50 protein-coding genes (1 of these 50 cut by a window edge) are annotated in these 56,719 nt (G+C 68.8%); 22 read left to right on the plus strand and 28 right to left on the minus strand.

Going from position 1 to position 56,719, the window contains the following annotated elements; all coding sequences use genetic code 11:
* A partial coding sequence (locus tag ALA01S_RS09940; protein WP_169805888.1) for a VCBS repeat-containing protein occupies positions 1-1,456 on the plus strand: 1,456 nt, incomplete at its 5' end.
* A gap of 239 nt (positions 1,457-1,695) precedes the next feature.
* On the opposite strand, the gene ALA01S_RS09945 is transcribed toward ALA01S_RS09940, so the two are convergent.
* The 8 genes from ALA01S_RS09945 to mhpA form a co-directional block, all read right to left on the minus strand.
* Complete coding sequence (locus ALA01S_RS09945) at positions 1,696-2,016, minus strand: hypothetical protein (protein WP_157118875.1); 321 nt, start codon at positions 2,014-2,016, stop codon at positions 1,696-1,698.
* Positions 2,017-2,146: 130 nt separating this feature from the next.
* Entirely contained in the window at positions 2,147-3,010 is an 864-nt protein-coding gene (locus ALA01S_RS09950) for an alpha/beta fold hydrolase (RefSeq protein ID WP_066335440.1), read from the minus strand.
* 28 nt (positions 3,011-3,038) lie between these two features.
* On the minus strand, positions 3,039-4,082 hold the full coding sequence (gene dmpG, locus ALA01S_RS09955) for a 4-hydroxy-2-oxovalerate aldolase (RefSeq protein ID WP_066335443.1): 1,044 nt from the start codon (positions 4,080-4,082) through the stop codon (positions 3,039-3,041).
* Between the two features lie 14 nt (positions 4,083-4,096).
* Entirely contained in the window at positions 4,097-5,041 is a 945-nt protein-coding gene (locus ALA01S_RS09960) for an acetaldehyde dehydrogenase (acetylating) (protein WP_066335446.1), read from the minus strand.
* Positions 5,042-5,052: 11 nt separating this feature from the next.
* Positions 5,053-6,033 (minus strand): Bug family tripartite tricarboxylate transporter substrate binding protein, encoded by a 981-nt coding sequence (locus ALA01S_RS09965; RefSeq protein ID WP_066335447.1) that lies wholly within the window; start codon positions 6,031-6,033, stop codon positions 5,053-5,055.
* A 33-nt stretch (positions 6,034-6,066) separates the two neighbouring features.
* Entirely contained in the window at positions 6,067-6,855 is a 789-nt protein-coding gene (gene mhpD, locus ALA01S_RS09970; protein WP_066335449.1) for a 2-keto-4-pentenoate hydratase, read from the minus strand.
* Between the two features lie 17 nt (positions 6,856-6,872).
* Positions 6,873-7,823 (minus strand): 3-carboxyethylcatechol 2,3-dioxygenase, encoded by a 951-nt coding sequence (locus ALA01S_RS09975; RefSeq protein WP_084267399.1) that lies wholly within the window; start codon positions 7,821-7,823, stop codon positions 6,873-6,875.
* Positions 7,820-9,655: a bifunctional 3-(3-hydroxy-phenyl)propionate/3-hydroxycinnamic acid hydroxylase MhpA gene (mhpA, locus tag ALA01S_RS09980; protein WP_373862987.1), complete on the minus strand. Its 1,836-nt coding sequence runs from the start codon at positions 9,653-9,655 to the stop codon at positions 7,820-7,822. The genes ALA01S_RS09975 and mhpA overlap by 4 nt, the downstream gene beginning before the upstream one ends.
* An 81-nt stretch (positions 9,656-9,736) precedes the next feature.
* On the opposite strand from mhpA, the gene ALA01S_RS09985 reads away from it, so the two are divergent.
* Positions 9,737-10,546 (plus strand): DNA-binding transcriptional regulator, encoded by an 810-nt coding sequence (locus ALA01S_RS09985; RefSeq protein ID WP_066335456.1) that lies wholly within the window; start codon positions 9,737-9,739, stop codon positions 10,544-10,546.
* 51 nt (positions 10,547-10,597) lie between these two features.
* On the opposite strand, the gene ALA01S_RS09990 is transcribed toward ALA01S_RS09985, so the two are convergent.
* On the minus strand, positions 10,598-12,517 hold the full coding sequence (locus tag ALA01S_RS09990; protein WP_169805889.1) for an ATP-binding protein: 1,920 nt from the start codon (positions 12,515-12,517) through the stop codon (positions 10,598-10,600).
* 424 nt (positions 12,518-12,941) lie between these two features.
* Between ALA01S_RS09990 and ALA01S_RS09995 the strand changes: the two genes are divergently transcribed.
* Together ALA01S_RS09995 and ALA01S_RS10000 are read left to right on the plus strand one after the other, a co-directional pair.
* Complete coding sequence (locus ALA01S_RS09995; RefSeq protein WP_169805890.1) at positions 12,942-15,923, plus strand: CHASE domain-containing protein; 2,982 nt, start codon at positions 12,942-12,944, stop codon at positions 15,921-15,923.
* A 209-nt stretch (positions 15,924-16,132) separates the two neighbouring features.
* The gene (locus ALA01S_RS10000; protein ID WP_066335462.1) at positions 16,133-16,357 is read left to right on the plus strand and encodes a hypothetical protein; all 225 of its coding nucleotides are present in this window, start codon (positions 16,133-16,135) and stop codon (positions 16,355-16,357) included.
* An 18-nt stretch (positions 16,358-16,375) separates the two neighbouring features.
* On the opposite strand, the gene gloB is transcribed toward ALA01S_RS10000, so the two are convergent.
* The 4 genes from gloB to ALA01S_RS10020 form a co-directional block, all read right to left on the minus strand.
* On the minus strand, positions 16,376-17,146 hold the full coding sequence (gloB, locus tag ALA01S_RS10005; protein ID WP_066335569.1) for a hydroxyacylglutathione hydrolase: 771 nt from the start codon (positions 17,144-17,146) through the stop codon (positions 16,376-16,378).
* A 102-nt stretch (positions 17,147-17,248) separates the two neighbouring features.
* Positions 17,249-18,817 (minus strand): GMC family oxidoreductase, encoded by a 1,569-nt coding sequence (locus ALA01S_RS10010; RefSeq protein ID WP_066335464.1) that lies wholly within the window; start codon positions 18,815-18,817, stop codon positions 17,249-17,251.
* 68 nt (positions 18,818-18,885) lie between these two features.
* Complete coding sequence (locus ALA01S_RS10015) at positions 18,886-19,518, minus strand: tat (twin-arginine translocation) pathway signal sequence (RefSeq protein WP_238455752.1); 633 nt, start codon at positions 19,516-19,518, stop codon at positions 18,886-18,888.
* Positions 19,519-19,839: 321 nt separating this feature from the next.
* Positions 19,840-21,861, minus strand: a complete 2,022-nt coding sequence (locus ALA01S_RS10020; RefSeq protein ID WP_238455753.1) for a sigma-54-dependent Fis family transcriptional regulator — start codon at positions 21,859-21,861, stop codon at positions 19,840-19,842.
* 456 nt (positions 21,862-22,317) lie between these two features.
* On the opposite strand from ALA01S_RS10020, the gene ALA01S_RS10025 reads away from it, so the two are divergent.
* The 10 genes from ALA01S_RS10025 to ALA01S_RS10070 all read left to right on the plus strand — a co-directional run bounded on the left by ALA01S_RS10025 (position 22,318) and on the right by ALA01S_RS10070 (position 33,927).
* Entirely contained in the window at positions 22,318-23,985 is a 1,668-nt protein-coding gene (locus ALA01S_RS10025; RefSeq protein WP_066335467.1) for an aromatic/alkene/methane monooxygenase hydroxylase/oxygenase subunit alpha, read from the plus strand.
* Positions 23,986-24,053: 68 nt separating this feature from the next.
* Entirely contained in the window at positions 24,054-25,115 is a 1,062-nt protein-coding gene (locus ALA01S_RS10030) for an NADH:ubiquinone reductase (Na(+)-transporting) subunit F (protein WP_066335470.1), read from the plus strand.
* A gap of 20 nt (positions 25,116-25,135) precedes the next feature.
* A complete protein-coding gene (locus ALA01S_RS10035) occupies positions 25,136-26,221 on the plus strand; it encodes a ferritin family protein (RefSeq protein ID WP_066335472.1) in 1,086 nt (361 codons plus the stop codon).
* Positions 26,222-26,245: 24 nt separating this feature from the next.
* On the plus strand, positions 26,246-26,602 hold the full coding sequence (locus ALA01S_RS10040; RefSeq protein WP_066335482.1) for an MmoB/DmpM family protein: 357 nt from the start codon (positions 26,246-26,248) through the stop codon (positions 26,600-26,602).
* Positions 26,603-26,858: 256 nt separating this feature from the next.
* Positions 26,859-28,496: a molecular chaperone GroEL gene (locus ALA01S_RS10045; protein WP_066335484.1), complete on the plus strand. Its 1,638-nt coding sequence runs from the start codon at positions 26,859-26,861 to the stop codon at positions 28,494-28,496.
* Positions 28,497-28,686: 190 nt separating this feature from the next.
* Positions 28,687-30,096: an Nramp family divalent metal transporter gene (locus ALA01S_RS10050; protein WP_066335586.1), complete on the plus strand. Its 1,410-nt coding sequence runs from the start codon at positions 28,687-28,689 to the stop codon at positions 30,094-30,096.
* 338 nt (positions 30,097-30,434) lie between these two features.
* On the plus strand, positions 30,435-31,334 hold the full coding sequence (locus tag ALA01S_RS10055; protein WP_066335486.1) for a transporter: 900 nt from the start codon (positions 30,435-30,437) through the stop codon (positions 31,332-31,334).
* A 284-nt stretch (positions 31,335-31,618) separates the two neighbouring features.
* Complete coding sequence (locus tag ALA01S_RS10060) at positions 31,619-32,635, plus strand: CobW family GTP-binding protein (protein WP_066335490.1); 1,017 nt, start codon at positions 31,619-31,621, stop codon at positions 32,633-32,635.
* Positions 32,632-33,672, plus strand: coding sequence for a WD40 repeat domain-containing protein (locus ALA01S_RS10065; protein ID WP_066335491.1), 1,041 nt, complete (start codon positions 32,632-32,634; stop codon positions 33,670-33,672). The genes ALA01S_RS10060 and ALA01S_RS10065 overlap by 4 nt, the downstream gene beginning before the upstream one ends.
* An 18-nt stretch (positions 33,673-33,690) precedes the next feature.
* Complete coding sequence (locus ALA01S_RS10070) at positions 33,691-33,927, plus strand: hypothetical protein (RefSeq protein WP_066335493.1); 237 nt, start codon at positions 33,691-33,693, stop codon at positions 33,925-33,927.
* A 48-nt stretch (positions 33,928-33,975) separates the two neighbouring features.
* On the opposite strand, the gene ALA01S_RS10075 is transcribed toward ALA01S_RS10070, so the two are convergent.
* Together ALA01S_RS10075 and ALA01S_RS10080 are read right to left on the minus strand one after the other, a co-directional pair.
* Positions 33,976-36,060, minus strand: coding sequence for an AAA family ATPase (locus tag ALA01S_RS10075; protein ID WP_066335495.1), 2,085 nt, complete (start codon positions 36,058-36,060; stop codon positions 33,976-33,978).
* Between the two features lie 365 nt (positions 36,061-36,425).
* Complete coding sequence (locus tag ALA01S_RS10080; RefSeq protein WP_157118876.1) at positions 36,426-37,151, minus strand: hypothetical protein; 726 nt, start codon at positions 37,149-37,151, stop codon at positions 36,426-36,428.
* Between the two features lie 350 nt (positions 37,152-37,501).
* Between ALA01S_RS10080 and ALA01S_RS10085 the strand changes: the two genes are divergently transcribed.
* Positions 37,502-38,257, plus strand: coding sequence for a DUF3106 domain-containing protein (locus ALA01S_RS10085; protein WP_084267402.1), 756 nt, complete (start codon positions 37,502-37,504; stop codon positions 38,255-38,257).
* A 120-nt stretch (positions 38,258-38,377) separates the two neighbouring features.
* Here the strand turns inward: ALA01S_RS10085 and ALA01S_RS10090 are convergent, their stop codons facing one another.
* The 5 genes from ALA01S_RS10090 to ALA01S_RS10110 all read right to left on the minus strand — a co-directional run bounded on the left by ALA01S_RS10090 (position 38,378) and on the right by ALA01S_RS10110 (position 42,880).
* Positions 38,378-39,217, minus strand: a complete 840-nt coding sequence (locus ALA01S_RS10090; RefSeq protein WP_084267403.1) for an OBAP family protein — start codon at positions 39,215-39,217, stop codon at positions 38,378-38,380.
* Between the two features lie 192 nt (positions 39,218-39,409).
* Complete coding sequence (locus tag ALA01S_RS10095) at positions 39,410-40,372, minus strand: c-type cytochrome (protein ID WP_066335501.1); 963 nt, start codon at positions 40,370-40,372, stop codon at positions 39,410-39,412.
* Between the two features lie 179 nt (positions 40,373-40,551).
* Positions 40,552-41,193 (minus strand): thiol:disulfide interchange protein DsbG, encoded by a 642-nt coding sequence (gene dsbG, locus ALA01S_RS10100; RefSeq protein WP_066335502.1) that lies wholly within the window; start codon positions 41,191-41,193, stop codon positions 40,552-40,554.
* Positions 41,190-42,029, minus strand: coding sequence for a TlpA family protein disulfide reductase (locus tag ALA01S_RS10105; RefSeq protein ID WP_066335508.1), 840 nt, complete (start codon positions 42,027-42,029; stop codon positions 41,190-41,192). Before ALA01S_RS10105 ends, dsbG begins: the two co-directional genes overlap by 4 nt.
* Positions 42,026-42,880: a protein-disulfide reductase DsbD N-terminal domain-containing protein gene (locus ALA01S_RS10110; protein WP_066335509.1), complete on the minus strand. Its 855-nt coding sequence runs from the start codon at positions 42,878-42,880 to the stop codon at positions 42,026-42,028. The genes ALA01S_RS10105 and ALA01S_RS10110 overlap by 4 nt, the downstream gene beginning before the upstream one ends.
* A 137-nt stretch (positions 42,881-43,017) precedes the next feature.
* On the opposite strand from ALA01S_RS10110, the gene ALA01S_RS10115 reads away from it, so the two are divergent.
* Together ALA01S_RS10115 and ALA01S_RS10120 are read left to right on the plus strand one after the other, a co-directional pair.
* Positions 43,018-43,689 carry a response regulator gene (locus tag ALA01S_RS10115; protein ID WP_066335511.1) on the plus strand — a complete coding sequence of 224 codons (672 nt, stop codon included), beginning with the start codon at positions 43,018-43,020 and terminating at the stop codon, positions 43,687-43,689.
* Entirely contained in the window at positions 43,686-45,047 is a 1,362-nt protein-coding gene (locus ALA01S_RS10120; protein WP_066335517.1) for an ATP-binding protein, read from the plus strand. The genes ALA01S_RS10115 and ALA01S_RS10120 overlap by 4 nt, the downstream gene beginning before the upstream one ends.
* 132 nt (positions 45,048-45,179) lie before the next feature.
* On the opposite strand, the gene ALA01S_RS10125 is transcribed toward ALA01S_RS10120, so the two are convergent.
* The 4 genes from ALA01S_RS10125 to ALA01S_RS10140 all read right to left on the minus strand — a co-directional run bounded on the left by ALA01S_RS10125 (position 45,180) and on the right by ALA01S_RS10140 (position 49,490).
* Positions 45,180-46,364 carry a hypothetical protein gene (locus ALA01S_RS10125; RefSeq protein ID WP_157118877.1) on the minus strand — a complete coding sequence of 395 codons (1,185 nt, stop codon included), beginning with the start codon at positions 46,362-46,364 and terminating at the stop codon, positions 45,180-45,182.
* A gap of 301 nt (positions 46,365-46,665) precedes the next feature.
* A complete protein-coding gene (locus tag ALA01S_RS10130; protein ID WP_238455754.1) occupies positions 46,666-47,925 on the minus strand; it encodes an NAD(P)/FAD-dependent oxidoreductase in 1,260 nt (419 codons plus the stop codon).
* Positions 47,922-48,245: a 2Fe-2S iron-sulfur cluster-binding protein gene (locus tag ALA01S_RS10135; RefSeq protein WP_066335523.1), complete on the minus strand. Its 324-nt coding sequence runs from the start codon at positions 48,243-48,245 to the stop codon at positions 47,922-47,924. The genes ALA01S_RS10130 and ALA01S_RS10135 overlap by 4 nt, the downstream gene beginning before the upstream one ends.
* 69 nt (positions 48,246-48,314) lie before the next feature.
* The gene (locus ALA01S_RS10140; protein ID WP_066335524.1) at positions 48,315-49,490 is read right to left on the minus strand and encodes a cytochrome P450; all 1,176 of its coding nucleotides are present in this window, start codon (positions 49,488-49,490) and stop codon (positions 48,315-48,317) included.
* Between the two features lie 136 nt (positions 49,491-49,626).
* On the opposite strand from ALA01S_RS10140, the gene ALA01S_RS10145 reads away from it, so the two are divergent.
* The gene (locus ALA01S_RS10145) at positions 49,627-50,580 is read left to right on the plus strand and encodes a helix-turn-helix domain-containing protein (protein WP_066335527.1); all 954 of its coding nucleotides are present in this window, start codon (positions 49,627-49,629) and stop codon (positions 50,578-50,580) included.
* Positions 50,581-50,598: 18 nt separating this feature from the next.
* On the opposite strand, the gene ALA01S_RS10150 is transcribed toward ALA01S_RS10145, so the two are convergent.
* Positions 50,599-51,495, minus strand: coding sequence for a LysR family transcriptional regulator (locus tag ALA01S_RS10150; protein WP_066335595.1), 897 nt, complete (start codon positions 51,493-51,495; stop codon positions 50,599-50,601).
* A gap of 135 nt (positions 51,496-51,630) precedes the next feature.
* On the opposite strand from ALA01S_RS10150, the gene ALA01S_RS10155 reads away from it, so the two are divergent.
* Positions 51,631-53,049, plus strand: a complete 1,419-nt coding sequence (locus ALA01S_RS10155) for an MFS transporter (RefSeq protein WP_084267404.1) — start codon at positions 51,631-51,633, stop codon at positions 53,047-53,049.
* 38 nt (positions 53,050-53,087) lie between these two features.
* Here ALA01S_RS10155 and ALA01S_RS10160 read toward each other — a convergent pair whose 3' ends face one another.
* Positions 53,088-54,287 (minus strand): toll/interleukin-1 receptor domain-containing protein, encoded by a 1,200-nt coding sequence (locus ALA01S_RS10160; protein ID WP_066335529.1) that lies wholly within the window; start codon positions 54,285-54,287, stop codon positions 53,088-53,090.
* A gap of 37 nt (positions 54,288-54,324) precedes the next feature.
* On the opposite strand from ALA01S_RS10160, the gene ALA01S_RS10165 reads away from it, so the two are divergent.
* Positions 54,325-54,621, plus strand: coding sequence for an ATP-binding protein (locus ALA01S_RS10165; protein ID WP_084267405.1), 297 nt, complete (start codon positions 54,325-54,327; stop codon positions 54,619-54,621).
* A gap of 15 nt (positions 54,622-54,636) precedes the next feature.
* Here ALA01S_RS10165 and ALA01S_RS10170 read toward each other — a convergent pair whose 3' ends face one another.
* Complete coding sequence (locus ALA01S_RS10170; protein WP_066335531.1) at positions 54,637-55,353, minus strand: oxygen-binding di-iron domain-containing protein; 717 nt, start codon at positions 55,351-55,353, stop codon at positions 54,637-54,639.
* Positions 55,354-55,448: 95 nt separating this feature from the next.
* On the opposite strand from ALA01S_RS10170, the gene ALA01S_RS10175 reads away from it, so the two are divergent.
* A complete protein-coding gene (locus tag ALA01S_RS10175) occupies positions 55,449-55,802 on the plus strand; it encodes a hypothetical protein (protein ID WP_066335533.1) in 354 nt (117 codons plus the stop codon).
* A 9-nt stretch (positions 55,803-55,811) separates the two neighbouring features.
* Entirely contained in the window at positions 55,812-55,949 is a 138-nt protein-coding gene (locus ALA01S_RS32750) for a hypothetical protein (protein WP_157118878.1), read from the plus strand.
* A 53-nt stretch (positions 55,950-56,002) separates the two neighbouring features.
* On the opposite strand, the gene ALA01S_RS10180 is transcribed toward ALA01S_RS32750, so the two are convergent.
* A protein-coding gene (locus ALA01S_RS10180) for a DNA topoisomerase (RefSeq protein ID WP_084267406.1) crosses the window boundary here: on the minus strand, positions 56,003-56,719 show its final stretch. 1,686 nt of this gene lie beyond the right edge of the window; 717 of the gene's 2,403 nt are visible here — the last part of the coding sequence; its start codon lies off the right edge, out of view — the gene reads right to left on this strand; its stop codon occupies positions 56,003-56,005.

A 56,719-nucleotide genomic window follows, 5' to 3' on the forward strand; every position in this document is an offset into this window, starting at 1 on the left:
GTCGGCGGTGGCCGCGGGCAGCGGCGGCTTCGTCATCAACGGGCAGGGCGCCAACGACGCCAGCGGCTGGAGCGTGAGCGGCGCGGGCGACGTCAACGGCGACGGGCTGGCCGACCTCGTCGTCACCAGCAAGGTGGACGCCGGCCGCAGCTACGTGGTGTTCGGCCGCAGCGCCACGGCCGCGGTGGACCTGGCCTCGGTGGCCGCGGGCGTTGGCGGCTTCATCATCTACGGGCAGGCCGGCGGCGATGGCAGCGGCTGGAGCGTCAGCGGCGCCGGGGACGTCAACGGCGACGGGCTGGCCGACCTGCTCGTAGGCGCGCCCTATGGCGACCCGGCCGCGGGCACCGACGCGGGCCGCGCCTATGTGGTGTTCGGCCGCAGCAGCAGGGCCAGCGCGGACTTGGCAGCGGTGGCCGCGGGCAGCGGCGGGGGCTTTGCGATCAACGGCTTGGCCGGCGGCGACGGCAGCGGCTACAGCGTCTCGAGCGTGGGCGACGTCAACGGCGACGGCCTGGACGACGTGATCGTGGGCGCGCCCTACGGCGATCCGGCCGCCGGTGTCAACGCCGGCCGCAGCTACGTGGTGTTCGGCCGCAGCGGCATGGCGGCGGTGGAGCTGTCGGCGGTGGCCGAGGGCCGTGGCGGCTTTGCCATCGCCGGGCAGTCCCCGGACGACGCCAGCGGCCTCAACGTCAGCGGGGCGGGCGACGTCAACGGCGACGGGTTGGCCGACCTGATGGTGAGCGCGCCCGGCGCCGCCGTGGGCACGCGGCTGGGCGCCGGGCGCACCTGGGTGATCTTCGGCAGTACGGGCGGGGCGTTCCAGCAGAGCGCGGTGGACCAGTTCGGCACGGCCGGGGCGGACGCGCTCAGCGACGGCGGCACGGCGCAGACCCTGGTGGCCGGCGCGGGCGACGACACGCTCACGGTCACGGCTGCCAGCGTGCTGCACGGCGGCGCGGGCAACGACCGCTTCGTCATCGACGCGACGATGGTGCAGGCGCTGCAGGCGCCGCTGGGCAGCGGCGGCAACGTGGACCGGCTCGCGCGCGTGGACGGCGGTGGGGGCTTGGACACGATCGCGCTCTCAGGCGCCGGCCTTGCGCTGGACCTCACCAAGGTGGCCGGCGCGGCCGCGGGCGACCTCGACGGCGGCAGCCGCATCGCCGGCGTCGAGCGCATCGACCTCACCGGCAGCGGCGACAACACGCTGACCCTCAAGGGGTCCGACGTGCTGGACATCGCGGGCTTCAATGCCTTCGGGAGCAGCGGGCGCCACCAACTGCTGGTGGCCGGCGATGCGGGCGACACGGTGAACCTGGCCGACAGCGCGGGCACCGCGGGCTGGACGTCGGCCGGAACCACCACCTTCAGCGGTGCCACTTACGCGATCTGGAACCACAACACCGCGCTGGCCACGGTCTACGTGGCATCGGCGGTGGCGGTGATCTGATTCCAATTCGTTCTCCACACTGAAATGACCTCGTCACACCCGCGCAGGCGGGTGTCCACGAGTACCGGGCGGCTTCCCGGCGTGCGTGGATGCCCGCCTTCGCGGGCATGACGGGAAAAATCTCAGCTTCGAACGAGAAGTCGAATGAGGCGGGCCACGATGTCCAGGGGAGCCGTTGCCTGACCATCGCAACGGCTTGCGGCGCCGGTGCCCGTCACCAGTGCCGCTTTTTCGTGCGCCTACTCCGGCTCGATGCCCGCGGCCTTGACCAGCCTGCCCCGCGTGGCGAGCTCCCCCCGCACCAGCTCGGCCAGCGCCTGCGGCGTGCTGGCGGGCGGCACCAGTCCGGCCTGCTCCAGGGACGAGCGCACGGCATCGTCCGCCAGGGCCTTGTCGATCTCGGCGTACAGCCGCGCCTGGATAGGCGCGGGCAGGTCGTAGGCAAACCTGCGCGCCAGGTCGACGTTGGTGGCCTGGGTTGGCGCAGCGCGAGCTGCCATCAGCGGCAGGCTTGCCAGCAGCGCCAGCACGCCTCGGCGGTGCAGCCTTGTCAAATTCATGGGCGCCTTTCGTGCAAAACGGCTGCAGCGCAGCGGCTGCAGCGCCGTCGTCGCCACGGAGACCCCGGGCGCGCGACGGCGCATGCGTATGGAGGAAGAGAAGGGCGCAGCGTGACCCGCCGCCCGCCCTTCAGTGCGCCAGGAAGTCCAGCACCATGCGGTTGAACTTGTCGGCGTGCTCCCACTGTGCCCAGTGGCCGCAGCGGCTGAAGACGTGCAGCTCCGCGTTCTGCAGCCCCGCCACCAGGCGCAGGCCCGTGTCCAGCGGCACGAAGCGGTCGTCGCGGCCCCAGATCACCAGCGCCGGCGCCTTGATCTCGCCCAGGCGGTGGCCCACGTCGGGGAACTGCTTGGGGTTGGCCTCGGCGCTCTTGACGAAGTTCTCCAGGTGGTCGCGGCGCGTGAGCATGTTGTCCAGGCGGGCCTGGAACAGCGCTTGCGTGAGGCTGCTCGTGTCGTACACGAACACGCTCATCATGCGCTTGAGGTTCTCGATGGTGGGCTGCCGGTACAGCGCGCCGATGAGCTTGATGCCCTCGGTGGGCATGGGCACGAAGGAGCTTGCGCCGCCGGTGCCGCCGCCCATGAGGATCAGCTTGCCCACGCGCGCGGGGTTGGCGAGCGCGAAGGCCACGGCGCTGTGCCCGCCCATGGAGTTGCCGACCAAGTGGGCCTTGTCCAGGCCGATGGCGTCCATCAGCCCCTTGAGGGCGCGGGCGTTGAGCTCGGAGCGCGAGCCGGTGCACACGATGGGGTCGCTCTTGCTCCAGCCCGGGCAGTCCATGAGGAGGACGCGGTAGCCCGCGGCCACCAGCGGCTCGATGTTGCGGTTGAAGTTGGCCCAGCCGCTGGCACCGGGGCCCGACCCGTGCAGCATGACGACGGTCTCGTCGCCGCTGCCGCAGTCGTTGTAGTGGAGCTGGAGATCGAGGTCGCCTTCCTGGATGCGCACGAAGCGGCTGGTGGAGGCTTCGGTCAGGGGGGTGTTGCTCATGGCGTGTCTTTCAAAAGGTGGAGAGCGATCAGGCGGCTTGCGCGGCCGTGCGGCCCTTGTCGCGGGCCTTGAGCAGGTCCAGCGCCACGTCCACGATCATGTCCTCCTGGCCGCCGACCATGCGCCGCCGGCCCAGCTCCACCAGGATGTCCACGGTGGAGAGGCCGTACTTCCTCGCCGCGGCCTCGGAGTGGCGCAGGAAGCTGGAGTACACGCCCGCGTAGCCCAGCGCCAGCGTCTCGCGGTCCACGCGCACCGGGCGGTCCTGCAGCGGGCGCACGATGTCGTCGGCCGCGTCCATCAGCCGCATCAGCTCCGTGCCGTGGTTCCAGCCCAGGCGCTCGGCCGCTGCGATGAACACCTCCAGCGGCGCGTTGCCCGCCCCAGCGCCCATGCCGGCCAGGCTGGCGTCGATGCGGTCGCACCCTTCCTCCACCGCGACGATGGAGTTGGCCACGCCCAGGCTCAGGTTGTGGTGCGCGTGCATGCCCGTCTGCGTCTCGGGTTTCAGCGTGTCCTTGAAGGCGCGGAAGCGCTCGCGCACGTCCTGCATGCCCAAGGCGCCGCCCGAGTCCACGACGTAGCAGCAGGTGGCACCGTAGCTTTCCATGAGCTTGGCCTGCTCGGCGAGCTTTTGCGGCGTGGTCATGTGGCTCATCATCAGGAAGCCCACGGCTTCCATGCCCAGGTGGCGCGCGTACTCGATGTGCTGCCTGGAGATGTCGGCCTCGGTGCAGTGCGTGGCCACGCGCACGATGCGCGCGCCGGCCTCGTAGGCGGCCTTGAGATCGTGCACGGTGCCGATGCCCGGCAGCAGCAGCGTGGCGATCCTGGCGTGTTTCACCACGCTGGCCACGGCCTCGATCCATTCGAGGTCGGTGTGCGCGCCGAAGCCGTAGTTGAAGCTGCTGCCCTGCAGGCCGTCGCCGTGGGCGACCTCGATGGAGTCCACCTTGGCGTCGTCCAGCGCCTTGGCGATCTGCGCGGCCTGCGCCACGCTGTACTGGTGGCGGATGGCGTGGCTGCCGTCGCGCAGCGTCACGTCGGAGATGTAGAGCTTCTTGCCGTTCATGGTGGTGGTCTCCTTCAGGCCGTGAGCGGCTGCAGCAGCTTGGCCGCCATGCTCTCGGCGGTGCGCAGCGCGGCGCTGGTCATGATGTCGAGGTTGCCGGCGTAGGACGGCAGGTAGTGCGCGGCGCCTTCGACCTCCAGGAAGATGCTGGTCTTCAGGCCCGCGATGCGGCCCACGCCGGGAATGAGCAGCGGCTGCTCGATGCGGTCGAACTGCACCTGCTGCTTGAGCCGGTAGCCCGGGACGTAGGCCTGCACGTCGGCGGCCATGCGCTCGACCGAGGCGGCAATGGCCGCCTCGTCGGCGAAGTCCGAGAGCGTGTAGACGGTGTCGCGCATCATCAGCGGCGGCTTGGCCGGGTTGAGCACGATGATGGCCTTGCCCTTGGCGGCCCCGCCCACGGCCTCGATGGCCTTGGAGGTGGTTTCGGTGAACTCGTCGATGTTGGCGCGCGTGCCCGGGCCGGCGCTCTTGCTGGAGATGGAGGCGACGATCTCGCCGTAGTGCACCTTGGCCACGCGGCTGACGGCCGCCACCATGGGGATGGTGGCCTGGCCGCCGCAGGTGACCATGTTGACGTTCCTGGCGTCGAGGTGCTGCTCGCCGTTGACCACGGGAATGCAGTACGGGCCAATGGCCGCGGGCGTGAGGTCCACCATGCGGATGCCGGGCTTGAGGCTGCGCAGGAAGGCGTCGTTGCTGACGTGCGCGCCGGCCGAGGTGGCGTCGAAGACGATGTCGATGTCTGCGAACTGCGGCAGCCGTGCCAGGCCTTCGACGCCCTCGTGGGTGGTCGCCACGCCCAGGCGCGCGGCGCGCGCCAGGCCGTCGGAGGCTGGGTCGATGCCCACCATGGCGCCCATTTCCAGGTGTTTGCCGTGGCGCAGGATCTTGATCATCAGATCCGTGCCGATGTTGCCGCTGCCGATGATGGCGGCCTTGAGCTTGGTGCTGTTCATGGGTGGGTTCCTCAATCGACGGACGCGCCGCTCGTCTTGACCAGCGCGCTCCAGCGCGTGATCTCTTCCTTCATGAAGCTGCCGAAGGCTTCGGGGCTCATGGGCATGGGCTGGAGGCCCTGGTCGGTGAAGCGCTTGACCACGTCCGGGCTGTGCAGCGCCTTGGCCAGCGACTCGTTGAGCCGGGCCACGGCGGACGCGGGCGTGCCGGCCTTGACCACGGCGCCGAACCACACGCTGGCGTCCACGCCGGTGGTGCCCAGCTCCTGCAGCGTGCGCACCTCGGGCAACTGCGCCGCACGCTTCGTCGCGGCGATGGCCAGGGGCTTGAGCTTGCCGCTCTGGATCAGCGGCGCGGTGGTGATGACGGGATCGAACATCAGGTCCACCTGGCCGCCCATGAGGTCCTGCAGCGCCGGCGCCGAGCCCTTGTAGGCGACGTGGTGGAAATCGCCGCCGCTGCGGCTGCGGTAGAGCTCGCCCAGCAGGTGGCCGATGGAGCCCACGCCCTGCGAGGCGAAGTTCAGGCCACCGTCCTTCTTCTTGCTGGCGGCCACCAGATCGGCCACCGAGTTGACCGGGCTGTTCTTGGGCACGACCAGCACCAGCGGCGAGGAGATCAGCGCCGTGACGGGCTGGAAGTCCTTGAGCGGGTCGTAGGTGAACTTGCGGAACAGCGTCGGGTTGACGGCGAACATCTCCGTGGCGGCGACGAAGAGCGTGTGGCCGTCGGCCGGCGCGCCCTTGACGGTCTGCGCGGCAATCTGGCCGCCGGCGCCGGGCTTGTTGTCCACGATGACGGTCTGGCGCAGGTCCTCCTGCAGCTTGCCGGCAAGCACGCGCGCAATCTGGTCCGTGACGCCGCCAGGCGGAAACGGCACGACCAGCGTGACGGGCTTGCTCGGGAAATCCTGGGCGACGGCCGCTCCGGCCAGTGCCAGGGTGGCCGCGGCGGCCAGCGCACCCAGGGTGAAACGACGGGTAGGGTTCATGGCGAATCCTTTGGGGTGGTCTCTGAAGAGGTGTCAGGCGGCGCAGAAGCACGCGCGCACGCTGCCCACGCCCTCGATGCGGGCCTCGAAGCGGTCGCCCGGCTGCACGGCGACCATGGGGCCCAGGGCGCCGGTGAGCACCAGGTCACCCGCGCGCAGCGGCTGGCCCAGCGCGGCGAGCTTGCGTGCCAGCCACACGGCGGCGTTGAGCGGGTGGCCCAGGCAGGCCGCGCCGCTGCCGCTGGAAACCGTCTCTTCGCCGCGCGCCATGGACATGGCGCACAGCTTGAGGTCCAGGCCGTCGAGCTTCGTGGGCACGCCGCCCAGCACCACCAGGCCGCTGGAGGCGTTGTCGGCCACGGTGTCCGTGTAGCGGATGTTCCAGCGCGCGATGCGGCTGCCCACGATCTCGATGGCCGGCAGCACGTAGGCGGTGGCGTTGATCAGCTCGACGAGCGTGGCGTCGGCGGCATCCACATCGCGCGAGAGCACCAGCGCCACCTCGGCCTCGACCTTGGGCTGCAGCGTGCGCGACAGCGGCACCTCCTCGTCGTCGCCATAGAGCATGTCGGCGAAGAGGGTGCCGAAGTCGGGCTGGTCCACGCCGAGCTGCTTTTGGACCGCGGGCGAGGTCAGGCCGATCTTGCGGCCGACGATGCGCCGGCCCTGCGCCAGCGCATGCTCGACGTTGGCCTGCTGGATGGCGTAGGCGATGCGGCCTTCGGGGTCCGGGCCGATCTCGTCGCGCAGCGGCTCGACGGGCTCGCGTTGGGACTCGGCCTGGCGCAGTCGCTGCGCCCATTCGGTGATGCGGGGATCCATGTCTTCTCCTGGGTGGTTCAGGCCTGCAGGCACAGCAGGCCGAAGCCGGCGATGTATTCGGGGATGGCCTGGTAGTGGCGCAAGGTGCAGCGCGGTTCGCGACCGGCAGGCAGCGCGCTGCGCGCCACCAGCCAGCTCTTGGATTCGTGGGCCGAGAGGCCGGCCTCGCGCTCGATGCTGTCCTCGCTGAGTGCGCACAGCGCATCAAGCGCGGCGCCGCCGGTTTCCAGCGCATCCATCCAGCGCGCGTCCCAGGCCGGGTTGAGCGGCTTGATGGAGCCGTCCCCCGCGGCCAGCGCGCGGCCCGCGGCCATCACGCGCTGGGTCTTGGCGTCGCGCTCGGCCGGCGTCGGCTCGCGGCGGAAGGTGATGCGCTCCCGCACGGCCGGGTCCGGATGCGCCAGCGTGGGCACCGGCGGCTCGTGCGAGAGGCCCCCCGAGCCGATGAGCAGCGTGCGCTTGGGGCAGTCGTCCAGGAAGCGGCCGATGGCCTGGCCGAGCTGGCGGCAGCGGCGAAGGCGCGGGATGCCCGGCTGGGCCACGGCGTTGACGAACAGGGGCAACACCGGCGGCGTGTCCAGGCTGCCCCACAGCAGTTGCAGCGCCTGCGCGAAGCCGTGGTCCACCTGCATGCGGCGCGAGACGGCGAGGTCGAAGTCCTCGTCCATCAGGCGCTCGGCCAGCGCCAGCGCCATGTCGGCGTCCACATGCAGCTTGCCGGGCGGCGTGAGGTAGTCGCCCACCGAGCGCGCGGCCGTGCCGATGCAGAACGGCGGCATCAACTCGTTGAAGAAGCCGTTGTAGTGGTCGGGCGCCACCAGCACCACGAGCTCGGCCCTGAAGGCCTGCACCTGCTCGCGTGCCTGCGCGATGGCGTTTTGCAGCGCGGCCTCGACCGGCGCCGCCACCGGGTTGAGGCCCATCAGCGGCGAATGGGACAAGCCCAGGAAGGCGCGGTCCATGCTCATGCGGCCTCCGCCAGCGCAGGCAGCGATGCGGCGGCGGGCTGCGCCACCAGCGGCATGGCCATCACGTCGGCCAGCGCGCGGGTGGTGGCGTCCACTTCCTGCGGCGAGCACAGGGCGGCCACGAAGCGGTCCGGGCGGATGAAGACCACCGAGCTGGGCTGCTGTGCGAACCAGGCCTTGAGCCGGTTGCCCACGTCGCCGATGCAGGTCACGCCGCGGCGGTGGTCGCTGTGGTGCGCCATCTGTACCGCGGGCTTGACGGTGATGAAGCGCGCCCCCAGCCGCTCCCAGAAGGCCCGCGACGGCGCGCTCATGCCGTGGGTCGGGTCGGTGCCCCAGGCCACGATGGCGAAATTCAGGCCAATCACCTCGTCCAGCAGCCGCGCCTGTCCGTCCGCGCAGAGCACGCGGGGCTGGATGAACATGCGCCCCACGGCCGTGCCCTCGTCGGCCTGCCGGCCGTGGACGAGGCGGTGCACGGGCGAGCCTTCCTTCTCGGCCATCAGGCCGAGAAGGCGGCCCAGGGCCGAGCCGCCCGCGCGCTCCAGCATCCGCGCCAGCAGCCCGTTGGGCGCCGCCGCGACACTCGTCAGCACGGCACCCTGCCGGTAGCGCGGCATGGGCTTGAAGCGCATCTCGACGATGTAGCGCTTGGCCGAGGGCAGCCGGTTGAGCGCCAGCGTCAGCCCGTCGCGCAGCTTCGCGCCCCAGCGGCTTGAGGGCGCGAAGATGTCGCCCGCAACCTCCGAGAGGTGGATCATCGAGCGTGCATGGCTGCGCCGCTCCAGCGTGTAGCTGTCGAGCAGCCGTTCACCGGCCAGGCCCTTGACCACGTGCGCCAGCTTCCACGCCAGGTTGCTGGCGTCGCGCAGGCCGCTGTTGTAGCCCTGGCCCTGCCACACCGGCATGATGTGCGCCGCATCCCCCGCCAACAGCACGCGCTGCACGCGGAACGTGGCCGCCAGCCGCGCGTTGTGCGTGTAGACGCGCTTGCGGATGTAGTCCACCTTGTCGGGATCGGCCACCACCTTGCGCATGAGGCGCGCCATGTTCTCGGGCCGGGACAGCTCTTGCTCCGTCTCGCCCGGCATCACCATGAACTCGAAGCGCCGGATGCCGTGCGGCAGCGCTGCCGAGACGTAAGGGCGTTCGGGGTCGCAGTGCATGTAGACGTGCGGCGTGCCCAGCGGGTCGTTGCGCACGTCCACCACGATCCACTGGTTGGGCTTGGTGCGGCCCTCGAAGGGCACGTCCAGGCCGCGCCGGATGAAGCTGTTGCCGCCGTCGCAGGCCACCAGGTAGCGCCCACGTGCCTGCCGCGCCCCTGCGGCACCCTGGAGCTGCAGCGTCACGCCGGCCTCGTCCTGCGTGAAGGACGCGACCTCGTGGCCGAACAGCACCTGCACGTGCGCGAAACGCGCCAGGCCCTGGAACAGGAGCTCGTCGATCTGCGGCTGGATGAAGGCGTTGCGGCGTGCCCAGCCGAACTCGTCGGTGCGCGGGTCGATGTCGGCAAAGCAGCGCCCGCTGCCGGTGACGAAGCGCATCGCATGGTCGGGCGTGATGTGCGCCTGCACCTGGGCGGCCAGGCCGGTGGCCTGCAGCGTGCGCAGCGACTCGTCGTCGATGCCGATGGCGCGGGGGTAGTCGATGATGCGGTCAAGCTTCTCCACCACCAGCACCCGCACGCCGTAGAGGCCCAGGGTGTTGGCAATGGTCAGCCCGACCGGACCGGCGCCGACGATGAGCACGTCGGCGTCGAAGCGGGTGGGGTGGGTGGACACGGCGGTCTCCTTCAGGATCCGAGCGGCGTCGCGCCGCGGTGGCCGCAATGTCCTTGCGCTGGATCAATGCGTAAACTGCGTGCACCAGGTGCACGTTTGCGCCTGGGTTAACCCGGAGCAAAGCCCGCCATGCCCTCCACAGCCGGCGACGACGAAGGCATCTACAAGGAGGTGCGCGGCCTCTCGCGCGGCCTGGCGGTGCTCAAGGCCTTGAACCGGCTGCCCGGGGGCATCGGCAGCACCAGCGAGCTCGCGCGCCTGTGCGCGCTGGACCGCACCACCACCAAGCGGCTGCTGGAGACGCTGCGCGCGCAAGGCTTCGTGCGCCAGGGCGAAAAGGAAGGGCAGTACTACCTGACCTTCGAGGTTCGGCGGCTGAGCGAGGGGTTCGAGGACGAAGCCTGGGTGGCGCGCATCGCTTCGCCGGCCATGCAGGCCGCCGTGCGCGAGCTGGTCTGGCCCTGCGACCTGGGCACGGCCGAGGCGGGCTTCATGGTGGTGCGCGAGTCCACGCACCGCTGGAGCGCGCTGTCGCAGCACCGGGCCATGATCGGCGAGAAGATGCCGCTGCTGGAGACGGCCATTGGCCGCGCCTACCTGGCCGCGGCCGACGAGGCCGAGCGCGAGGCGCTGCTGGAACTGCTGCGCCGCCGTGGCGATCGCCTGGGCGAGCTTGCGCGCGACGGCGCCTTCGTGCAGCGCCTGATCGCGCAGACGCTGGAGCGCGGTTACGCCATCAACGAAGGCGAATGGCTGCAGCAAGCCGACTTCGCCGCCGTGGCCGTGCCGGTGCATGCCGGGCAGCGGTTGCTGGCAGCACTGAACCTGGTCTTCCCCAAGGCCGCGGTTTCCGAGCGCGATCTGCAGGAACGCTTCGTGCCGGCGCTGCGGCGCTTGGGGGACGCCATCGGCCGCGGCAGCCGGGCGTGGATCGAGTAGTCGATGGCAGCCTCCGACCGAGGCGCCGTGTCCGCGTTAGCCGTCCGACCACTACGAAAGCGCCCGCGCCAGCGAAGCCAAGTCGTAGGGCTTGCGCATGACGGGGAAGCCTCGCGCCTTGGCCGTGTCGGCAGCGTCGCTGTAGCCTGTTACGAGCAGGATGACGAGATCCGGCTGCACGGCTCTGGCGCGGTGTGCCAGCTCGACGCCGTCGAGGCCACCAGGCATGACGATGTCGGAGATGAGCAGCCCCGGACGAAAGCCGTCATGCAGCAGCGCCAGTGCCACGGACGCATCCGGGGTCTGGCGCACGATGCAGCCGCTTGCGCGAAGCAGCTGTGCAGAGGCTTCCCGCACATCGTCGTTGTCGTCCACCAGCAGCACGACCTGGCCCGTCCGCAGCGGGTGGGCGGCTCGCGGCGGGAGGTCGTGATTCGTCGGCTCGGCATGAATGGGAAAGGACATGGTGACTGCCGTGCCGCGGTCTGGCTCACTTTCCACGCTGACGCTGCCGCCGCTGGCGGACACGAACCCATGCACCTGCGGCAAGCCCAGACCGGTTCCCTTGCCGGGCTCCTTGGTGGTGAAGAAGGGCTCGAATGCCCGTTCGCGCAGCTCCGCGGTCATCCCGTAGCCGGTGTCGCGTACCTGGATGTCGATGCTCACCGTGCCATCGGGGCGTGGAACCTGTCGCACCCCGATGGCCACTTGCCCACCCTCGGGCATGGCGTCGCGAGCGTTGGTGACGAGGTTGGTCAAGGCGATCTCAAGCTCCAGAGCGTCCACCGCGATGTGTGGCAGACCCGGCTCGACGTCGATGAGAAGCTCATGCCGCTTTGCCAGCAGCGCCCGCAGGCCTTCGGCGATGGAGAGGAATATCTCGGTCAGGTCCAGCGGCCGGGCGTTGTGATGGCGCCGGCCCGACAGCAGCGTGAGCTGGCGGGTGAGCGCCTCTGCCTTGCGCACGTTGCGCCGGATCACGTCCACATCGGCGTCGACGGCGCTGCCTGCGCGTCGCTGCAAGAGCGCCAGGCGCGCGATGACGACTTGAAGGATGTTGTTCAGGTCATGTGCCAGGCCGGCCCCCAGCTGCCCAACCGCTTCGAGTTTCTTGGCTTGTGCGAGCTTGACCTCCGCGCTCTCACGGCGATGGATCTCCGCCTGAAGTCCTTCCGTGCGAAGTTGAAGCATGGCGACCGTGCTGGCCAGGTCCATATGCAAGTTGCGGAAGTGCCTTGCCAACAGCACCAGCACGACGGCGTTCGCAATGACGCCCTCGATCCGGGTGGCGTACCAGGCCAGCGTGTACCTGCCGCCGCTGAACGTGCTCAACCAGACAGCGGTGGCTTCAGCCACCAGCACAAAAACGAGCCAGACAAATATGGAGCGGCTCCAAAGCCGCAGCCGCCAAATCATCAACACGGCGGCAACCGCCAGCACTGCCGCCGCATACGCCCCCTGGCGGCTGAGCGCGCTGAACATCTCCCGGCTGGATACGGTTGCCAAGGCTGCAGCGTCCGTCAGTTGGGATGCAAAGAAGAACGCAACCGCCGACAAGACGGCCAAGACAGAGGGCAGCGAGCTGGTGTTGCTGCGTGCGGCCATCTGGTCCCGGGATGAGGCCAGGACCGCCCAAAGGACGAATCCTGCAAAGCCGGCCCGCCAGACCATGAACAGCAAGCTCACCGCATGCGGCGATCCAACGACAGCCCGGTCATCGAGCACCGCGCCAGGGTAGGTCAGCACGTGAGCCATCGCCATCAGGGCGCCAAAGAGATAGGCCGCAGCAATGATGGCGTGCGAGCGCGGTTGTCTTGGCGCTGACGCCAGCAGCCAAAACGTGGCCAGGTCGATTATGGCGGTCGCTGTCCCATACATGCCACTGATGTGAGGAAGCGGTGCGAAGGGATGCGTGGCGAACGGCAGCATCAGCGCAGCCAGTCCAAGGACTGCGATGGTCAGCAGCAACACCAATCGCTGCTGTGAGCGGCTCGCCAGATCCTCTACGACGTCCGAATGTGTCACGGTGATGTGCGCTTCCTGTGCCAGGGCGCGCGGATTGTCGCTTGCGCGTGGCTTGTGCTTCCGACGCGCTTGGCGCGGGGAGTTTCTGCACGAATGAGGCGCTGCGCGGGTGGTGCACGGGTAGGAATGGCCCATTTGGTGAAAGGCAGCCGCGCGTAAACTGCTGGTCTACATCAATTCAGTCCCGGCATTGCTGCCCGCACAGGCGAGCCCTACGGTGCTCCGGGGACGGCGAGACGGCAGGAGGCGTGATGGGCTGCTCCGCGGTATCTGCAGTGCGTGCGCCGGCATGAATGCGCTGCCGGCCGCGCACGCATCGCCGCTGCGGTGGCCTGCGGTGCTCTTGATGGTGGGGATCGCGTGCGCCGGCATGGCTTGGCAATGGCAGGTGCGGGCCAATGCGGAGGAGGAGAACGCGCGCTTCTCCGTGGTCGTCGAACGCGCTGCCGAACGCTTGCGCGGCCGGATGCAGCTTTACGAATCCGGCGTGCGCAGCGCGCGGGCCGTCGTGCTGGCGGCCGGGGCCGAGGCCATCACGCTCGAACAATTCCGGGCGGCCGTGGACTCTTTGGCGCTGGAGCAGGAGTTCCCGGGCGCGCGCGGCTTGGCTTATGCCCGCCGCGTGGAGGCGGGCCGGGAAGCGGAGTTCCTGGCGGCGCGGCGCCGCGAGATGCCGGACTTCCACATCCGTGAGCTGGCGCCGCACGCGGACGACCATGTCGTGGTCCAGTTCATCGAGCCTTTGCCGCGCAACCTGGATGCCCTGGGGCTCGACCTGGCGTCCGAGCCTCGCCGGCGCGACGCGGCGCGCGCGGCGTCACTGAGCGGCGAAGTCCAGTTGAGCGCGCCACTGCGGCTGGTGCAGGCTCGCCACGAGGGCGAGCGCGCGTTCCTGCTGATGCTGCCCATCTACGAGGGCGCCATGCCTGGCGACGCCCGGTTGCGCGAACGCCGGACCCTGGGCTGGAGCGTGGTGCCCATGGTGGCCGAGGAGGTGCTGAAAGACTTCGACGACGACCGCGGCGCCTTCGCCATCACGCTGACGGACGTCACGCAGCCGCAGGCACCGGAGCGCTTCTTCACCTCGGCGACGTGGTTCGCGCCGGTTCCCCACACGCTGGTGCGGCAGGCGACGATCCGGTTGGCCGGCCGGGACTGGCTGGTGCAGGCCCAGGCGCTGCCGCCCTTTGTCGAGCGGCTCAATCTGCGCTCGCCCGCCAACCTGGCGGGCGCCGTGGTGACGCTGTCGGCCTTGCTGGCGCTGCTGCTGTACGGCGGCCTGCGGGTCGAGCACGAGCGGCGCCTGGTACGGCGCGAGCGGACGGTGCGGGCTGCCGTGGTGGACAGCGCGCAGGACGCCATCGTTATCCACGGCCTGCAAGACGAGATCCTGGGCTGGAACGCCGCCGCCGAGCGCCTGCTGGGCTGGCAGGCGCACGAGTTGCGAGGGCAGCGGCTGAGTGACCTGATGACGCCGGCCGAGCTGCGCGAGGAACAGCGCCGCGCGCTGGAGCGCGTGCAGCAAGGCGAGCCGGTGACGCCTTTCGACAGCGTGCGGCTGGACCGCAGCGGCCAGCGCCTGGACGTCACCGTGTCCATGGCCCCGATCCGCGACGAGCAGGGCCAGGTGGTGGCCGTGGCCACCACGCTGCACGACATCCGGGCCCGCAAGGCGGCGCAGGCGCGCATCGTCGAGCTCAACGCCACGCTGGAGCAGCAGGTGCACCAGCGCACGGGCGAGTTGCAGTCCATCCTGGACTGTGCGGCCAGCGCCGTGGTGGCCACCGACCTCCAGGGCCGCATCACGATGTTCAACCCCGCGGCCGAAGCGATGTTCCGCCTGCCGGCAGCCCAGGCGCTTGGGCGCTCCGTCCTGGACTTTTGCGACCCGCGGGAGCTGGAACACAAGGCCCAGGCGATGCCCAGCGACGTGAAGGCGCATGCGAGCGCACTGCCGCCGGCCTTCAGCGAGCCCATGCACCGCACCGACCCGCAGCCCGCAGTTGACGCCGGCCAAGGCCCGCGCAGCGACTGGACCTACGTCCGCGCCGACGGCACGCGCTTTTCCGGCTTGCTTGCCGTGAGCGTGCTGCGCGACGCGCAGGGCGAGGCCCGCGGCCTGTTGAGCGTGATCAGCGACCTCACCGAGCGCAAGTCCATGGAGGCGGCCCTGCAGCAGCGCACCGAGCAGGCCGAGTCCGTCAGCCTGGCCAAGAGTGCCTTCCTGGCACACATGAGCCACGAGTTGCGCACCCCCATGAACGCCATCCTCGGACTGGCGCACCTGCTTGGCCAGGACGGCCTGGCACCGCGCCAGGCCGAGCAGGTGGCCCGCATCGACGACGCGGCGCGGCACCTGCTGTCCATCATCAACGACGTCCTGGACCTGTCCCGTATCGACGCCGGAAAACTGCGGCTGGAGGAACGCGACTTCCAGTTGTCCGCGCTGCTTGAGCAGGTGCGCTCCATGGTGGGCGAGGGGGCCGCAGCGAAGGGGCTGAGGCTGGAGATAGAGGCTGATGAGGCGGCGCCGTGGCTGCGCGGCGACGAGACGCGGGTGCGCCAGGCGCTGCTCAACTATGCGGGCAACGCCGTGAAGTTCACCCGGGCCGGCCACATCGTGCTGCGGGCGCGGCTGCTGCAACAGCGCGAGGACGGCGCCCTGCTGATGCGCTTCGAGGTCGAGGACACCGGCGTGGGCATCGATGCGCAGCAGGTCGCGCGACTGTTCGAGGCCTTCGAACAGGCCGACACATCGACCACGCGCGAGCACGGCGGCACGGGGCTTGGCCTGGCCATCACGCGGCGCCTGGCCGAGCTCATGGGCGGCAGTGCCGGCGCACAGCCGCGCGAGGGCGGTGGCAGCATCTTCTGGTTCACGGCCTGCCTGGGCCGTGGTGCCGCTGTGCAGCACCGCGAGGAGGCCCCGCCGGTGCGGGCTGACCTTGAGTTGCGCCGGCGCCACGCCGGCGCCCGGGTGCTGGTGGCCGAGGACAACATCGTCAACCGTGAAGTGGCGCTGGCATTGCTGCGTGCGGTGGAGCTGCGGGTGGACTTCGCGGAAGACGGCCAGGCCGCCGTGGAGGCCGCCCGCCAGTCGCCCTACGACCTGGTGCTCATGGACATGCAAATGCCCGTCATGGACGGGCTGCAGGCCACGCGGGCATTGCGCGCGCTGCCCGGGCTGCAAAACCTATCGATCCTGGCCATGACGGCCAACGCTTTCGACGAGGACCGCAACGCCTGCCTGGCCGCGGGCATGGACGATTTCGTGGCCAAGCCGGTGCAGCCCCAAGCCCTTTACGCGACGCTGCTGAAGTGGCTCGACCGCCGCGATGCCGCCACCGCCTGAATGGACCGCAGCGCCGGCCCGTCAAACCGGAGCGGGCTGTTTGTGCCTATTTAGCGACGGCCCTATCTGTAACGCCTGCTGTTCGTTGCTGAAGGTGCAGGGGTGCCACTGCCCGCTCATTGATGGTAAAAACTGATCCCCTTCAATGCGCGCCGCAAATGCAAAATTGCAATCTGTGGTGCGCCATATCGTCAACTACAGGAGAAGTCATGCTCAGCAGAGAGATAAATATTCAAATCGAAGGAAAAACCGAGGCGGACGTGGAAAAAGCAGTCAAGGAAGTGTTTCGCCTGATTCGGGGTGGCGACATGAGCGGGGGTGATGGCACACCAAAATATAGCTATAACTTCGACGTCCAGGACAGTGGGGAGGAGGAAATGGGGGACGATGACGAGGATGAAGAAGAAGGCTATGGCGACGAAGACAGTGCGTAATGACCATCGCGAGCTTGCCTAAAACCTGTCTTTCCAGGCCCTCAGCGCGGCAAATATTTCGACTTCATTGAATGCGTCGGGATGGAAACGCCTGACGGCTTTTTTGATGGCGGCGTGCCGGCTCCGCAGGAAGGGATTGATGCGCAGTTCTTTCTCTATCGAGCTTGGCACGGTGGGGAGCCCCTCCGCCAGCAAAGCCTCGCAGTGCTTGATGTTCGCGGCAATGTCTTCATTGTCGGGATCGACGGCCAGCGCAAACTTCAGATTGCCCAAGGTGTACTCGTGGGCACAGCAGATTCTCGTCGGCCCAGGCAGCGCTGCAAGCTTGTCGAGGGAGCGCAGCATTTGCTCCGGCGTACCCTCGAACAATCTTCCGCATCCGGCGGAAAAAAGCGCGTCGCCACAAAACAGCAGCGGGGTGCCGTCGAAGTCTGGTGAGTAATAGGCGATATGGCCGGCAGTATGGCCAGGCACATCCAGCACGCGGAACTCGATGCCCAGCGCGGACACCCGAGCCCCTTCAGAGAGCCTGTGGAAGGAGTGTCCGGCCATCTCGGTGGCGGGCCCGAATACAGCCGTTCCGGTGGCCTCGCAAAGATGCCGTACGCCACCTATATGGTCAGCGTGGTGGTGGGTGATGAAAATGCCCCGGAGTTGCAGGCCGTGAAAATGCAAGTAATCCAGCACGCTTGCGGGCTCGCCCGGATCGACGACCCATGCCTCCAACCCGTTTTGAAATAACCAGATGTAGTTGTTCTGAAATGCCCTGATTGGCGAAAGCGTCCACATGAGCTTCTTGCCCTCCTGGGTTGGCCCATCGAGCCCCATGAGCCCGGTGCAATGGACCGGCCGGCTGCCTTTAGAGCACCGGCCGGCGTGCTGGCCTGTATTTCAGACCGCGCGTTCCTTCATGAGCTTGGCAATATGATCCGCCTGCCTGATGGCGAGCGTCACGATGGTGAGCGTGGGATTTTCCGCGCCGCCCGTGGTGAACTGGCTGCCATCCGAAATGAACAGGTTGGGAATATCGTGGGTTTGGCCGTACTTGTTGCAAACGCTGTTTGACGCCTTTTCACCCATGCGGCACGTTCCCAGATTGTGCGTGGAGGGGTAGGGCGGCGTGCGGTAAGTGCGGATCGCGCCGGCCGCCTGATATACCCGCTCACCCTGCGTGAAGGCATGCTCGCGCATGGCCAGGTCGTTGGCGTGATCGTCGTAATGCACGTTGGGCACCGGGTTGCCCCATTTGTCCTTGACGTTCGTATTCAGGGTCACGCGGTTGGTTTCGCGCGGCATGTCTTCTCCCACGATCCACATGCCGGCCAGATTCGTGTAGCGCTCCATCCACCACGCAAAATCTTCTCCCCAGCCACCGGGTTCGAGGAATGCCGCCATGAAGGACAAACCCAGAGAAAGCGTCTCCATTTCATAGCCGCCGGCAAACCCGCGCTTGGCGTCATGCCCGGCCTCGTCGCGGACGATACCGGCCATCGTGGTGCCGCGGTACATGTGCACGGGGTCCTTGAAGGCGGCATAGACCGAGCCGGTGACGTGGCGCATGTAATTGCGCCCAACCTGGCCGGAAGAATTGGCCAAACCGTCCTTGAACATGTTCGAGGCCGACAACAACAGCAGTCGCGGCGTTTCTATGGAATTTCCGGCCACGCAGACGATGCGTGCCTTCTGGCGCCGCTCCTTGCCGTCCTTGTCGTAGTAGACGACAGCGCTGGCCTTGCCCTTGTTGTTGTGCTCGATGCGCACCACATGCGATTGCGGCCGCAATTCAAAATTCCCGGTAGCCTCGGCCTTGGGAATTTCGGTATAGAGCGTGCTCCATTTGGCGCCGCTTTTACAGCCCTGGAAACAGAAGCCGAGTTGCATGCAGCGTCCCCGCCCGTCGCGCGGCTCGCTGTTGATGGCCATGCGGCCGGTATGCACTTCCTTGTAGCCCAAACTGCTGGCGCCGGCATACATGACCTTGAAATTGTTGTTGCCAGGCAGCCCCGGAATTCCATTCGTCCGGGTCACGCCCATTTTGTCTTCGGCGCGTGCGTAATAAGGCTCCAGTTCCTCCAGCGTCAGCGGCCAGTCCAGGAGGTTGGCGCCGGCAATATCGCCATAGTGCGTCTTTGTCTTGAATTCATGGGCCTGAAACCGCAGCGAGGCGCCCGCCCAGTGCGTGGTGGTTCCGCCCACGGTCTTGCATATCCAGGCGGGCAAGCCTGCAAAATCCTTGGCGACACGCCAGGTGCCGGACGTGGTGCGAGGATCGAGCCAGGAAAGCTGCTGAAAGGCTTTCCACTCGTCGTTGATGAAGGTGGCATTCGATTGCATCGCGCCAGCCTCCAACACCACGACCTTGATGCCTTTTTGGCAGAGCTCGTTGGCCAGCGTGCCGCCGCCGGCACCTGAGCCAATGATGACCACCACCGAATCATCGTTGTCATTGAACTTCGCCATGCCTGTCTCCAAATATAAAAATGAATGTCGTCGGGAATAAATATGCAGTCAGCTCCGGGCAGCCCATATCAGCCAAAATACGGCTTGGGGCTGATCTCCAGCGGGGGCTCAGGCAGCCATTGCAGGTCCTGGAAGCCGCGGGTGATGTAGCCGCCCTTGTCCCAAGAGGCGCCCGGATAGCCGAAGGCGGCAAATGCAATATCGTTGTCGTAAAGCGACGTGATGCACTGTCCCCTCACGGTGGCGAAAAACGGCTTGCCCTCTAGGCTTTTGACAATCTGAAGCTGAATTTCCGGCGACGCCTTCAAGAAATCTCCGCCGGCAGCCTGGTGCAGCGAACGGATGCCTGCCACGAGCTGTTTGGCGGTATCTGCGTTTTTCTGGGCCTTGGCGTCCAGATCCTTGGCCAACAGCGCATAAGCCGCGTCAGGCAATTGTTTGTGGGGATAAAGCACTTTCCCCATCGCCATGAGCGTCCTGCCTTCCTTTTCGTTGAGTTTCCTGAGCTCCAGGGCCCAAGCGGTTGACGGGGCCAACGCCACCAGCGCACTGCCGGCCGCGATATGGCCGAATATCACGCCGGTTCCCCTCAACAGCTCTCGGCGGGTCAGTGGCAACTTCACCTTGCGAACCGCGCCGATTTCCTCCGTCGCCTGTTCGGCGCTGTGGTGGGTGGCGGGTTGGATGGAAATCGTGCGCATTCGGGTCTCCTCGTGGTGGGTCATGGGCTTGGCCGTGAAAGCCATCGCGCGCTGAATAAGCGCCGCTCCTCGGCTGCGGACGTGAATAGGCGTGCTCACGCCGCCCGCGAGCAGGCAGGGTCTTGTTCAGTGGTTTCTTTCAACGCTCGAAAAGCGTCGCGTGCGATTTAATGCACGGACCATGCCAGTCGATGAAACCCGTGCTGGACGGGGTCGCCGGCCCTGGAGAGCGCAAATGGCGCGCTGCGCGCCGCGGGGTTGCGGCGACCCATATTGAGGCAGGCGTCCGATAGTGAAACAGCGGGCCGTCGCGAGCGGCGTTCAGGCCTCGTCCGCGTGGCGGACGATGCTTTCCAGGCCATAGCGCTCGACCTTTCGGTAGAGCGTGCTGCGCGAGATGCCCAGGTGGCGCGCGGCCTGCGCCAGGTTGCCCTGCACCGACTGGATGGCACGGGTGATGGTCAGGCGCTCGGCGGCCTCCAGGCTGGCCGGCTCCGGTGCGGCCGGCGTGGCCGGTGCTGTCGCAACGGGTCTGGATGGCGCTCGCTCGGCGACGATCTCCTCGTCCAGCTCCTCGCACGACACGTTCACCGCGTCGCCCACCAGCAGCAGGCTCTCGACCACGTTGCGCAGCTCGCGCACGTTGCCGGGCCACGCGTAGGCGCGCAGCGCGTCCAGCACGTCCGGCGGAAAGTGCCGCTTGGGCACGCCGTGGCGCTCGGCCAGTTGCTGGCTGAAATGCTCGATCAGCAGGTCGACGTCGTTGCCGCGCTCGCGCAGCGGCGGGATCTTCAGCCGTGTCACCGCGATGCGGTGGTAGAGGTCGCGGCGGAAGCGGCCGGCCTCGACCTCGGCCCGCAGGTCGCGGTGCGTCATGGCCAGCAGCCGCACGTCCACGCGGCGGGGCCGGGTGTCGCCCAACCGGTACAACACGCCTTCCTCCAGCACGCGCAGCAGCACCGGCTGCAGCTCGGCGGGCAGCTCCCCGATCTCGTCCAGGCACAGCGTGCCGCCGTGCGCCAGCTCGAAGCGGCCCGCCCGGCCCTCGGACGTGGCGCCGGTGTAGGCGCCGCGCACGTGGCCGAACAGCTCGCCGGCAATCAGCTCCTTGGTCGCTGCGCCGCAGTTGAAGGTGATGAACGGGCCGTTCTCGCTTTCGCGGCCGTGCAGCGCCCGCGCAAACAGCTCCTTGCCCGTGCCGGTCTCGCCTTCGATGAGCACCGTTACGCGCCGCGCCGCCAGTTGTCGGGCCCTATCCATGGCCGCCTGCAGCGCAGGACTGCGGCCCGCCAGGTACGCGAAGCTGTTGCGCTGGCTGTCGGCCTCGGACTTCATCTCCATGGGGGACGAGGAGCGCACAGGCCGCTGCGGCACGATGACCAGCGCACCTATGGCCTTGCCGTCGGCCACCACGGGCTGGAACAGGTCGGCGCGAAAGCCCGCGGGCAGCCGCTCGGCCCAGGCCTCGACCTCGCCGCTGGCATCGAGCCCCGGCAGCGGCTCGCCGATGCGAATGCCGCGCGTGGGCAACTGGCCCGCGGCATGCACCAGGCGGCCGAAGCGGTCCAGCGCGATCATGCCCGCCGCGTCGGAGGCCGATACCCGCTTCAGGCACACCTCCAGCAACTGCAGCCGGTCGCGCATCGCACCCTCGGCCAGCACCCGCTCGATCTGCTGCGCCGCCGTCATGGCCAGCGTCAGGTTGTTGACCAGGAACGTATTGGGCGGCCCGGAGATGTCCACCACGCCGATGATCTTGTTGCTGACGGGCGCGCGTATCGGTGCGGCCGCGCAGCTCCAGCTCTTGATGCCTTCGCAGAAATGCTCGGCGGCATGCACGTAAGCCGGCGCGGCCGTCGCCAGCGCGGTGCCTATGCCATTGGTGCCCACCGCATCTTCGTGCCAGTTGCCGCCTTCCACCAGGCGGATTTCCTGGCCGGCTTCCAGCGTGCCCAGGTTGCCGGCGGCCTCCAGGACGATGCCGTCGGCGTCTGTGAGCAGCATGATGGAGCCGGACTCCGACAGCACTTGCGAGACGGAGTCGAACAGGCCCCGCGCGGCTTCCAGCAGCTCGTGGTTGCGCTCGCGCAGGCGCTGCAGCCGGTCTCCACGCACGGCCAGGGGCGCCGCGCGGCTCACCGGGTCCACGCCGGACTTCAGGCTGCGCTGCCAGGAGCTCAGCAGCGCCGTGGAGATCACGGAGGTCACCAGCACCTCGCCCGCCAGGAAGCGCTCCCAGGCCTTCATCACGTCATCGACGCTGAGCGCCTGGAAAGGCAGCCATGCCTGTGTTCTGTCCTGGGGCGACATCTTCGTCTCCTTGGCCGTTGCGACGGCTTTCATGTTCATTGCAAGCTGCAAAGCGGCGCGGCATCGTCTTGTACTGCCAAGGCAGCCCGCTTCGCAGGCGGCGGATGCTAGCTTTGCGATTGACTCGCATCAATTCAGTCCTATCCCTAGTGAAGCGTCCGGGGCAGGACGTGCTGGCGCTGCCGCGAGGCGCCCTGGGCGGCGCCAGCGTCCCAGGATCGGTCGCCGTGCGAACGGGCGGGTGTCGCAGAACACTACGCCGGCGCCGCCCTCACGAGCGGACAAGTTGCGTCTTCCCCCGTGAAGGCTGCTGCGGCGCGGCCGCGGCGGTGCTTGGCACAGCTCTCGCTAAATGAAGCCGGGCCTGGTCGATTGGCCCGCAAGCCGACGACCGCCAACAAGAGCAGATGGAGACATCACGAAGCACCGCCGGGTGCCTCGTGCCATGGGTTCCGCATCTGTTGACCTTGCCAAGTTAAGGAGAGCACGATGTCCGGTGGATTAACACTCAACAAGATCACTTCGCAGAAGGGGATCAGCATTGCCGAGGCGGCACGCCGTATTGCCGACCTGGGTTGGCAACCCAGCTATGTCCAGGAGGCGATGACCTTCCCGACCGACTACAAGATCAGCAAGGCCCCGCGCGATCCGATGAAGCAGGTGCTGCGCTCCTACTTCCCGATGCAGGAGGAAAAGGACAACCGCGTCTACGGTGCGCTGGACGCCGCGCTGCGCGGGGACATGTTCCGCAACACGCAGCCCCGCTGGGTGGAGTGGATGAAGTTGTTCCTGGCCATCATTCCCTTCCCCGAGATCTCGGCGGCGCGCTCCATGTCCATGCTCGGCCGCCTGGCGCCGGGCGAGGAGCTGCGCACCGGCTTCACCATGCAGATGGTCGACGAGTTCCGCCATTCCACCATTCAGATGAACCTGAAGAAGTGGTACATGGAGAACTACATCGACCCCGCCGGCTTCGACATCACGGAGGCCGCGTTCGGCAAGTGCTACGCCACGACCATCGGCCGGCAATTCGGCGAAGCCTTTATCACCGGTGACGCGCTGACCTCGGCCAACATCTACCTGCAGGTCGTGGCCGAGACCGGCTTCACCAACACGCTCTTCGTGGCCATGCCCTCCGAGGCGGCGCGCAATGGCGACTATGCGCTCTCGTCGGTGTTCCTGTCGGTGCAGTCGGACGAATCGCGCCACATCGGCAACGGGCACTCGCTGCTGATGTCCATCATCAACGATCCGGACAACCACCTGCTGCTGGAGCGCGACATACGCTATGCGTTCTGGCAGAACCACGCCATCGTCGACGCGGCCATCGGCACCATCATCGAGTACGGTACGACGGACCGCAGCAAGAACAAGGAGTCCTACGCCGAGCTGTGGCACCGCTGGATCTACGAAGATTACTACCGCACCTACCTGCTGCCGCTGGAGAAGTACGGCGTCAAGATCCACCACGACGACGTGGCGGCGGCCTGGGACCGCATCGTCAAGAAGAACTACGTGCACAAGGTCGCGCAGTTCTTTGCCGTGGGCTGGCCGGTGAACTTCTGGCGCATCGAGGCCCAGACGGAGAAGGACTTCGAGTGGTTCGAGCACAAGTACCCCGGCTGGTACGCGGAGTTCGGCGACTTCTGGAAGTGGTACGCCCGCAAGAGCGAGCCCGGCGAAACCAATATGCTGTTCGACCAGGAGAACGGCTACGTGTACCCGCACCGCTGCTGGAGCTGCATGGTGCCCTGCGTCATCCGGGAGGAGATGGTGGTCGACGAGGTCGATGGCCAGCTCTACACCTACTGCTCGGACCTGTGCCGCTGGACGCACAAGGTCGCCTTCTCCGACGAGTACGAAGGCCGCGCCACGCCGGCGATGGGCCGCTTCAGCGGCCGGCGCGAGTGGGAGGAGTGCTATCACGGCTGGGACCTGGCCGATGCCATCAAGGACCTGGGCTTCGTGCGGCCTGACGGCAAGACGCTGATCGCGCAGCCGCACCTGAAATTCGACGACAGGCACATGTGGACGCTGGACCACCTGCGCGGCCACACGCTGCAAAGTCCGCTGACCCTGCTGCGCGCCATGACGCCGGAAGCCCGCGAAAAGCATATTGCCGAGTATCGCCAGGGCTTCAAGATCAAATCCCTCTAACTCCCACCGCTTTCCCGGCATGTCGATTTTGACCGGGAAAGCGATCTTGAACAGTGGAGAAAGAAGTTATGTCTGAAAAGGTGACTCATACCGTGCGCCTGGAGCCGGTCGGCGTGGAGCTGGAGGTCGAGGAAGGTGAATGGGTGCTGGATGCGGCGTTCCGCCAGGGTATTGCGCTGCCCCATGGTTGCCGCGAAGGCCGGTGCAGCAGTTGCAAATGCGTCGTGCTCGAAGGCGATGCCGAGGTCAATGGGCATTCCACGTTTGCGTTGCCCGATTATGAGCGGGACAGCGGCCACGTGCTGCTGTGCCGGACGCAGGCCTTCAGCGATTTGACGGTCGAATTGCTGAATTATGATGAAGGCCTTTTGCGGCGCTCCATTGCCGTGAAGGATTTCGAGGGCGTGCTGCTCGGCATCACGACGCTGACCCACGACATCCGTTTGCTGGACGTGCAGTTGTCGCAGCCTATGAAGTTCTGGGCCGGGCAATATGTCGAATTGACCGTGCCCGATGCGGACGTGACCCGCTCCTATTCCATGGCGAGCACGCAGGCCACGCCGGACAGGCTGCAGTTCATCATTCGAAAATACCCGGACGGCAGATTTTCATCTTTGCTCGACGGCAGTTTGCAGCCGGGCACCGAGGTCAAGATCAAGGGGCCGTTCGGGAGCTGTTTCCGCCGGGAGGAGCGTACGGGCCCCATGATTCTGGTGGGTGGCGGCTCCGGCATGTCGCCGCTGTGGTCGATATTGAACGACCATATTTTGAGCAAAGAGCAAAGGCCTATACGGTTTTTCTACGGCGCCCGCACGAGAAAAGACCTGTTCTTCTTGGAAGAATTCGAGCGGATTGCCCAGCAGCTTCAGGATTTCGAGTTTATCCCTGTTCTCTCCCATGCCACCGAGGCCTGCGGGTGGAGCGGGGAAACGGGTTTCGTGCACACGGCGGTCGAGCGCATTCTCACGGCCCAGAAACTCGAAGGTGAAATGGATGCCTATACCTGTGGGCCGCCGCCGATGATAGATGCCGTACTGCCCGTGCTTCAACGGGTGGGTGTTGCGTTGGAAAACACGCACGTCGACAAATTTACCCAAGCAAGCGCCACTCCGGTCGAGCTTGCCCACTGATTTATCGAGGAGACAAGACGATGAGCACCGCCACGGTCGAAAATCAGGCCATTCAATCCGGAGCCGCAGGCGCGGCGAAATTCGCGGGTTCGGACAGCCGGAAATTCAATTATTTCACGCCCAAGGGCCGCAAGCCGACGCACTACGAGGACATGACCCTTGACGTGCAGCCCGACCCCAAGCGCTATTTGCTGCAGGACTGGATTCTCTCGTTCGGGGACGGCACGCCGACCTACAGCGAGAAATGGACGCTGGCCCGCTGCAGCGACTGGCACAAGTACCGCTCGGTCGATGAAGAGTGGGAGCGCACCCACTACCAGCGCCAGTCGACCATCGTCGGGATGATCGCGCAGGCCGTGGAGAACGCGCGCCGCGCCGGGGCGCCCGCGCGCATCGACAAGACCTGGGTCAAGGTGCTGGAGAAGCATCTGGGCGCCTACAAGCATGCCGAGTTCGGCGTGGCCACGGCCCTGATGCATGCGCAGCGCTATGGCTACACGCAGATGATCAATTCGACGATTCTCACCAATGCGTCGTACAAGCTGCGTTTTGCCCAGGACCTCACGCTGTATCTCGGCGATATTGGTGTCGACATTCCCGGATTCGATGCCGAAATCGGCAAGCAGGAGTGGCTGGAATCTCCCATCTGGCAGCCGACGCGCCAACTCGTGGAAAGCATAGGCGGAGCCACGGATTACCTGGAAAAGGTTTTTGCCATCAACGTGGTTTTCGAGCCCTTGATCGGCGAGTTGTTCCGCAGCGGCTTTTTCATGCAGATGGCGGCGGCGCAGAATGACTTTCTCACGCCGACCGTGGTGTCCTCGGCCGAGTGCGACTACCAGCGCAACCTGGCCAACTCCATCGAGCTGCTGCACATGCTGGTGACTGATCCCCAGCATTCAGCCCACAACATTGCACTCTTCAACAAGTGGATGGTGTTTTATGGCGACCTGGCCGTGCGGGCCGCGCTGAACCTGCAGCCGGTCTGGTCGCTGCCGCGCACCAAGGTTGCGCAATTCGAAGCGGCTTTTGATTCGGCACTGGAGCGCATGCTGACCATTTCCGCCCAGCTCGGCCTGCAATTGCCGGCCTCCATGACGAAGTAATTTCGACGATAAAGAGGAATCATCATGTCCGCCAAGGTGAATGAAAACATTTTCAAGTCGATGAGCGACTTGGAGTTCAAGGATACCGTGTCCCACCAGTGTGGGGTCACGATGAACGACAGTGTCGAAGCCCGCGCCATTGCCGAGCTCATGGCCACGAAGGAGGGGATTCGCGTCACTTACCTGCCGGCCATGATCCGCATCGACGGGGAGGGCCGTATCACGTTCAAAATGGACGAGATCGCCGAGGCGCTTGGGCGCGAAATGACGCCGCACCTGTTTGAAATCTCGACCTCGACGCATTACGGTCGAATGGTGATGGTCGACGAAAATACCGTGGTACTGTTCGGCAACATGGAAGAGGCCATGGCCTACGAGTAAGGCCGGCGGGGCGCCGCCTGTCCGATAAAACAGGCGGTCGCCTTCATTGCGGCAGCGGCGATTTTCCCGTCGCTCTCGTTCAATCAAGCCTGCACCAGACCAGGCACCACGCGTGGCGCCGGCAAATTCAAATTGACAGCCGCGCGCCTGCGTAGCGTGGCGACTCAAAACAAGATATTGGGCAAACGTGCGTGGCTCGCCATCGGCGTGCGCGTTCCCTATCAACTTGCCGCCAGAAGCGGTTTAGGAGACATTCATGGCAAATATCATGCTGCATGATGACGAGGCCCGTGCCGCGCTGGGCCGGGGGGTTGCCAAACTGGCGCGCGCCGTCAGTGGCACGCTGGGGCCGCGTGGAATGAACGCCATCATCGACCGCCCATTGGGGACGCCCATCATTTCGCGCGACGGCGTCAGCATTGCCGCCGAAATCGAATTGGAAGACCCGTTCGAGAATATCGGCGCCCAGGTGGTTCGCGAGGTTTCCAAGCAGACCAACGAGGTGGCCGGCGACGGCACCACCACGGCCACGGTGCTGGCCGATGCGCTGGTGCAGGACGGGCTGGCCTGCCTGGCCCGCGGCGCCAACCCGGTGGAGCTGGTCCAGGGCGTCGAGGCCGCCACCGCGCAGGTCATCGCCGCGCTCAAGCGCATGGCCACGCCGGTGCGCGGCCACGAGGACGTGTGTGCCGTGGCGGTGGTGGCCGCCAGCGACGAGGCGACCGGGCGGCTGGTGGCCGAGGCGCTGCAGCGCGTGGGGGCCGACGGCATCGTCGAGGTCGAGTACGGCAGCACGGTGGAGACCATCCTGGAGGTGGTGGACGGCATGGCCTTCGAGCGCGGCTACCTCTCCCACCACATGGTCACCGACATCGAGAAAATGCAGGTGGTGCTGGACAATCCTTTGATCCTGATGACGGATCAACGGATCCAGACGCAGGAGGAGGTCGCCGCCTTGTGCGCGCTGTCGGCCCAGGCCAAGCGGCCCTTGCTGATCGTGGCCGACGAGGTGGCGCCGGCGTGCGTCGTGAGCCTGCTGGCCTGGCGCGAGAAGGGCGGCCTGCCCGTGGCCGCCATCCATCCGCCGGAGTACGGGCATTGGCGCAAGGCCATGCTCGAAGACATCGCCATCGTTACCGGCGGCCGTGTCATCGCACGGGACCTGGGCGGCGTGGTCGCGGCGGTGCAGCCGCGCGACCTGGGCCAGGCCCGGCAGGTCCGCATCTCTTCCAACCAGACCATCATCACCGCCGGGGGCGGCGACCCCGTGGCGATTGACGCACGCCGCCAGCAGGTCACGCGCCAGCACGAGCTGGCACCGCCCAACATCGAGCGCGACAAGCTCAAGGAGCGGCTGGCCAAGCTGTCCGGCGGCACGGCCGTGATCCTGGCCGGCGGTGCCACGCCGGTGGAGCAGAAGCGGCGGCTGCACCTGATCGAGGACGCCATCCATGCCGCGCGTGCCGCCCTGGCCGAAGGGGTGGTGCCCGGCGGCGGCATGGCGCTGCTGCAGGTCGCGGGCGAGTTGTCCCGCGTCATCGAGAAGAGCGCGGGCGCCGCGCAGCAAGGGGCGCAACTGGTGCAGCGGGCGCTGTACAAGCCCCTGCACCACATCGCCCGCAACTGCGGCCTGGACCCCAAGAGCGTGCTGGGCCAGGCGCTGGATGCCAAGCCTGGCCACGGCCTGGATGCGCACAGCGGCCGCTTCGTCGATCTGGTGGCCAGCGGCATCATCGATCCGGTGCGGGTGAGCTGCAGCGCCGTGCGCAACGCGGCGTCGGTGGCCGGGCTGATCCTGACCACGCAGACGCTGATCGCCAAGAAGCCCGACCTGCCGGACCCGACCGCCGGCCCGGCGCTGGGCGGCGGTGCCGAGCTGCTCGGCCGCTCCTGAGGTCGGCGGCGATGCAGTCGCACAGGTTGCGCCGGCAACTCAAGCTGGCCCTGGGCCTACTGATCACGCTCGGCGGGATGGCCCATGGGGCCAGCCTGCTGTGGCGCGGTCTCTGCTGAGGATGCGAGATGAATACCTATGGGCATTCCCATTGCACGGTGGACAGCTCGCCGAGCTGCAGGGTGGCGCCATGACCGGACTTGAACAAAGCGTCGACATGCGCCTGGCGGCCCCCGTGCGCTGGCGCCTGCTCGGCTTCATCGGACCGGCCGCCATGGTCAGCGTGGGCTACATGGACCCGGGCAACTGGGGAACCGACCTGGAAGGCGGCGCACGCTTCGGCTACCAGTTGCTGTGGGTGCTGCTGGTGTCCAACCTGATCGCGTTGCTGCTGCAAAGCCTGGCGGCCAAGCTGGGCATCGTCGCCCGGCTCGACCTGGCCCAGGCCTGCCGCGCGGCCTACGCGCGGCCGGTCGTGCTGCTGCTGTGGCTGCTGTGCGAGGCCGCGATCATTGCGTGCGACCTGGCGGAAATCCTGGGCAGCGCCATCGCCTTGAACCTGCTGTTCGGCATTCCGCTGGCCTGGGGCGCCGCCATCACGGCATTCGACGTGATGCTGATCATTGCATTGCAGCATTACGGCGTCAGAAAGCTCGAAGCCATCGTCGCGGCCCTGGTGCTCACCATAGGCGTCTGCATGGTCCTGGAGCTGTTGCTGGTGCAGCCGGTCTGGAGCGCGGTGGCCAGTGGCTTCGTGCCCCGGCTGGATGACAAGAGCCTCTACATTGCCATAGGCATCCTGGGCGCCACCGTGATGCCTCACAACCTGTACCTGCACTCCTCGCTGGTGCAGACGCGGCGCATAGACCGCAGCCGGGCAGGCATCCGCGAAGCCCTTCGGTTCAACCGCATCGATACCGTCGTGGCATTGAACATTGCATTGTTCATCAACGCGGCGATCCTCATTCTCTCGGCCGGCACGTTTCATGCGCGCGGCCTGGAGATCACCGAGCTGCGCCAGGCGCACGAACTGCTCACGCCGCTGCTGGGCACGACGCTGGCATCGCTCGTGTTCGCCATAGCGCTGCTGGCCGCGGGCCAAAGCTCGACCATCACGGGCACCTTGGCGGGGCAGATCGTGATGGAAGGCTTCGTGCGGCTGCGCATGAGCCCCTTGAAGCGCCGCCTGCTCACGCGGCTGCTGGCGGTAGGCCCCGCGGTGGCCGTGCTCGCGACGTCAGGCGAGGCGGGCGTCTTGCAACTGCTCGTGCTGAGCCAGGTGGTGCTCAGCCTGCAGTTGCCCTTTGCCGTGGTGCCGCTCATCCGCTGCACCAGCGACAAGCGCCTCATGGGCGCATTTGCCAGCGCGCGCTGGGTGCGCGCTCTGGGCTGGAGCGCGTGCGTGCTGATCACCGGCCTGAACCTGTGGCTGGTCAGCGAGACCTTGAGCGGTACGGCGTCCGGCCCTGCGCTGGTGCTGATGGGCCTGCTGGCGCTGGGCTACATCGGCCTGCTGGCCTGGGTGGCCTGGGTGCCCTTGCGCAGCACGGCCGCCAGCAGCCGGCAAGAGCCTGAGGGCCTCGGCGACACCGTGTGTTGACCCGCTTCGTGCGGCCTCGTGGCTGAAGCCGGGCCGGTGCATCCGCACCGCCTTGCTGATGGCTGGTGGGCATGGCGTCCCATGCCCAGGGTTTGAACGCACCGCCACGCTCGAATTTTGCGCAGTCCACACCGAATATGAGGCCTGCAAGACCAGCGTTTCCCTGAAAAATTGATCAGGGGATCTCAATCTCGGCATCGGATTTACTCGTCTGGCGGCTCCCGCACCGACGGCGCCAGGCTGTGTTTCAAGCCGAAATACCCTTCCAGTACCAGGCGCTCCATGGCGTCCCGAAGCGGGATGCACTTTTCAACTCCTACACCAGAGGCAGACAAAATATGAGGCAAAAACTCCATGCCCGTCGGGCTGTTTGGGCCGCGCTCATCACGAATGCGGTAGGTTTGTCCTTCGCGCCGGCCCATGCCATTGATCTCGACGCAGGCGACTACACCGCATTGGCACCGGATACCAATGTGGGCCTCTTGTATTACCAGCATGCCAAGCGGGAACAGTTGTACGCACAGGGGAACAGGTCGCCCCTCAACGGCAGCCTGTCCTCCGACATCGGTATTGCCCGTGGCGTTCATTTCATGGACATTGGCGGATATATCGTCAACCCGCAGTTTCTGCTGCCCTTTGGCCGACTGCGCGGCAAGGGCGATCTTGAAAACCTGGGCTCCAATTCGGGTGTGGGTGATTTGATTTTGGCTGCGGCCATTTTCACGTCCAAGCCGGAGGACAAAACGCATTTTGCCCTGATGCCTTATGTCTGGCTGCCCACCGGGCAGTACAGCCGCAACGATCCGCTCAGCCTCGGTGAAAATCGCTGGAAATTTGCATTGCAGGCAGGCTACTCCACGCCCTTGAGCACCCAGGTCACCATGGACCTCATGGGCGATGTCACGGTATTTGGCAAGAACGACGATGCCGATGACGGCGCGGGAGGGCGCACCACGCTCAAGCAAAAGCCGCTGTTCGATTTGCAGGCGCACCTGCGGTATCACGTCGACGCGGCAACCGACCTGCGCTTCCAGGTCGCGCACAGCCTTGGAGGTGAAACCAAGCTCGCGGACGAATGGCAGGACAACCGGCAATCGGCGACCAGGATCAAACTGGGCGTCGGCCATTTCATGACGCCGCAAACCCAATTGCTGGCCTCGTACAACCGCGACTTGAAAGTGCGCGAGGGTTTCAAGATCAATAACGGCATCCAACTCAGGCTGCTGCACGTCTTCTGAGGACAGGTGCCTGGCACGCCTGCCCATGGAGGCTTGGGCAGGTTCTGAAGGTGACCCATTCCCGGACACGGCATCGCAATTCGATCATGCCGCTGTCCGATATTGCGACGGATTTTGGACTCCTTGGCCGCCTGCGCGCGCACCCCCTGTGCGGACAAATGGATGGCTTCACAGGGGAAACGGGGGCGATGCACGCGATGGCATGGCCTTTGCGATGCACCATTCAAGCGGACAGGCCGCGGTCCGTGACGAATTTCTGAAAACGCACATCCTCACAAAACACCATGGCAGATTCTCGACTTCCAGTGACCGTTCTCACAGGATTCCTGGGGGCCGGCAAGACGACGCTGCTGAACCGCATTCTTTCCCAGCGGCATGGCCGGCGGTATATGGTCATCGTCAACGAGTATGGCGAGATCGGTATCGATGGGTCGCTGGTCGTGGGCGTGGAAGACGAGGTTTATGAGCTCAACAACGGCTGCGTCTGCTGCAAGGTCAGGGGCGACCTGATCCGCGTGGTGTCCGGGCTGGTCCGGCGCGGCGAAAAATTCGACGGCATCCTGATAGAAACTTCCGGCATGGCCGACCCGGCGCCGGTGCTCCAGACCTTCGTATTTGATGATCTGCTGCGCCAATATGCACGCCTGGACAGCGTGGTGTGCATTGCGGACGTGCGCCATGTCTCTACCGAAGTCCGGCGCCATGTCGAGGCCGCCCAACAAATTGCCCAGGCCGATCTGGTCATTCTCAACAAGACGGATCTGGCCGATGGCCGACAAATTGAGCTCGCGGAAAATGCCGTTTTTCAATTGAACCCCACCGCGCAGCGGCTCTGCACGGTGCAGGGCGATGTTCCGCTTCACGAGTTGCTGGACCGTGGCGCTTTTGACCTTTCCCGCCTGCAATGGCCCGCGGCCAAATTGGGCCCGGCGGCATCGTCCCAGGCGCACCGTTATGCCGCTGTCGGTGGCGGCCGGCATGGTGCGGGCATGGGGTCGGTATCGCTCACGTTCGACCAACCTTTTGACCAGGCGCGATTCACCGCGTGGCTGCAGCGCTTCATGGTTGAAGGCAGCGGCAAGATTCCCCGTGCAAAGGGAATTCTGGCGCTGGCCAACAGCGGGCACCGCTTTGTTTTCCAAGCCGTGCACATGACCGTGGATACTCAGTTTGCCGCGCCATGGCGAGATGACGAGCCCAGGACCAGCAGGCTCGTCTTCATTGGCCAGGAGCTTGACGCCCAGGCCTTGACCGATGAGCTGATGCGCTGCTGTGCGGGCGTGGAAGCGGAGGCCTCGTGACCCCGCTGCTGGAATTGTTCGGGGTGTCCTGGACGGCACAGGCCCCCGTCGTGGCCGCCGAATGGCTGCGCGATGGCAGCGGCGTGGGCTTCGCGTTCGGTGACGGCCGCATGGCCTGGGCCCAGGCCGCCCATCCCATGGCGCCCGAGCCGGTGTCTCTGCCCCCGCACGGTGCGACCTGCCTGGCCTTCGTTGCCGATGCCGAGGACGGCTGGCTGTCGGCGGGCGATGACGGGCGGGTGCTGCAGGTGCTGCGCGACGGCCGGTCCGTTCCCCTGGTCGAGCGGCCAGGGGCCTGGATGGGCTTGCTGGCCGCCGGTGCGCGCGGGGCGCGGGCCTGTGCGGCGGGCCGGCAGCTCTTGCGCCTGTCCGGTGGGGCCACGCGCGACGTCAGCCTTCCCAGCCCGGCGACGGCCATCGCCTTCGATCCGAGCGGCCGCGTGCTGGCCGCCGCACACCATGGCGGCGTCAGCCTCTGGTCCGGCGAGGGCGGCAGCCTGCGCACGCTGCGGGCGCCGGGCTACTGCCGTTCATTGGCGTGGAGCCCTGACGGGCGCTACCTCGTCGCCGGCCTGCAGGAAAACGCCCTGCACGGGTGGCGCGTGGCCGATGGAGGCGACATCGAGATGGCCGGCTATCCGGGGCAACCGCTGTCGCTGTCGTTCACGAGGGAGGGCCGCTTCCTGGTGACCAGCGGTGCCCTGCGGCCCGTGTGCTGGCCGTTCGGCCCGCCGCGAGGCCATGGCGCGCCAAGCGAGTGCGGCATGCCCAGCCGCAGCCCGGTGACGCGCGTGGCCTGCCATGCGCACTTGCCCTTGGTGGCCGTGGGCTACCACAACGGCGCGGTGGCCTTGTGCAAGCCGGACGCCGAAGGCGCCATCGCCGTCAAGGCGCCCGGGGGCCGGGAGATCAATGCCCTGAGCTGGTCGGCCGATGGCCAGCGGCTGGCATTTGGAAGCCAAAGCGGTGGCTATGGCTGGTTGAAATTGCCGGTGGAGCATTTCCAGACGCCCCCGGCCCGCAACTCACGGGTGTGAGACATAGGAGTGGTCAACATGGCACAGGACATCCAGTACAGCATGTCGAACGAGGATCAGCGCAAGGACGAATACTTCCAGCGCCTGGCCGTCATTTCCGAAGAAATGGTCAAGGAGCTCGGGCGCGATTTCGCCATGGGCGCCCTGGTGCTGGCCGCGCGCTACATCGCCGAACGCAACGCCACCCCACCCGGCGCCGGCGCTGCGATGGCGGCCCACGCCCACGCCAGCGACCGGCCGGCCGCCGCCCTGTAGCCCCCGGGCGGTGGCCGGCGCGCGGCCACCGCCTCCTTCGTGAGCGCGTCAGGGCTCGGCTGACGGGCGTGCACGCTCGGCCTCGAAGCGGCGGATCTCATCCAGCGCCTCGGCCAGGTCCATCTCTATGCTTTGCATGAGCCTGCCCACCAGGTGCTCGCTCAAGGGCTTGAGCTGCTGCAGCAGCGCCTTGGTTTCGGCATACAGGCGCTCGCTCTGCGCTTCCATGATGCTGCGCGTCTCCTCGTCCAGCGCGCGGCCGCCGCCCGCGCCGTCGGACAGCGCGCCGAAGTTCAGCCGCGTCTTGCGGAACATGCCCATCTCGCCCACGGCATGGTGCAGCAGTTGCGTCACGCGGGTGATGTCGTTGTAGGCGCCGTTGGTGGTGCCGTCCTCGCCGAAGAACAGCTCCTCGTTGGCCATGCCGCCCAGCAGCACGCGCACGTCGTGCTCGATGTCGCCCTTGGTCTTGAGCAGGCTGCTGCCCTGCTTGTAGAAGACGAAGCCCAGCGCGTTGTTGCGCGGAATGGCCTTGAGCGAGATCTTGATGGTCTTCATCTCGGCCAGGATGCGGTTCCAGTCATCGCCCGTGACCCGCCGCTCGCGCTCCAGGTCCACCAGGAAGTGGCCCCACTCGTGCACGGCGATGATGCGCCGGTCGCGTTCGCGCTCGTCGGTGGTGCTGGTGTTGACGTTGCCCACCAGGACGCGCTCGGCGGCCTGCATCAGCGTGTCCGCGCCGATCAGCGAGCCGGCCTGCACGGCCATGATGCCGGCCTGGTTGACGATGGTTTCCAGGTCCGCCGGGCTGCGCCCCTCGGTCACGGCCACCAGGTGGCCCAGGTCCAGCTTGGGCACCACCTTGTCGGCGCGCTGCGCCAGGTAGTGGTGAATGATGTGCAGGCGCTCGTCGCGGTTGGGCAGCCTGAAGTCCACCTTCATCTGGAAGCGGCGCAGCATCGCCTCGTCCATCTGCATGGACGCGCTGCTGAAGTTGCTGGCCACGATCCAGATGATCTCGGTGTCCTCGCGGGTGCGCACGCCGTCCAGCAGCGCCAGCAGCGTGTTGGCGGTGTCGTCGTCGAACTTGCGGCGGCCGCCGCGCTTCATGAACAGGTCCTGCGCCTCGTCGAGGAAGACGATGGAGCGCTTGCGCCGCCGCGCGATGGCCACGATGCGGTTGAGCGTGCTGGAGCCGCCGGCCACGTAGCCCGTTTCCAGCGCGGCCGCGGAATGGAACAGGATGGGCAGGCCGAGCTCGCGCGCGAGGTAGCTTGCGAGCTTGGTCTTGCCGGTGCCCGCGGGCCCGCTGAACATCACGTTGAAGGGCTTGCGGATGCCGTACTCGGCGTACTCGGCGCGGCGCTGGTACTGGTCCACGATCTGGCCGACCTCGGCCTTGATGTCGTCCATGCCCACCAGCTCGTCGATGGAGCCGCTGACCTGCGCCGGCTCGATGAATTTCAGGCTCTTGAATTGGCCCTTGAGCTGGAACGCCAGGAAGCCCAGCAGGCCGATGGTCAGCAGCGCCGACAGCGCGCCGCTGGCCGTGGCGCGCCAGCCGTCGTCCGAGGATTGCGGGCGGGCATTGGCAAAGCGCTGGTCGAGGCGGTCCAGCAGCTCCTGGCCCGCCGCGCCGAGCTCGCCGCGCGGGACGAAGGCGAGCTTGGCGCCCCAGGGCGCGGTGACGGCCTTCTCGGCAAAGATGCGGGTTTCGATGTCGCTGGGGTAGTAGGCATGCAGCCGCCCCTGCGACTCCACCAGCACGATGCCCGCGCGCACGCTGAAGAGCTGCGGCTGGTAGATCACCGTGACGTGCTCCGGCGGCTGCGCCTCCAGGAAACCCAGCAGCGAGCCGCCGCCCAGCACCACCGGCAGCCGCTCGTTGAGCGCGGCGGCGCCGCCCGGCGTGGCCACGGGGATGGACTGCACGGCGTCGGCCAGGGCGGCACGCCGTTGCAGCAGCATGGCCGAGTAGATGGCCGTGGCGGGAATCAGCAGCGCCAGGGCCACCACGCCGAGCTTGGTGGCCAGGGGCTGCATCGCGAACCAGTCCTGCAGCCGGGTGGCCGACTTTTTCAGCGCCACCCAGGCTCCATCCGTGCGGCGGTTGCTCTTGGACGTATCCGACATGACCTGACCTCCGTGTTGCCCGTGCACTCACCCTGGCACCTTCAGTGCCCGGCACCACGCATTTTTATGTCGTTTCGGCGGCTTGGCGTTACCTGCGGGGCGCAGGCAGCCCGCAAGTCCGTCCGCAGCGCGCTTCACGGCCCGCATCAGTACCCGGCGGCACGCCCGGGCAAATTTGCGGCATTTGCGTCTCCGCCGCCATGACGGGACTTCGACAGGTCGCGCCACGAGCAGCAGCATTGCCGCCTGGCGTCCGCCCAACCCGGCGCGGGAGAGCGGCAGCGCCCCGCGGTAGAGCCCGCGACGCTCGCGCACGATCGCCAGGCCCAGGCCCTGATCGGCCCAGGCCAGCCCACTGGCTCACATCACTGCATACGGCCCATGGCGTTGTCCGGAGCCTCTGCGGCAGGCCGGGTGGTTTCGCTCGCAACCGGTGCAGGCCTGCAGCCCGGCTGGAGGTGCAGCCGGCTGCTTTGCTGGTGCGGGCTGTGCAGCGGCGCATAGAGCCGGATCGAAGACGGCCCCCGGTCGTCAGGCAGCCAGCGCACCGCGGGGCTGTCCTTGTCCGGATAGTCGGGGTAGCGGCCGAACCGATCGCTCAACTCCTGGCGCAAGCGGCCCAACTGCGCCGCGTCAGCCCCCTTGGGGAACTGCAGCGTGATGGTGGCCACCTCGAAGTGCTGATGCGCGCCCGCGGAGGCGACGGGCTCGAAAGCAACGACCAGCTTCGACCCGGCAGGCCCCTTGAGCATGGAGCGCGGGCGCCAGGAGTAGCCCATGTCCTCGCACACCGCGTCCAGCGATGCCAGGGCCTGCAGCGCAGGCGCATTGAACCAGCGCCAGGGCCAGTAGGCCAGCGCCGTCTCGACAGCCCGCGCATCGCCTCTGAGCGCGCGGGCAATGCGGCGCTGGCCGCGCATCGGCGTTGCCGAAGGTGCGGGCAGTTTCACTTCCAGCCAGGGAAGGGCCAGCAGCGACTGGAGATCGGCGCCGACGCAGACGCGCCCAATGCAGGGCGCAGGCAGCGAAGGGCTTTGGGCCGCGGCATGGGCCGGGCACGAGAGAAGGCTGCCCATCAGCAGCAAGGGCAAGGCAAGGGATTTCACAGGAGGAGGTCAACAAGGGCGAGCCGGCCTTGCCGGCGAAGCGTCAGGCTGCGTGAGCCGGACACCGCGTCGCGCCCGCGCGGGCATGCGGACAGGAGCGGCTTGGCGACAGCCGCATCGCTTCAGTATGCCCCGCGCGCCTTGGCCCTGTCGCCGCTGCGCCTGCCGCTGCGCCGCCAGTGCTGGCAGGCATCCGGACCCCATGACCCGCGGCCGAGCCAGCGCAGCGTGTCCTTCAGGCCAGGATTTACAAAAGGACGCTTCTGTACGATGGAGCCTTCAGGGGCTCGCGAGCCCCGTTGTACGCAGCGCCAGAGACCGGAGAGACGACCACCATGCCGATGATTTTTGTACGCTGGCGCGTTGTGCTGGCCACTGCGGGCTTGGCCGCGGCCACCTTTGCAGCGGCGCAGCCGGCACTGCCGCCCCAGGCGGGCGCCGCCGGCGCCATGGCGGGTGAGCAGCGCGCATCGTCCTGGGCATCGCTGACACCCCTGCAGCGATCGGCGCTGGCACCGCTGCAGCAGGATTGGGATTCGCTGGATGCAACGCGCCAGAGCAAGTGGCTTGGGATTGCACGCCGGTTTTCGGCCATGTCGCCGCAGGAGCAGGCGCGCGTGCAGCATCGCATGGATCGATGGGCCAACTTGTCGGCCGAGGCCCGCAGCCGCGCACGGCTGCAGTTCCAGCAAACGCGCCAGCTCAGCCCCCAGGAGCGCCGTGCCGCTTGGGATGCCTACCAGGCGCTGCCGCTTGAAGAGCGGCGCGAACTGGCCAAGCAAGCAACCGCTGCGGCTGCGTCCAAGCCGGGGCCCAGCGCGGGGCCGGTCAACAAATCCTCCCTCGTGCACGCACCAGCCGCCGTGGCGGTCAAGCCTGTGGGGCCCACCTTGGTACAGGCGGCGCCCGGCGCCACCACGACCAGCGTCACCCGCCATGCCCGGACGCCGCTGTACCAGCAGCCCGGACTGCCCAAGCTGGCGGCCACCTCGGACTTCGTGGACAAGCTCACCCTCTTGCCCAAGCGGGGAGTCCAGGCCGCGGCCATGGCCCCGTCTGCTGCGGACGCTCAAGCGGCTGCGGTGCAGTGACGGCGCCCGCCCGGGGCACGCGGGGCCCGGTCTCACCGCCTTGCAGCGTTGCCCGGTGATTCACCCGGGGCTGTCCCCGGGAAGCAAGATTGGACAAGGGGCGCCGCACGGATCGCCGCGTCAGCGCGCCGGAACGGCGGTGGCCGCCGCGGCATCGGTCACGCCGGGAATGTCGGCGGTCGGCCGTCCGAAGCGGCCCTTGAGGGCGTCCACGCCGGACTGCGGCCGGGCCAGGCCCGTGAGGTCCGAACGCTCCGCGCGCTTGGCGCTGCTGTCCACGCCCATGCGGCGGTCCCGCTGCTCCACGAGCTCCGGCACCGCTTCGCCATCCCGGTTGAAGGACCAGGCCAGCATCGGCGGCCCAAGCGGGAGCGGGTCGCCGCTCTTGCCCAGGGAGCCCGTGTCCCAGACGTGCCAGGTCTTGCCGTAGCTGTTGACCTTGGACTTCATCAAGGCCTTCTCCGCCACGTCGGGGATGCCGGGCGCCACGAGCTGGCCGGAGAGGATCTCGCCGTTGTGCGGGTGCCAGAGCTTGCGCTCCGCCTGCGGCAAGGTCGCGAACAGCTTCTCCGAGACGATGTACTCGATGCCGTTGAGACGTGCCTGCGCGGTGTTGCCGTCGAAGAGCACGCACTGTGCGAAGTCCTCGTTGATCTGGTGGCAGTAGTGGTGCGCCTCCATCTGCTGCGCGGGATCGTCCTTCATCGGGTGGAAGCCCACGAGGTAGATGTCCATGGGCCGCAGCGGCGCCTGCGCCTGCAGCAAGCGCGCACCGGCCTCCAGCACCCGTGTCTTGGCCGACTTCTCGTCGCCGGGGGGCGAACCGCCTGGCGGTACCTGGGCGCACGCGGCACACAGCAGCGCCGCCGCAATGCCGGCCGCCGTGCGCGGCACCGGGCGGCGTTCCGCGCCCGCCTTGCCGCGCCAGGGGTGGATGCCTGGATCTCCGGACTGCCTCATGGGGCGCTCCTCGCCATTCGGACCTTGCAATGGATCGGCTGCCCGGGCGGGCGCCGCTTCCCGGGGCGCAGCAGCAAGCATGGCTCCCGGGCGGGCCGGGGAATGCCGCGAGCGCCCGCGCGGCGCATGGGGCTTCACCTGCCCGGCAGGCGCGCTTCATTGGCAGCACGGGCCCTGCGCGGAAGTGCCCGGTTACTTGGCGGCCTCAGGGCGCAGCTTCTTCATGTTCTCCGTCAGCGGCTGGAACGGACCGTACTTGTGCTGCTCGGCCGGGACGCCGTCCACGTACGGGCCGAACGCGGCGTCCACGGGCTTGTTCCAGCGCGCCGGAAAGTCCTTGTCCAGGCCCGCCTTGACGGGCCGCGGCTGGCTGAGCACGTAGGCGGCCACGTCATAGGCTTCGTCGTCGCTGAGCTGCGGGCTGGCGTGCGTGGTCCCCAGCGGCATGTTGTTCCTGATGAACGCGGCGGCCGTGAGCAGCCGGTTCATGCCCGCGCCGTTGTTGAAGCTGTCCGGGCCCCACAGCGCGGGAAACAGGTAGCCCTGGCCGTCACCGGCCTGGCCCGCGCGCACGCCGGCACCGTCAGCCCCGTGGCAGCTCGCGCACTTGCCCGCATACACCTGGGCGCCAGCCTGGGTGTCGGCGCGTCGTGCCGGCGGGCTGAACGCGGGCAATCCCTGGCCTTCGACGCGGGCGCCGACCGGCACGTCCCTGGAAAGGAAGTGCATGTAGGCCATGAAGGCCTTCATCTCCTGACCGTCCAGCGGCAGCGGCTTGCCGTTCATGCTGCGTTCCATGCAGCCGTTGACGCGCTCCTGCAGCGTGCTGACGGCGTCCTCACGTGCGCGGTACTGCGGGAACGTGGCATGCGCGCCGACCCAGGGAATGGCGAAGCTTTTGGTGCCGGCCGCCTCGTGGCAGGAGGCACAGGCGAGGTTGTTGCCGGCGTAGCGCAGCTTCGCGTTCTTCGCCTCGGGTCCGAGGTACGCCGGCGTCTTCTCGGTGAGCTCCTTGCCGTAGCGCACAAGGCGGCCATAGGGGTCGTCAGGCAGCTTGGACACGTCGTAGGCCGCGGCGTCCTTGATGCCGGGGGCGGCCGCCAGGGGGGCTGTGCTCGCCAATGCCAGGGCGGTCATGCACAAGATCGTCTTCATGGTGCTGTCTCCTCGTCCGTGTGGGAATAAAGCTTGTTGCGATGGCAACGACAACGCGATGCGCAGGGGTGGTTTCGGCTAGCGGGATGCGCAGCGCCGGGTGGTCCTGGGGCGGTGCTCACGGGAGATGCCTGCCGGGTGGGTCATGCCGCCGGACGCGGCGGCGCTTGAGGCCCGCGTCACTCGGGTCCGAGGACCCTGGCCAGCGCGCCGTCGGGAATGCCCTGGCGCGCCTGGACCTGGCCCTTGTCGTTGAGCCAGACCGCAGCCGGCGTGGCCTGCAACCCGTAGGCCGCCATGAGCGTTGCGTTGGCGTCGAGCTGCGCCTTCACCGCGGCCGGGACGCTGAACAGCGGCTTCACGCCCGCCTCGCCCAGGGGCCTGGGGCGGGTGCCGGTGGCCAGGGCCTGCTGCGTGGGCCCGGCGTGGGCGCGCTCATGCGCGGCCAGCGCGGCCACCGGGTCGGCCGCGCTCAGCAGTGCCGCGGCCCGCCCGGCACTGGTGGGCGTGAGGATGCCCACGATGACGTGGCGCAACTGCACCTTGCCCTTGTCCACCCAGGGGCGCGCATCCGCCCAGAACTTGGCGCAGAAGGGGCAGTTGGGGTCGGTGAAGACGTAGACCTTGCGCGGCGCATCGTCGCGCCCGTCGGCGATCCAGCGGCTCTGGCCCAACTGCGCCCAGACCTCGCGGCTGGCGGCTGCGTCCGTGCCCTGTGCCGGCGAGGCCGTGGACCAGCCCAGGCTGAACGCGGCCAGCAGGCACGACCCCAGGTGTCGGCGCGTGAGCCCGCGGGTCTTGGAAAGCGTGGAGATTGTCATGGGGTGGTGGGTCCGGTGAGGGAGGACGCTTGGCGTAGCTGCTGGAGCTGCCGTGCCAGCGTGGCGGCCGAGAGCTCGCCCACGCGGGTGCCGGCCAAGCGCCCCTGGGCGTCGAAGAAGAAGGTGGTGGGCAGTGCCTGCCGGCCCAATGCGAGGCCGGCTTGCTGACGCTCGTCGACCAGGACGTGGCGCAGCTCCAGCCCCTGGCGCCGGAGGTAGCGCTCGATGAGCTGCGCAGCCTCTCCCTGGTTCACGAACACGAAGTTCAGGTCCGGATGCGCTTGCTGCGCCTGCTGCAGCACCGGCATCTCGCGTCGGCAAGGCGGGCACCAGGTGGCCCAGAGGTTGATCACGGTGGGCCGGCCGCCGAAGCTCGCCAGCGGCACGGTGGCGCCGTCCAGCGAGCGCAAGGCCAGCGCGGGCAACGGTTGGGCGGGACGCGCAACCCACAGCAGCGCCAGGTGGCCGGCGACCAGCGTCGCGCCGGTTGCCAGCACGGTGGCGACGACGCTGCGGCGCAGCGCGCCCTGGTGGCGCACCGCATGCAAGCCATGAAGGCAGGCCGCCGCGAGGCCCCATCCCGGCTCCCAGCCGCCATCGCGGATGTCGAGGATGGACAGCGGCTCGGCCAGATAGGCGCCGCGCCACTGCAGCACGAAGGCCAGCCGCGACACCGCCAAGCCCACCAGCAACATGCGCCACAGCACGCGTTCCACGTCGAGGCCTGCGCGCCGGCCCAGGCGCATGCCCACCTGATGGCCCACAGCCAGGGCAGCCACGGTCAGCAGCACGCCGAGGGACAAGGCCAGGGGGCCCAACTGCAGGACCTGCGTCATGCGGGTTGCTCCTGGACGACAGATGGCTTGCGGCGGGCGGCGGCTTGACGCTGCAGCAACTGCGCCGCATCGAACTCGCCCACCAGCCGCGCCGAGCGCTGCTCGCGGCCCTGGGCATCGAAGAACAGCACCGTGGGCGGGCCGGCCACCTGCAGCGTGCGCATGAGCGCCTGGTGGTGCGCGTCGTTGGCCGTGACGTCCGCGCTCAGCAGCACCATGCCGGCCAGCGCCTGCTGCACCTGCGCGTCGGCGAAGACCTCGCGCTTGATGGCTTTGCACGAGATGCACCCGTCGGCATGAAAGTCCACCATCGTCGCGCGCCCCTCGGCGCGGGCGGCCGCCCCCAGCAGCAGGGCGCCCCACAACGGTAGCGCCAGCGGCGCGGGCGCTGCAGTGCCGGGCGCCACGGATGCCGCAGGAGCGGTTGCGGCGAACTGCACGGTGCGGGTTTGGGGCGGATAGCACAACCCGGCCTCGGCGCAACCTTGCCACGTCACGCGCAGGGCGTCGGCGCCCGCCGCATCGAGCTGCATCGCCACACCGCCGTGGTAGACCTCCACGACGCCGAAGTTCGCATTGTCCTTGCGCTCGCCTGGCTGCAGGGCCGGCTGCAGCGGCTGCCCCGAAGGCAAGGCGCTGACCGCGAAGCGCTCGCGGTAGAGGTAGTAGCCCGGCGCGATGCGCCATTGCAGCCGGGCCCGCCCGGCTTCGAGGCTGACGGTTTCGAGCCTGAAGGCCTGCTCGGCCGTCAGGAACTCTTGCGCGCCCAACGCGGGCCAGCACCAGCCCAGGAACAGTCCCAGGCCACAGGCGGCGGCAAGGCGGGCGAGCAGGTGTCGAGCAGCGGGCATGGAACTCACAGGCGCCAAGGGGCATCGTTGGAATGCAACGCATGCTTGGCCGCACCGATTAACGGGGCGTTAACGCTGGCTTCATCGAATGCGGCAACAGTCGCTCGCCTGTCCTGCTGCTGTTTTTGGAGTTGCGCTTGCGTGTCTTGCTGATCGAGGACGATCCCCTGGTGGCCAGCGGCATCGTGGCCGGACTGCGCCTGCTCGGCCTCACGGTCGATCACGTGGACACGGCCTCCAAGGCCCGCGCGGCGCTGGCGGCGTCGGACTTCGACGTCTGCGTGCTGGACCTGGGCTTGCCTGACGAGGACGGCATGGGCGTGCTGGCGCGCTGGCGTGCGCAGGGCGTGCGCATACCGGTGCTGGTGCTCACGGCACGCGACGCGGTGGAGCACCGCGTCGCCGGCCTGAACGCCGGAGCCGACGACTATCTGGTCAAGCCGTTCGACCTCGACGAACTGCACGCGCGCCTGCATGCGCTGCTGCGTCGCGTCAGCGGGCGCGCCAGCGACGCCATCGAGCACGGGGCGCTGCGCCTGCAGGCCTCCAGCGGCCAGGCGTGGCTGCGCGCAAAGCCCGTGGAGCTGTCGCGGCGCGAGCTGGCGCTGCTGAGCACCCTGCTGCACAACCCGGGGCGCATCCTCAGCGCCGATCAGTTGCAGGACAGCCTCTACGGCTTCGGCACCGAGATCGAGAGCAACGCCGTGAACGTGCACATCCACCACCTGCGGCGCAAGCTCGGCGCCGGCATCGTCGAGACGGTGCGCGGGCTGGGCTACAGGCTGGGCCGTGCGGAGGACGTGCAATGAAGACGCTGCGCGCGCGCCTGGTGGCGACCCTGGCGCTGTCGCTGGCGGCGCTGTGGAGCGCGGTGGCGGTGTGGATGTTCCTGGACGTGCGCCAGGAGCTGCGCACGGCGCTGGACGAGCGGCTGGCCGCCTCGGCGCGCATGGTGGCGGGGCTGGTGGCGCAACTGCCGGCCGAGCGGCTGCGTGCCGGCGCCGCCGACGCTGCCGCGCTGGACGTGATCGGCCGTGACGGGCTGGCCTGTGAGGTGAGCCTGGTGCGCGGCGAGGTGTGGCAGCCGCCGCAGACGATTGCCCGCACGGGTTCGAGCCCGGGGCTGCAGGCGGCGGCAGCGGGCTACGGCACGCAGGTGTTCGGCGGCAAGCCCTGGCGCACTTACGTGCTGGAGGAGAAGGGGCTGCGCATCGCCACGGCCGACCGGCTGGACGTGCGCACGCGGCTGCTGCGCGAGGTGGCGCTGTCCGCGGCTGTGCCTTTCGTGATCGCGCTGGGCGGCAGCCTGGGGCTGCTGTGGCTGGGCGTGGGTCACGGGTTGCGGCCGCTGGAGCGGATGCGCCGGGTGCTGGCGGACCGGCCGGCCGACGCGCACACCCCGTTGCCGCCCATAGACGCGCCAGCCGAGCTGCGCCCGCTCATGGCCACCGTGGACCACCTGCTGCAACGCGTGCAGGAGGCCATCTCGCGCGAGCGGCGCTTCACCGACGATGCGGCCCACGAGCTGCGCACGCCGCTGACCGCGATCAAGACCCACCTGCAGGTGCTGCGCCTGTCATGCCGGGACCGCGACATCGATGACACCACGGCGCAGGCTCTGGGCAACGCCGAGAGCGGCGTTGCGCGGCTGCAGCACACCCTGGACCAACTGCTGCTGCTGGCGCGGCTGGACGGCCAGGCCCACACGCAGGCAGTTGCGCAGGCGGACGCACAGGAGGCGGCACGGCTGGCCATCGCCGACGCCGCGGTCGCCGCGTCGGGCCGCGTCACGCTGGAGGACGCGCAGGTGCACGTCTCGGTGCCTGTGCCGCTGCCGCTGCCGCTGCTGGTGTGCGCGCTGCGCAACCTGCTGGACAACGCCTTGAGGCATGCGCCGCCCGGTACCGCGGTGGTCCTGCGCCTTGCCGGCCTGGACGCCGGCGTGGCGTTCAGCGTGCTCGACGAAGGGCCGGGAATGACGGTGCAGGAGTGCGAGCAGGCGCCGCGGCGCTTCTGGCGCCGCCATGGCGGCAGCACCGGCAGCGGCCTGGGCCTGTCCATCGTCGAGTCGATCGCCCGACGCCATGGCGGCCGGCTCCAGCTCATGCCAAGGGCGGGCAAGGGCCTGGAGGCCCGGCTGCTGCTGCCTGCCGTGCAAGCCGCCTAGCGCGCGATGTCAAAGGCGCCGGCCCTCACCGCGCCAGCCACCGGCCCCAGGCGTGCGATGCGCCAGGAGGGCGCCCTCAGCACGGGCGCACGCCGCGCTCCAGCCGGCTGTTGAGCCAGGCCGGCTCGAACCTCACTGCGCCATGCACCGTGCATAAATGGTCGGGCAAGCAGTTTCCAGCCCGCCCGCGCCAGTCGCCGGAAACTCCGGTGAACGGAACATGGCAAGCACCTTTTCCCAAGGCCGATAAGCCGTCTCCAACACGCGGTGCCAGAAAACATAATTGCTGTGCAGGCGGTTGCGTGCGAAATCGTAGAGCTCGCGCGCCGGCGGCGGATCCCATGGCCCACCCAGAGACCTCGCGTAATAACAATCCGATTCCACCTGCATGCCCACCGGTACCTTGCCGCTGGCCTGCACAATGGGCGGGTAGACCAGCCGTTCGTGGTCCGCGTCGTTGAGAAACACGTCGGGTCCCCCAATGCCTACGCCCTTGTCCAGCAGGTTTGCAACCACTTGCCGCGTATACGGCGGGGGAAAATTGACATACTGGATCACCACGGTGTGGGAAAATGCCTGGCGCGCGATGGCATCTACCCGGATCAGGTTGTCGTAAAAACTGGCCTTCTGCACATCGGTCACCGGAATCACCGGGCGGCCAAAAGCCGTCTCGTTGATGATCAGCACTTCGAACCAGGGGTTGGCGTCGTAGCGCGCGGCCAGTGCCTTGACCAGGCGGGCCAGTCGGTAATAGGTATTGCTATCCCACAGCGTGATGTTGTCCCCTATGGTGCCCTTGAATTTGGCGACCTCGAAGACGCCACCGTCGAACCATGGCGCCTTCAGGTAGTCCGGCGCGGCCTTGCCGGCGATGAAATTCTTGGTGGTCAACAGCAGGCCAAAGCGCTTGTTATGTGCCGCGGCCAGCGCCATATATCGATCGATCCGGCTGAAATCGTAGACGTCCTTTTGCGGCTCCAACTGGCGCCAGAAGACGCGCAGCACCATGCCTTTTACAAAGGGCAGATCCTGGATTTCGTCAAGGCCGGCGTGGACGTCGCTGTCCTCCACGTCGGCGGCAAATGCCATGTAATGGCCTGGATTCCATTTGACGGTGCCTATGCCGGCTTCGGCCTGAACATGAGGCTCCAGCGTGGCGGGGAATTCAAGCCGGTCCACGCTGCCCACCTCAGTGCCGCCGCCGCAACCGGCCAGTAATAAGGGAAGCAGTAAGGTTGGCAGTGCGGTTTGGGGTACGTTTGGCAATAAGACTCGCAATAGATTTCGTAAGGCTGCAAACAGCCTCAGGACGAGCATGTGGAATCTCATGGCGTGCCCCTCAAATCATGAAAATAATGGTGGCGTGCCCTAAGGGCGCCCATAAGAAAAAAATAGTGTGCCGCTGAAGAAACAGCAAGGCTCACCTTGCTGTTTCGTGATCAAAATCAATTCTTGATAATTTCTTGTCGAGTTTTAAATCAGTATGTACTTACTGTGCTGGCGGCGTTTGAAGAACCAGGGTCAATAATCCCTGGGCGCTGCGCCGTGTCCCGGCGCAAGCGGCACGGCAACGCCGCTTGCAACGGACGCCAGGCGCTGCGGGGCAACCAGGCGAAGGTCAGCGCGCGAGCAGCCCGCCGAGGTCCAACCCCGTATCGGCGGCCTGCGCCGCGGTGGGCGACACGCCGGCGTCGAGCAGCTTGCGCGCCAGCAGGTGCGTGCGGGCGTCGTTGACCGAGTCCACGGCCACGAGCCTGTCGGCGCGGTAGTGGCATACCGAGAAGGCCGCGCCGCCCAGCTCGCCGCGCAGCACCCAGGCGTCGGCGCCGGCCGACAGCCCGGCCATCTGCAGCTTGCGCTCGTACTGGTCGGACCAGAACCAGGGCGTGGCCGTGAAGGGCCGCTCCTGCCCAAGCAGCGCGGCGGCGGCGGACTTGGCCTGCTCGGTGGCGTTGTGCACCGACTCCAGCCGCAGCAGGCCGCCGTCCTCCAGGCGCCGCGCGGTGCAGTCGCCCGCGGCCACGATGCGCGGGTCGGCCGTGCGCGCGCAGGCATCCACCACGATGCCGCCCTCGCAGGCCAGCCCCGCTTCGCGCGCCAGCGCATCGTTGGCGCTCACGCCCACGCCCAGCACCACGAGGCCACAGGGCAGGCGCCGGCCGTCGGCGAGCTGCACGGCCACGGCCTCGCCACCTTCGCCTTCGGTGGCGATGTGCTCGATGCGCGCGTCCAGCACCAGCTCCACGCCGTGGCCGCGGTGCAGCGCGGCGAACCAGTCCGACAGCAGCGGCGCCAGCACCCGGCCCAGCAGGCGCGGCGCGGCCTCCAGCACCGTCACCCGTAAACCCTTCTTGCGCGCCGTGGCCGCCACTTCCAGGCCGATGAAGCCGCCGCCGATCACGGCCACCGGCAGCCCCGCGGCGGCGCAGCGCTCCAGCGCCGCGGCCATGCGCCCGGCGTCGTCGCGCGAGCGCAGCGCCAGCACGTTGGGCGCCTGTGCCCCGGGCAGCGCCAGCGTGCGCGGCGCCGCGCCGGTGGCCAGCACCAGGCCGGCGTAGGGCAGCGTGCTGCCGTCGTCCAGGTGGACGAGTTGCCGCGCGCGGTCCAGGCCAAGCACGCGCACGCCGGTGCGCAGCGCGATCTGCTTCTTCTCCAGCATCTGCGGCGCGCGCAGCATGAGCTGGGCGTCGCTCAGCTCGCCGGCCAGCCAGGCCTTGGACAGCGGCGGGCGGTGGTAGGGGCCGCAGGGCTCGTCGCCCAACAGCGTGATGGCGCCGGTGTGGCCCGCGCCGCGCAGCGCCTCGGCCGTGAGCGTGCCGGCCTGGCCGGCGCCGACGATGACGACGCTCTCGCCGGCCGCCACGGGGGGCCTGTTCACTCCTGGCACTCCGGCAGCGTGATGGTGGCACCGGCCAGCGCGGCGCTGCCCTTGATCTGGCAGGCCAGGCGGCTGTTGGGCCGGCGCTCGGCCACCACGTGCTCCAGCATGCCCAGCTCGTTGTCCTGGGCCGGCGGCAGCTCGGCCATCAGCCGCTCGTCCACGTAGCAATGGCAGGTGGCGCAGGCGCAGGAACCGCCGCACTCGCCGAGGATGCCGTCCACGCCGCCCGCGGTGGCGGCCTGCATGATGCTCCAGCCGTCCGGCACGTCCAGGGCGACGCTGTGGCCGGCGGGCTCGACGATGTTGATCAGGGCCATGGAATGTCTCTCTCGTAGGTAGGAAGGTGCGCCGGCCGCGGCGCGCACGCCGCGGCCGGCCTGCCGGGCTTATTGCGGCGCCAGCTCCAGCGCCAGCGGGCTGCGGAAGGTGGAGGAGGGCATCCACGCCAGTTGCGCATGCACCCGTGCGTAGTCCGGCACCACCTTGTGGAACTCCTCGAAGGCGATGCGCACCGACAGCCGGGCGATGGCCGTGCCCAGGCAGGCATGCACGCCCCCGCCGAAGCCCAGGTGGCCGCGCGGCTTGCGCGCGATGTCGTAGACGTCGGGGTTGGGGTACTGGCGCTCGTCGCGGTTGCCCGCCCCGTAGGCCAGGCAGACGAAGTCGCCCGCGCGCATGGTCTGGCCGTGCAGCGCCACGTCCTTCATCAGCCGGCGCTTGAAGCGCTGCGCCGAGGTGTTGAAGCGCAGCGACTCCTCGACGGCGTCGGCCAGCAGCGCGGGGTCGGCCACCACGGCGCGGCGCGCGTCGCGGTGGTCCGCCAGGTTGAGTGCGAACATCATCATGAAGCCGCCCAAGGACTCCACCCCGGCCATGATGAGCGTGGTGGTTGTCAGCAGCACCTCGGCCTCGCTCAGGCGGTCGCCGTCGATCTCGGCCTGCGCGAAGTTGGAGATGAGGTCGTTGCGCGGCTGCGCGCGGCGCAGCGCGATGACGTCGGCGGCGTAGCGCTTCATCCACTCGAAGGCCGCCAGGTGCTGCGGCCCCTTTGTGCGCGTGGCCGGGTCGCTTTGCACCATCAGCACCGCGTTCTCGCGCACGGTCTGCTCGTCAACGGTCGCCTCGGCGCCCATGGGCAGGCCCAGCGCCGCCATGAGCACGCGCACGGTGAACTTGGCCGAGAAGTCCTTGAAGTCGAAGCTGGCGCGGCCGCGCAGCTCCTCGGCCGCCTCGCGGGCGATGGCGCGTATGGGCTCGCCCAGGCTCTCCAGGTTGCGCTTCATGAACGCGTGCTGGATCAGGCCGCGCAGGCGGTCGTGGCGCGGGGGATCGGTGGTGCCCAAGGTGGCGCCGGCCCGGCCGGGCAGCTCGGTCATGAGGTTGCCGCTGGCCGAGGAATAGGTCTGCCAGTCCTGCCCGGCCGAGACGATGTCGGCGTAGCGCGAGAGCACCCACATCTGCGCCTCCTCGCTCCAGAAGCAGGGGAACTCGTCGCGCAGCCGCTTGTAGGCCGGGAAGGGGTCGGCATCGATGGCCGGCGAGTAGGGGTCGAAACGGAACATGGCCTGGTCTCCTTGGCTTTGTTTGATTTGGGGCAGGTGAATTGTTGGTGGACACGGCACCGCGCCGAGTGGACGAAGTACCGTGATGGCTTGCACTTTTGACGTGCCCTTGCCGCCCCCTGCCTTTCCTGCGCCCATGACTTCCGCCTTGCCGGCGCCGCGCCGCCACCGCCGCCGCACCCCCTCGTCCGCCCTGCCGGCCTTCTCGCTGTACGGCGAGGCTGGCGCGCCGAATGCGCCGCTGCTGCACATCGAATCCATCCACTCGCGCAGCCGGCTCTACGACTGGGAGATCCATGCCCACGTGCACCAGGGTTTGCACCAAGTGCTGTGGCTGCGCGCCGGGCAGGTGGAGGCGGTGTTGGACGAATCACGCAGCCTGGGCCAAGGGCCCATGGCCTTCGTGATCCCGCCCGGCGTGGCGCATGCGTTTCGCTTCTCGCCGGACTGCGACGGCTACGTGTTCACGGTGAACGCCACGCTGCTGGCCGAGGGCGACGGCGCGCGCGTGGGCGATGCGCTGCAGGCCCTGTTCGCGGCGCCGCGGGCGCTGGCGCCGGCCGCCGATGCGCCGGAGGTGGCGCGGCTGCAGGCGCTGTTCGATGCGCTGTTCGCCGAGCACGAAGCTTGCGGGGACAACGATCCGGTGCCGGGCTGGCTTGGGCGGGCGCTGGTGTGGCGGCTGGCGCAGCTCGACCGGCGCGACGCGCAGGCCGGCGCGCGGCGCCCGCGCGCGGGCGCGGGCGCGCTGCAGTCGCTCTACACGCGCTGGGTGGTGCTGATGGAGTCGCACTACCGGGAGCACTGGCCGGTGTCGCGCTACGCCGAGCGCCTGGGCCTGTCCACGGAGCGGCTCAACCGCATGGTGCGCGCCGAGACCGGCTGCAACGCCCAGGCCTTGCTGCACGCGCGGCTGGCGCGCGAGGCCTGCCGGCGCCTGGTGCACGTGGCCGCGCCCGTGTCGCGCCTGGCCTTCGAGCTGGGTTTCCAGGACCCGGCCTACTTCTGCCGCTTCTTCAAGCGCCAGACCGGCCTGTCGCCCAGCGACTACCGGCAGCGCACGCAGCCGCCGGTCGGCGTGCAGGGCTGACGCCGGCCGCCTCCTGCCTCAGGCCGCTTCGGCGCAGGCCTCCCGCACCCGCTCGCGCAGCCAGCGGTGGGCCGCATCGCCGTCCATGCGCGGGTGCCACAGCAGCGACACCGTGATCTCCGGCACCTGCACCGGCAGCTCGAACGTGAACAGCCCGACGCGCAGCGTGGCGGTGTGGCGCGCGGGCACGGTGGCCACGAGGTCCGTGTGCCGCGCCAGCCCAAGCGCCGCGGAGAAGCCGCCCACGGTGGCCGACCAGTCGCGCCGCAGGCCCAGCGGTTCCAGCGCCTCGTCCACGGGCCCCCGTGCCTGCCCGCGGCGGGACAGGAGCACGTGGCGGCTGGCCGCATAGCGCGCCGGCGTGATCTCGCCCTGCGCCAGCGGGTGGCCTTCGCGCACGGCGCCGACGAAGCGGTCGCGCAGCAGCGCCTGCACGCGCACTTCCGGGCCCATCGCGCGGTTGACCACGCCGGTTTCCAGGTCCACCGCGCCCTCGCGCAGCGGCGCGCTGTCCTTGTCCAGCTTGGGGACGAAGCGCAGCCGCACGCCGGGCGCCTCGGCGCCCAGGCGCGCCAGCAGCGGCGGGCCGAAGGTCTCCACGAAGCCGTCGCTGCTGCGCAGCGTGAAGGTGCGCACCAGCCTGGCCAGGTCCGGCGCCGCGGCCGGGCGCAGGGCGGCTTCGGCGTCCTGCACGATGCGGCGCACCTGCTCGCGCAGGGCCAGCGCGCGCGGCGACGGCACCAGGCCCCGCCCGGCGCGCACCAGCAGCGGGTCGCCCGTGGCCTCGCGCAGCCGCGCCAGGGTCCGGCTCATGGCCGAGGGGCTCAGATGCAGTTGCCGGGCCGCGCCCGCCACGCTGCCTTGCGCAAGCAGGACGTCAAGGACGACGAGCAGGTTCAGGTCGGGGCGGGTCATGCGCTCCAGCATACCGGCGCCGGCATGGCGCTGCATGCACGAATGAAGTGCGTTTGCTGCGCCTTCCGCCATGTCGGACCCCTGCCTATCGTTGCGGCAGCTTCCGCTTTCCGGAGGCGGTCAGGAGAAGAGTTCATGGACCAGACATCCGCAGGCCCCGAGCGAGCCGCCGCGGCGGCAGGCGCTTTCACGTCGGGCGGCGCGGTGCCCTGGGTGCTGGCGCTGTGTGCGCTGCTGCCGGCGCTGGGCACCAGCATCGCCAACGTGGCGCTGCCGCATTTCGCCCAAGCCTTCGCGGCCCCGTTCCAGCAGGTGCAGTGGGTGGTGCTGGCCTACTTGCTGGCCAACACCACGCTGGTCGTGGGGGCCGGGCGGCTGGGCGATCTGCTTGGGCGGCGCCGCTTGCTGCTGCTTGGGCTGGCGGTGTTCACGGCCGCTTCGGCGCTGTGCGGCATGGCCCCGTCGCTGGCGCTGCTGGTGGCCGCGCGGGCGCTCCAGGGCCTGGGCGCGGCGGTGCTGATAGCGCTGTCCATGGCCATGGTGCGTGACGCCGTGCCCAAGTCGCAGGCCGGGCGGGCCATGGGGCTGCTGGGCACGGCCTCCGCCCTGGGCACGGCGCTTGGGCCGACGCTGGGCGGCGTGCTGCTGGCGGGCCTGGGCTGGCCGGCGCTGTTCCTGGCCAAGGTGCCGCTGGGCCTGCTGGCCTTGGGCCTGGCCTGGCGGTACCTGCCCCATGACCGGCGCGCCGCGGGCGCGGACGGTGGCCGTTTCGATGGCCGCGGCACCGTGCTGCTGGCCTTGGCGCTGTCGGCCTACGCGCTGGCGATGACGGCGCGAGATGGGGCCTTCGGCGCGTTCAACCTGCTGCTGGCCCTGGGCGCCACGGCGGGTCTGGCCCTGTTCATGGCGGCGCAGGCGCGAACGGCGTCGCCCCTGGTGCGGCTGGCGTACTTGCGCGATCCGGTGCTGCGCGTGGGCTTCACCACGAGCCTGCTCGTGTCCACCGTGGTGATGGCGACGATGGTGGTGGGCCCCTTCTACCTGGGCCAGGCGCTGGGCCTGGACACGGCCCGCGTGGGCCTGGCCCTGGCCGGCGGGCCCGTGGTCGCGGCGCTGGCCGGCGTGCCGGCCGGGCGCCTGGTGGACCGCCATGGCGCGCGGCGCATGGCCGTGGCCGCGCTGGCCGGCATGGCCGCGGGCTGCGGGGCCCTGTGCCTGGTGCCCACGGGCTGGGGCGTGGCAGGCTACGTGCTGCCCATCGCGGTCGTCACCGCGCACTACGCGCTGTTCCAGGCGGCCAACAACACGGCGGTGATGGCCGACGTCGCACCGGAGCAGCGCGGCGTCGTGGCGGGCCTGCTGAACCTGGCGCGCAACCTGGGGCTGGTGACGGGTACGGCGCTCATGGGCAGCGTGTTCTCGCTGGCCTCGGCCGCCGTGAGCCTGCAGGCGGCGTCGCCGCAGGCGCTGGCCCACGGCATGCGCTGCACGTTCGCGCTGGCCGCCGCGCTGCTGGTGGCGGCGCTGGGCACCGTGCTCGCCCGCAAGGCCTGACGGCCCAACGGCGACGGCCCAGCGAAGCCAAGCCGCCCTCAGGCGGCCGCCACCCAGCCGGCCAGCGCGCCCAAGCTGGCGAGCAGCGACAGCCACAGCAGCGTGGCGCACCAGGCGGCCAGGCGGCCGGCATTGAGGGCCACGCGAAACACGGCCCAGCCCCGCAGGCACCAGGCCCCGCCCGCCAGCCACGCGGCCAAGCCCAGCACGAAGCCGGCCATGCCGGGTCCGTGCAGCGCCTGCGCCAGCAGCGCGGAGGCCGTGGGCAGCCCCGCGCTGCCCGCCTGTGCCGCCTGCGCGAGATAGCGCTCCAGCACATGGGGCTGCGCCAGCTCCAGGCCCAGCAGCATCACGCACGCCCCGGCACAGAAGTACAGCCACGCGCCGCCATAGAGGTAGGCGAAGGGCGGCGCGACGCGGCGCCAGCACGGCGCGCGCCGCACCGCGCGCCAGGCGGCGGCCAGCATGGCCGACAGCGCCGCGGCAGCCAGCAGCCCCAGGGCCACGCCCGGCACCACCCAGCGGTACAGCGGCCCCTCCATCACCACGCCCAACAGCAGGTTGCCCAGCAGCAGGCACAGCAACAGCATGGCCAGCGCCGGCAGCAGCGCGCCGCCGCTGCCCGCGGCCACGCCGTCCTGTACCCGCCGGACGATGAGCGCGCGTGGATGCGCGAGCAACTCGGCCAGGTCCGCCACCATCGCCGCCGCCATCGCCGGCGCCGTGCGCGTCCGGCCTTGCGCGGGCTGGGCCTGGGCGCGGGCCGGATCGGGGTGGATGCCGTAGCGCTGCGCCAGCACGTCCAGCAGCGAGCGCAGGTCGGCCTCCCAGCGGTCGTTGGCCAGCGCCACGGCCTGGCAGCGGGCGAAGGGGCGCAGCGAGGGCGGCAGCGCCTCGGCCGCGGGCATGCCCGCGCCTTCCAGCAGCACGGGGATCACGGGCGTGCCCCGCGCCAGCGCCAGCTCGATTTCGCGCCGCACGAAGTCCTGCGGGTCGTCCAGGCGGCGGCTGCCGTCGCCGGCGGCCGCCTGCAGCCAGCGCGGCCCAACCAGCGAGAGCACCACCGAGGCGCCGGCCACGGCGCGCTCCAGCGTGTCCACGAAATCCGCGCCGGGCACGATGTCGCCCACGTCGAAGAAGACCCGGTCGGCGCCGAGCTCGGCATGCAGCCGGTCGCACAGCCGGCCCGTGGCGGCGGGGCAGTCCTGGCGGCGGTAGTTGATGAAAAGGTCCGTCATGCCGGGGCGGGCGAGGGTGATGCCTTAGATTGAGCCCATGCCCGCCTCGCAAGACTCTGCCCCTCCCGCGCCCGCGCCACAAGGCCGGCCGCCGCGCGGGCGCCCGCCCCGCGCCCCGCTGCCGGACATCGACCCCGCGCGCTGCACGGGCTGCGGGCGCTGCATCGCCGTTTGCCCGGAGCACGTGCTGGCGTTCGAAACCGTGCGCTGGACCAAGTTCGCCGTGCTGGTGGCGGCCGATCCCTGCACCGGCTGCAGCCGCTGCGAAACCCGCTGCCCGTTCAACGCCATCACCATGCGGCCCGCCTCGCAGGTGCGGCCCTGCGGTGGCTGAGCGGCGGCCTGGCGGCTACGGCCGCCCCGCGGCCAGGCAGCCCGCGAGGTCCCGCAGCAGCGCGCCGCCGTCGCCGCGCCAGGCGCTGCCGTGCATGCAGGCCAGCGTCCGGGGCGCTTGGGTGGCCAGCCGCTCCAGCGTGGCCGGGGTGTGCGGCGCGTGCGCGAAGTAGTCCATCGCCTGGCGGAAGGCCTCGCTGGGCCCAAGGATGTCGGCATCGGTGAGCGGCTGATCGCCGGCCCCGGGCTGGGTGAACAGGTCGCCGCAGAAGAAGGTGCGCGTCGTGGTGTCCATGAGCAGCCCGCACTCCCAGCCATGGGGCAGGTGCGGCGTGTCGAACCACTGCACCGTGTGCCGGCCCAGGCACAGCAGCTCGCCGTCGGCCAGCGCCCGCGGCGCGCGCTCGGCCAGGTCTTCCATGGAGGTCATGGCAGCGATGCGCCCGCACAGCGGCGCGGCCTGCGGCGCCGCGGCCAGGAACTCGTTCATGGCGCCGCACTCGTCGGCCTCCACGTGCGACAGCGCCACGTGGCGCAGCCGCGCCAGCGGCATCACGCGCGCGAGGGCCGCGCTCACCGGCGCGAACAGCTTGCGCGGCCCGGTGTGGAACAGCAGCGGCTCCTCGTCCACCAGCAGGTACTGGTTGAAACTGAAGGTGAAGCCGCCGGGCAACTGCACCGGCGTGTGGATGCGGTAGATGTCGGCGGCGATCTCGGTGATCTGGCTGTCCATGGCGTGCTCCTGGGTTGAACGGGGCGGCAGCTTGTGTCGCCAGCCGCCGCGGCGTTACACCCCCCGATGGGGATGCGCGCTAAGCATGCGCCGCCATGGACGCCAGCCCAAGCACCGAGCCCGGCCTGGAGGCCCTGCTGGCCTGCCGCATCGCGGCGGCCGCACCGGGCGCGGCCGTGGCGGAGGAGGGCCCGCTCTACCGCCTGCTGGCGCCGCGCGCCCGCCGCTACGGCCTGCGCCACCTGCGCGACCCGCATGCGGCCGCGGACCTGATGCAGCACGTGATGGCGCTGACCCTGGAGCAGTTGCGCGGCGGCGCGCTGCGGCTGCGTGAGTACCGCGTGCCCTGCAACGGCAGCGTCAACGGCAGCGCGGCGCCGCAGGACGACGTGCTGGTTGGGCGGCTGCAGGTCGCGGCGGATTTCAGCTTCGGTCGCGACACCCTGTAGCTGCGCGACGTGCCCTTCGACGCCACGGCGAACGAAGTCGTGCTCTTGCCCGCGCTGGACGGCGTGCGGCGGCTGTTGGTGGAGCCCGCGGGCCCGCGCGAGCTGGGCCACTACAGCTTTCACCACAGCCCCCACCCAGGCGGCTGAGCCGCAAGCCCCGCCTGGCCCAAGCCACAGCGCGCGGGCAGGGGCTCAGGAGCTTAGGGATTCTTGGCCGTGCCGCTGCCGCGCCTGCCGCCGCTTGGCGGCCGGCGCCGCGCCGCGGGCGCGCGGGCCGGGCGGGCGGGCGCGGCCGGTGGCGGGGCGTCAAAGGAGAGCTCCACCTTCATGGCGCCCTCGGCCGCGGCCAGCCGCAGCGCCGCTGAGAACGCCTTGCCGGACTTGCTGGTGAAGCCGTCCAGCACCGCCGTGTGGCCGGACTTGCACAGGGCGCGCACGTCCATCTTGCGGGTCTTGCGGCCGGCGATCTCCTTCCAGATCGCCAGCCCGCAGGCCGCACAGGCCCAGCTCTTGGGCCGCTCCTCCAGCCGGCCCTGGCCGCAGCGGCAGGCGATGTCCGTGGCCGCGCCGCTGCCGCTGCCGCTGCCGCTGCCGCTGCCGCTGCCGCTGCCGCTGCCGCTGCCGCCGGCGCCCGCTCTCCCGCCCGTCCCCACGCCCACACCCATGCCGGCCCCCGCACGGGCCGCGCCCGATGCGGACGCCGGTGCGGCGACGGCCTTGGCGCGTATGCGCTCGACCAGCGCCTGCGTGGTGGTGGCGACGCCGGCCATGAAGTCCGCGCGCGTGTCCTGCCCGCGCTCGATGCGCGCCAGGCGCGACTCCCACTTGCCCGTGAGCTCCGGCGAGGCCAGCGCCATCAGCCCGTGCGCGCGCAGGCAGGCGATGAGCTTGATGCCCTTCTCGGTCGGGACGAGCTC

This window comes from Azohydromonas lata NBRC 102462 (genome assembly GCF_001571085.1).
Lineage (GTDB): Bacteria > Pseudomonadota > Gammaproteobacteria > Burkholderiales > Burkholderiaceae_C > Azohydromonas > Azohydromonas lata.

Coding starts and splice junctions, on each gene's coding strand:
- ALA01S_RS09945 (WP_157118875.1), bottom strand. CDS start 2,016: ATGAATTTGACAAGGCTGCACCGCCGAGGCGTGCTGGCGCTGCTGGCA.
- ALA01S_RS09950 (WP_066335440.1), bottom strand. CDS start 3,010: ATGAGCAACACCCCCCTGACCGAAGCCTCCACCAGCCGCTTCGTGCGC.
- dmpG (WP_066335443.1), bottom strand. CDS start 4,082: ATGAACGGCAAGAAGCTCTACATCTCCGACGTGACGCTGCGCGACGGC.
- ALA01S_RS09960 (WP_066335446.1), bottom strand. CDS start 5,041: ATGAACAGCACCAAGCTCAAGGCCGCCATCATCGGCAGCGGCAACATC.
- ALA01S_RS09965 (WP_066335447.1), bottom strand. CDS start 6,033: ATGAACCCTACCCGTCGTTTCACCCTGGGTGCGCTGGCCGCCGCGGCC.
- mhpD (WP_066335449.1), bottom strand. CDS start 6,855: ATGGATCCCCGCATCACCGAATGGGCGCAGCGACTGCGCCAGGCCGAG.
- ALA01S_RS09975 (WP_084267399.1), bottom strand. CDS start 7,823: ATGAGCATGGACCGCGCCTTCCTGGGCTTGTCCCATTCGCCGCTGATG.
- ALA01S_RS09985 (WP_066335456.1), top strand. CDS start 9,737: ATGCCCTCCACAGCCGGCGACGACGAAGGCATCTACAAGGAGGTGCGC.
- ALA01S_RS09995 (WP_169805890.1), top strand. CDS start 12,942: ATGGCTTGGCAATGGCAGGTGCGGGCCAATGCGGAGGAGGAGAACGCG.
- ALA01S_RS10000 (WP_066335462.1), top strand. CDS start 16,133: ATGCTCAGCAGAGAGATAAATATTCAAATCGAAGGAAAAACCGAGGCG.
- gloB (WP_066335569.1), bottom strand. CDS start 17,146: ATGTGGACGCTTTCGCCAATCAGGGCATTTCAGAACAACTACATCTGG.
- ALA01S_RS10010 (WP_066335464.1), bottom strand. CDS start 18,817: ATGGCGAAGTTCAATGACAACGATGATTCGGTGGTGGTCATCATTGGC.
- ALA01S_RS10015 (WP_238455752.1), bottom strand. CDS start 19,518: ATGCGCACGATTTCCATCCAACCCGCCACCCACCACAGCGCCGAACAG.
- ALA01S_RS10020 (WP_238455753.1), bottom strand. CDS start 21,861: ATGAAAGCCGTCGCAACGGCCAAGGAGACGAAGATGTCGCCCCAGGAC.
- ALA01S_RS10025 (WP_066335467.1), top strand. CDS start 22,318: ATGTCCGGTGGATTAACACTCAACAAGATCACTTCGCAGAAGGGGATC.
- ALA01S_RS10030 (WP_066335470.1), top strand. CDS start 24,054: ATGTCTGAAAAGGTGACTCATACCGTGCGCCTGGAGCCGGTCGGCGTG.
- ALA01S_RS10035 (WP_066335472.1), top strand. CDS start 25,136: ATGAGCACCGCCACGGTCGAAAATCAGGCCATTCAATCCGGAGCCGCA.
- ALA01S_RS10040 (WP_066335482.1), top strand. CDS start 26,246: ATGTCCGCCAAGGTGAATGAAAACATTTTCAAGTCGATGAGCGACTTG.
- ALA01S_RS10045 (WP_066335484.1), top strand. CDS start 26,859: ATGGCAAATATCATGCTGCATGATGACGAGGCCCGTGCCGCGCTGGGC.
- ALA01S_RS10050 (WP_066335586.1), top strand. CDS start 28,687: ATGACCGGACTTGAACAAAGCGTCGACATGCGCCTGGCGGCCCCCGTG.
- ALA01S_RS10055 (WP_066335486.1), top strand. CDS start 30,435: ATGAGGCAAAAACTCCATGCCCGTCGGGCTGTTTGGGCCGCGCTCATC.
- ALA01S_RS10060 (WP_066335490.1), top strand. CDS start 31,619: ATGGCAGATTCTCGACTTCCAGTGACCGTTCTCACAGGATTCCTGGGG.
- ALA01S_RS10070 (WP_066335493.1), top strand. CDS start 33,691: ATGGCACAGGACATCCAGTACAGCATGTCGAACGAGGATCAGCGCAAG.
- ALA01S_RS10075 (WP_066335495.1), bottom strand. CDS start 36,060: ATGTCGGATACGTCCAAGAGCAACCGCCGCACGGATGGAGCCTGGGTG.
- ALA01S_RS10085 (WP_084267402.1), top strand. CDS start 37,502: ATGCCGATGATTTTTGTACGCTGGCGCGTTGTGCTGGCCACTGCGGGC.
- ALA01S_RS10090 (WP_084267403.1), bottom strand. CDS start 39,217: ATGAGGCAGTCCGGAGATCCAGGCATCCACCCCTGGCGCGGCAAGGCG.
- ALA01S_RS10095 (WP_066335501.1), bottom strand. CDS start 40,372: ATGAAGACGATCTTGTGCATGACCGCCCTGGCATTGGCGAGCACAGCC.
- dsbG (WP_066335502.1), bottom strand. CDS start 41,193: ATGACAATCTCCACGCTTTCCAAGACCCGCGGGCTCACGCGCCGACAC.
- ALA01S_RS10105 (WP_066335508.1), bottom strand. CDS start 42,029: ATGACGCAGGTCCTGCAGTTGGGCCCCCTGGCCTTGTCCCTCGGCGTG.
- ALA01S_RS10110 (WP_066335509.1), bottom strand. CDS start 42,880: ATGCCCGCTGCTCGACACCTGCTCGCCCGCCTTGCCGCCGCCTGTGGC.
- ALA01S_RS10120 (WP_066335517.1), top strand. CDS start 43,686: ATGAAGACGCTGCGCGCGCGCCTGGTGGCGACCCTGGCGCTGTCGCTG.
- ALA01S_RS10125 (WP_157118877.1), bottom strand. CDS start 46,364: ATGCTCGTCCTGAGGCTGTTTGCAGCCTTACGAAATCTATTGCGAGTC.
- ALA01S_RS10135 (WP_066335523.1), bottom strand. CDS start 48,245: ATGGCCCTGATCAACATCGTCGAGCCCGCCGGCCACAGCGTCGCCCTG.
- ALA01S_RS10140 (WP_066335524.1), bottom strand. CDS start 49,490: ATGTTCCGTTTCGACCCCTACTCGCCGGCCATCGATGCCGACCCCTTC.
- ALA01S_RS10145 (WP_066335527.1), top strand. CDS start 49,627: ATGACTTCCGCCTTGCCGGCGCCGCGCCGCCACCGCCGCCGCACCCCC.
- ALA01S_RS10150 (WP_066335595.1), bottom strand. CDS start 51,495: ATGACCCGCCCCGACCTGAACCTGCTCGTCGTCCTTGACGTCCTGCTT.
- ALA01S_RS10155 (WP_084267404.1), top strand. CDS start 51,631: ATGGACCAGACATCCGCAGGCCCCGAGCGAGCCGCCGCGGCGGCAGGC.
- ALA01S_RS10160 (WP_066335529.1), bottom strand. CDS start 54,287: ATGACGGACCTTTTCATCAACTACCGCCGCCAGGACTGCCCCGCCGCC.
- ALA01S_RS10165 (WP_084267405.1), top strand. CDS start 54,325: ATGCCCGCCTCGCAAGACTCTGCCCCTCCCGCGCCCGCGCCACAAGGC.
- ALA01S_RS10170 (WP_066335531.1), bottom strand. CDS start 55,353: ATGGACAGCCAGATCACCGAGATCGCCGCCGACATCTACCGCATCCAC.
- ALA01S_RS10175 (WP_066335533.1), top strand. CDS start 55,449: ATGGACGCCAGCCCAAGCACCGAGCCCGGCCTGGAGGCCCTGCTGGCC.